Annotated in this window: 51 protein-coding genes (2 of these 51 running past the window's edge); 33 read left to right on the top strand and 18 right to left on the bottom strand. The window is 68.8% G+C overall.

All coding sequences use genetic code 11. The features are described 5' to 3' along the window. From BJ988_RS23025 to BJ988_RS23000, 6 genes are all read left to right on the top strand, one after another. Positions 1–1,111, top strand: the 3' portion of a protein-coding gene (locus BJ988_RS23025; RefSeq protein WP_343051749.1) for an ABC transporter permease. It extends 569 nt beyond the left edge of the window; the window shows 1,111 of its 1,680 coding nt (coding positions 570–1,680); the start codon falls outside the window, past its left edge; the stop codon is at positions 1,109–1,111. Positions 1,112–1,345: 234 nt separating this feature from the next. Continuing rightward, positions 1,346–2,353, top strand: coding sequence for an ABC transporter ATP-binding protein (locus BJ988_RS23020; RefSeq protein ID WP_179660202.1), 1,008 nt, complete (start codon positions 1,346–1,348; stop codon positions 2,351–2,353). Between the two features lie 50 nt (positions 2,354–2,403). After that, complete coding sequence (locus BJ988_RS23015) at positions 2,404–3,471, top strand: phosphatase PAP2 family protein (protein ID WP_179660201.1); 1,068 nt, start codon at positions 2,404–2,406, stop codon at positions 3,469–3,471. Positions 3,472–3,524: 53 nt separating this feature from the next. Beyond that, positions 3,525–5,438 (top strand): acyl-CoA dehydrogenase family protein, encoded by a 1,914-nt coding sequence (locus BJ988_RS23010; RefSeq protein ID WP_179660200.1) that lies wholly within the window; start codon positions 3,525–3,527, stop codon positions 5,436–5,438. A gap of 118 nt (positions 5,439–5,556) precedes the next feature. Further along, the gene (locus BJ988_RS23005; RefSeq protein ID WP_179660199.1) at positions 5,557–6,105 is read left to right on the top strand and encodes an AAA family ATPase; all 549 of its coding nucleotides are present in this window, start codon (positions 5,557–5,559) and stop codon (positions 6,103–6,105) included. 377 nt (positions 6,106–6,482) lie between these two features. Further along, positions 6,483–7,430, top strand: coding sequence for a hypothetical protein (locus tag BJ988_RS23000; protein WP_343051748.1), 948 nt, complete (start codon positions 6,483–6,485; stop codon positions 7,428–7,430). 290 nt (positions 7,431–7,720) lie between these two features. Here BJ988_RS23000 and BJ988_RS22995 read toward each other — a convergent pair whose 3' ends face one another. Next, a complete protein-coding gene (locus BJ988_RS22995) occupies positions 7,721–8,212 on the bottom strand; it encodes an inorganic diphosphatase (protein ID WP_179660198.1) in 492 nt (163 codons plus the stop codon). An 85-nt stretch (positions 8,213–8,297) separates the two neighbouring features. Here BJ988_RS22995 and dacB point away from each other — a divergent pair, with 85 nt between their 5' ends. The 6 genes from dacB to folE all read left to right on the top strand — a co-directional run bounded on the left by dacB (position 8,298) and on the right by folE (position 15,230). Further along, the gene (dacB, locus tag BJ988_RS22990) at positions 8,298–9,674 is read left to right on the top strand and encodes a D-alanyl-D-alanine carboxypeptidase/D-alanyl-D-alanine endopeptidase (protein ID WP_179660197.1); all 1,377 of its coding nucleotides are present in this window, start codon (positions 8,298–8,300) and stop codon (positions 9,672–9,674) included. A 24-nt stretch (positions 9,675–9,698) separates the two neighbouring features. Continuing rightward, positions 9,699–10,748 (top strand): zinc-dependent metalloprotease, encoded by a 1,050-nt coding sequence (locus BJ988_RS22985; RefSeq protein ID WP_246321557.1) that lies wholly within the window; start codon positions 9,699–9,701, stop codon positions 10,746–10,748. Between the two features lie 86 nt (positions 10,749–10,834). Continuing rightward, the gene (gene tilS / locus BJ988_RS22980; protein WP_179660196.1) at positions 10,835–11,818 is read left to right on the top strand and encodes a tRNA lysidine(34) synthetase TilS; all 984 of its coding nucleotides are present in this window, start codon (positions 10,835–10,837) and stop codon (positions 11,816–11,818) included. Positions 11,819–11,828: 10 nt separating this feature from the next. After that, positions 11,829–12,380, top strand: coding sequence for a hypoxanthine phosphoribosyltransferase (gene hpt / locus BJ988_RS22975; protein ID WP_179660195.1), 552 nt, complete (start codon positions 11,829–11,831; stop codon positions 12,378–12,380). 138 nt (positions 12,381–12,518) lie between these two features. Further along, the gene (gene ftsH / locus BJ988_RS22970) at positions 12,519–14,582 is read left to right on the top strand and encodes an ATP-dependent zinc metalloprotease FtsH (RefSeq protein WP_179660194.1); all 2,064 of its coding nucleotides are present in this window, start codon (positions 12,519–12,521) and stop codon (positions 14,580–14,582) included. 9 nt (positions 14,583–14,591) lie between these two features. Beyond that, positions 14,592–15,230, top strand: a complete 639-nt coding sequence (gene folE, locus BJ988_RS22965; protein WP_218861062.1) for a GTP cyclohydrolase I FolE — start codon at positions 14,592–14,594, stop codon at positions 15,228–15,230. Between the two features lie 81 nt (positions 15,231–15,311). Here the strand turns inward: folE and BJ988_RS22960 are convergent, their stop codons facing one another. Continuing rightward, a complete protein-coding gene (locus BJ988_RS22960; protein WP_179660193.1) occupies positions 15,312–16,829 on the bottom strand; it encodes a polysaccharide pyruvyl transferase family protein in 1,518 nt (505 codons plus the stop codon). A gap of 104 nt (positions 16,830–16,933) precedes the next feature. Here BJ988_RS22960 and folP point away from each other — a divergent pair, with 104 nt between their 5' ends. The 8 genes from folP (at position 16,934) to BJ988_RS22920 (ending at position 23,397) form a co-directional block, all read left to right on the top strand. Then, a complete protein-coding gene (folP, locus tag BJ988_RS22955) occupies positions 16,934–17,758 on the top strand; it encodes a dihydropteroate synthase (RefSeq protein ID WP_179660192.1) in 825 nt (274 codons plus the stop codon). Continuing rightward, the gene (folB, locus tag BJ988_RS22950) at positions 17,755–18,135 is read left to right on the top strand and encodes a dihydroneopterin aldolase (RefSeq protein ID WP_179660191.1); all 381 of its coding nucleotides are present in this window, start codon (positions 17,755–17,757) and stop codon (positions 18,133–18,135) included. The genes folP and folB overlap by 4 nt, the downstream gene beginning before the upstream one ends. After that, positions 18,132–18,698, top strand: coding sequence for a 2-amino-4-hydroxy-6-hydroxymethyldihydropteridine diphosphokinase (gene folK, locus BJ988_RS22945; protein ID WP_179660190.1), 567 nt, complete (start codon positions 18,132–18,134; stop codon positions 18,696–18,698). Before folB ends, folK begins: the two co-directional genes overlap by 4 nt. An 82-nt stretch (positions 18,699–18,780) precedes the next feature. Continuing rightward, positions 18,781–19,218, top strand: coding sequence for a DUF3180 domain-containing protein (locus BJ988_RS22940; protein ID WP_179660189.1), 438 nt, complete (start codon positions 18,781–18,783; stop codon positions 19,216–19,218). Positions 19,219–19,233: 15 nt separating this feature from the next. Beyond that, positions 19,234–19,827 (top strand): hypothetical protein, encoded by a 594-nt coding sequence (locus BJ988_RS22935; RefSeq protein WP_179660188.1) that lies wholly within the window; start codon positions 19,234–19,236, stop codon positions 19,825–19,827. A gap of 225 nt (positions 19,828–20,052) precedes the next feature. Next, positions 20,053–20,733, top strand: a complete 681-nt coding sequence (locus BJ988_RS22930) for a glycosyltransferase family 29 protein (RefSeq protein WP_218861060.1) — start codon at positions 20,053–20,055, stop codon at positions 20,731–20,733. Continuing rightward, a complete protein-coding gene (locus BJ988_RS22925) occupies positions 20,724–21,098 on the top strand; it encodes a hypothetical protein (protein ID WP_179660187.1) in 375 nt (124 codons plus the stop codon). Before BJ988_RS22930 ends, BJ988_RS22925 begins: the two co-directional genes overlap by 10 nt. Beyond that, positions 21,091–23,397, top strand: a complete 2,307-nt coding sequence (locus tag BJ988_RS22920) for a glycosyltransferase (protein ID WP_179660186.1) — start codon at positions 21,091–21,093, stop codon at positions 23,395–23,397. The genes BJ988_RS22925 and BJ988_RS22920 overlap by 8 nt, the downstream gene beginning before the upstream one ends. A gap of 13 nt (positions 23,398–23,410) precedes the next feature. Here the strand turns inward: BJ988_RS22920 and BJ988_RS22915 are convergent, their stop codons facing one another. The 5 genes from BJ988_RS22915 to BJ988_RS22895 form a co-directional block, all read right to left on the bottom strand. Next, complete coding sequence (locus BJ988_RS22915; RefSeq protein WP_179660185.1) at positions 23,411–25,069, bottom strand: hypothetical protein; 1,659 nt, start codon at positions 25,067–25,069, stop codon at positions 23,411–23,413. Continuing rightward, positions 25,066–25,905 (bottom strand): hypothetical protein, encoded by an 840-nt coding sequence (locus BJ988_RS22910; protein ID WP_179660184.1) that lies wholly within the window; start codon positions 25,903–25,905, stop codon positions 25,066–25,068. Before BJ988_RS22910 ends, BJ988_RS22915 begins: the two co-directional genes overlap by 4 nt. An 80-nt stretch (positions 25,906–25,985) precedes the next feature. Next, positions 25,986–26,735 (bottom strand): class I SAM-dependent methyltransferase, encoded by a 750-nt coding sequence (locus tag BJ988_RS22905; RefSeq protein ID WP_179660183.1) that lies wholly within the window; start codon positions 26,733–26,735, stop codon positions 25,986–25,988. A 14-nt stretch (positions 26,736–26,749) separates the two neighbouring features. Further along, on the bottom strand, positions 26,750–27,772 hold the full coding sequence (locus BJ988_RS22900; RefSeq protein ID WP_179660182.1) for an NAD-dependent epimerase/dehydratase family protein: 1,023 nt from the start codon (positions 27,770–27,772) through the stop codon (positions 26,750–26,752). Next, positions 27,769–28,767: a glycosyltransferase gene (locus tag BJ988_RS22895; protein ID WP_179660181.1), complete on the bottom strand. Its 999-nt coding sequence runs from the start codon at positions 28,765–28,767 to the stop codon at positions 27,769–27,771. The genes BJ988_RS22900 and BJ988_RS22895 overlap by 4 nt, the downstream gene beginning before the upstream one ends. 73 nt (positions 28,768–28,840) lie before the next feature. On the opposite strand from BJ988_RS22895, the gene BJ988_RS22890 reads away from it, so the two are divergent. Together BJ988_RS22890 and BJ988_RS22885 are read left to right on the top strand one after the other, a co-directional pair. Beyond that, entirely contained in the window at positions 28,841–31,165 is a 2,325-nt protein-coding gene (locus tag BJ988_RS22890) for a hypothetical protein (protein ID WP_179660180.1), read from the top strand. Between the two features lie 126 nt (positions 31,166–31,291). Further along, the gene (locus BJ988_RS22885) at positions 31,292–31,606 is read left to right on the top strand and encodes a hypothetical protein (protein ID WP_179660179.1); all 315 of its coding nucleotides are present in this window, start codon (positions 31,292–31,294) and stop codon (positions 31,604–31,606) included. Here BJ988_RS22885 and BJ988_RS22880 read toward each other — a convergent pair. The 5 genes from BJ988_RS22880 to pseB all read right to left on the bottom strand — a co-directional run bounded on the left by BJ988_RS22880 (position 31,569) and on the right by pseB (position 36,541). Further along, entirely contained in the window at positions 31,569–32,231 is a 663-nt protein-coding gene (locus BJ988_RS22880; RefSeq protein WP_179660178.1) for a DUF433 domain-containing protein, read from the bottom strand. The genes BJ988_RS22885 and BJ988_RS22880 overlap by 38 nt on opposite strands. A 226-nt stretch (positions 32,232–32,457) precedes the next feature. Then, positions 32,458–33,603: a hypothetical protein gene (locus BJ988_RS22875; protein ID WP_179660177.1), complete on the bottom strand. Its 1,146-nt coding sequence runs from the start codon at positions 33,601–33,603 to the stop codon at positions 32,458–32,460. Between the two features lie 60 nt (positions 33,604–33,663). Next, positions 33,664–34,386, bottom strand: a complete 723-nt coding sequence (locus BJ988_RS22870; protein ID WP_179660176.1) for a cytidylyltransferase domain-containing protein — start codon at positions 34,384–34,386, stop codon at positions 33,664–33,666. Then, positions 34,383–35,504, bottom strand: coding sequence for a UDP-4-amino-4,6-dideoxy-N-acetyl-beta-L-altrosamine transaminase (gene pseC / locus BJ988_RS22865; RefSeq protein ID WP_179660175.1), 1,122 nt, complete (start codon positions 35,502–35,504; stop codon positions 34,383–34,385). The genes BJ988_RS22870 and pseC overlap by 4 nt, the downstream gene beginning before the upstream one ends. A 2-nt stretch (positions 35,505–35,506) precedes the next feature. After that, positions 35,507–36,541, bottom strand: coding sequence for a UDP-N-acetylglucosamine 4,6-dehydratase (inverting) (gene pseB / locus BJ988_RS22860; protein WP_343051746.1), 1,035 nt, complete (start codon positions 36,539–36,541; stop codon positions 35,507–35,509). A gap of 115 nt (positions 36,542–36,656) precedes the next feature. Between pseB and BJ988_RS22855 the strand changes: the two genes are divergently transcribed. Beyond that, positions 36,657–37,724 (top strand): spore coat protein, encoded by a 1,068-nt coding sequence (locus BJ988_RS22855; RefSeq protein ID WP_218861057.1) that lies wholly within the window; start codon positions 36,657–36,659, stop codon positions 37,722–37,724. Here the strand turns inward: BJ988_RS22855 and pseI are convergent. Both pseI and BJ988_RS22845 read right to left on the bottom strand, forming a co-directional pair. Next, entirely contained in the window at positions 37,705–38,760 is a 1,056-nt protein-coding gene (gene pseI / locus BJ988_RS22850; protein WP_179660174.1) for a pseudaminic acid synthase, read from the bottom strand. The two genes, BJ988_RS22855 and pseI, sit on opposite strands and share 20 nt — an antisense overlap. Positions 38,761–38,842: 82 nt before the next feature. After that, positions 38,843–39,379 carry a GNAT family N-acetyltransferase gene (locus BJ988_RS22845; protein WP_179660173.1) on the bottom strand — a complete coding sequence of 179 codons (537 nt, stop codon included), beginning with the start codon at positions 39,377–39,379 and terminating at the stop codon, positions 38,843–38,845. A 99-nt stretch (positions 39,380–39,478) separates the two neighbouring features. Between BJ988_RS22845 and BJ988_RS22840 the strand changes: the two genes are divergently transcribed. The 5 genes from BJ988_RS22840 (at position 39,479) to BJ988_RS22820 (ending at position 45,805) form a co-directional block, all read left to right on the top strand. After that, positions 39,479–39,730, top strand: a complete 252-nt coding sequence (locus tag BJ988_RS22840; protein ID WP_179660172.1) for a phosphopantetheine-binding protein — start codon at positions 39,479–39,481, stop codon at positions 39,728–39,730. Then, positions 39,727–40,953, top strand: a complete 1,227-nt coding sequence (locus tag BJ988_RS22835) for an AMP-binding protein (protein WP_179660171.1) — start codon at positions 39,727–39,729, stop codon at positions 40,951–40,953. The genes BJ988_RS22840 and BJ988_RS22835 overlap by 4 nt, the downstream gene beginning before the upstream one ends. After that, on the top strand, positions 40,946–41,692 hold the full coding sequence (locus tag BJ988_RS22830; RefSeq protein WP_179660170.1) for an SDR family NAD(P)-dependent oxidoreductase: 747 nt from the start codon (positions 40,946–40,948) through the stop codon (positions 41,690–41,692). Before BJ988_RS22835 ends, BJ988_RS22830 begins: the two co-directional genes overlap by 8 nt. Next, positions 41,692–42,078 carry a 4-phosphopantetheinyl transferase family protein gene (locus tag BJ988_RS22825; RefSeq protein WP_179660169.1) on the top strand — a complete coding sequence of 129 codons (387 nt, stop codon included), beginning with the start codon at positions 41,692–41,694 and terminating at the stop codon, positions 42,076–42,078. Before BJ988_RS22830 ends, BJ988_RS22825 begins: the two co-directional genes overlap by 1 nt. 301 nt (positions 42,079–42,379) lie before the next feature. Continuing rightward, the gene (locus BJ988_RS22820) at positions 42,380–45,805 is read left to right on the top strand and encodes a CDP-glycerol glycerophosphotransferase family protein (protein WP_179660168.1); all 3,426 of its coding nucleotides are present in this window, start codon (positions 42,380–42,382) and stop codon (positions 45,803–45,805) included. 69 nt (positions 45,806–45,874) lie between these two features. Here BJ988_RS22820 and BJ988_RS22815 read toward each other — a convergent pair whose 3' ends face one another. Then, the gene (locus BJ988_RS22815) at positions 45,875–48,220 is read right to left on the bottom strand and encodes a glycosyltransferase family protein (RefSeq protein WP_179660167.1); all 2,346 of its coding nucleotides are present in this window, start codon (positions 48,218–48,220) and stop codon (positions 45,875–45,877) included. 147 nt (positions 48,221–48,367) lie between these two features. Here BJ988_RS22815 and BJ988_RS22810 point away from each other — a divergent pair, with 147 nt between their 5' ends. Beyond that, a complete protein-coding gene (locus tag BJ988_RS22810) occupies positions 48,368–50,305 on the top strand; it encodes a glycosyltransferase (protein WP_179660166.1) in 1,938 nt (645 codons plus the stop codon). Between the two features lie 10 nt (positions 50,306–50,315). Here the strand turns inward: BJ988_RS22810 and BJ988_RS22805 are convergent, their stop codons facing one another. The 3 genes from BJ988_RS22805 to BJ988_RS22795 all read right to left on the bottom strand — a co-directional run bounded on the left by BJ988_RS22805 (position 50,316) and on the right by BJ988_RS22795 (position 54,539). Continuing rightward, a complete protein-coding gene (locus BJ988_RS22805; protein ID WP_281365496.1) occupies positions 50,316–51,908 on the bottom strand; it encodes a class I SAM-dependent methyltransferase in 1,593 nt (530 codons plus the stop codon). Between the two features lie 68 nt (positions 51,909–51,976). After that, positions 51,977–53,119, bottom strand: coding sequence for an acyltransferase family protein (locus BJ988_RS22800; RefSeq protein ID WP_179660164.1), 1,143 nt, complete (start codon positions 53,117–53,119; stop codon positions 51,977–51,979). Between the two features lie 4 nt (positions 53,120–53,123). Then, positions 53,124–54,539 (bottom strand): SDR family NAD(P)-dependent oxidoreductase, encoded by a 1,416-nt coding sequence (locus BJ988_RS22795; protein ID WP_179660163.1) that lies wholly within the window; start codon positions 54,537–54,539, stop codon positions 53,124–53,126. 318 nt (positions 54,540–54,857) lie between these two features. Here BJ988_RS22795 and BJ988_RS22790 point away from each other — a divergent pair, with 318 nt between their 5' ends. The 4 genes from BJ988_RS22790 to BJ988_RS22775 all read left to right on the top strand — a co-directional run. Continuing rightward, positions 54,858–55,772, top strand: coding sequence for a Rossmann-like and DUF2520 domain-containing protein (locus BJ988_RS22790; RefSeq protein ID WP_179660162.1), 915 nt, complete (start codon positions 54,858–54,860; stop codon positions 55,770–55,772). After that, positions 55,769–56,710, top strand: coding sequence for a pantoate--beta-alanine ligase (gene panC, locus BJ988_RS22785; RefSeq protein ID WP_179660161.1), 942 nt, complete (start codon positions 55,769–55,771; stop codon positions 56,708–56,710). The genes BJ988_RS22790 and panC overlap by 4 nt, the downstream gene beginning before the upstream one ends. Beyond that, positions 56,707–57,132, top strand: a complete 426-nt coding sequence (panD, locus tag BJ988_RS22780) for an aspartate 1-decarboxylase (protein WP_218861055.1) — start codon at positions 56,707–56,709, stop codon at positions 57,130–57,132. The genes panC and panD overlap by 4 nt, the downstream gene beginning before the upstream one ends. Before the next feature lie 93 nt (positions 57,133–57,225). After that, positions 57,226–57,671, top strand: the 5' end (the start) of a protein-coding gene (locus tag BJ988_RS22775; protein ID WP_179660160.1) for an L-aspartate oxidase. The gene runs 1,267 nt beyond the window's last position; the window shows 446 of its 1,713 coding nt (coding positions 1–446); its start codon is at positions 57,226–57,228; its stop codon lies beyond the right edge, outside the window.

Here is a 57,671-nt window from a genome sequence, read left to right as displayed (position 1 = left end):
TGTTTTCTGGACGATCACGCTGCCTGCGCTGCGGCCGGCGATCGTCTCCGCGGCTTCGGTGGTCTTCCTCTTCTGCGCGACCGCGTTCGGGATCGTGCTCACCCTCGGCGGCGTGCGCTACAACAGCATCGAGACCGAGATCTACAAGCTCACCTTCACCCTGTTCGACCTTCCTGGTGCCGCGGTGCTGTCGGTGCTCCAGCTCGTCGTCGTCATCGGGCTGCTGGTGGTGGCTGGCCGACTGCGCTCGGTGGCCGACCCCGCGCAGTCGCGGGTCGTCGTACGCCGCCGGCGGGTCTCGCTGCGGGACCTCCCGGTGCTGCTGTCGACGTCGGTGCTCGTCCTGCTGGTCGCCGGGCCGCTGCTGGCGCTGCTGCTCGGGTCGCTGCGGGTCGACGACCGGTGGAGCCTCGCGAACTACGCGGCCCTGCAGACCCCTGGCTTCGACCCGCCGCTGCCGGTGCCGGTCACGACCGCGCTGATGACGTCGCTGACGGTCGCGGTTCAGGCGTCCGTGGTCGCGCTCACGCTCGGGCTGCTGGTGGCGTTCGCGGTGACCCGGCGGTCCCGGACCCGTGCCGAGCGGCGGGTGCGCTCCGTCCTCGACGGGCTCTTCATGGTGCCGCTCGGGGTCAGCGCGGTCACGCTCGGGCTCGGGCTCTACCTGACGCTCGGATCCGGCGCGCTGGACTTCCGCGACGAGCCCTGGCTGGTGCCGCTGGCCCAGGCACTGGTCGCACTGCCCTTGGTCGTACGCACCCTCGTACCGGTTCTGGCGTCGGTCGACGACCGGCTGCGCCAGGCCGCCGCCGGCCTCGGGGCCGGGCCGCTGCGCGCGGTCATGACCGTCGACGTACCTGCCGTCTGGAAGCCGCTCCTCGCCTCCGCGGGCTTCGCGTTCGCGGCTTCGCTGGGGGAGTTCGGCGCGACGTCCTTCCTCGTCCGCGAGGAACGGCCCACCCTCCCGGTCGTCATCCTCCGGCTGCTGTCCCGTCCCGGCTCGGACAACTACGGCATGGCCCTCGCGGCCGCCTGTGTCCTCGCCGCCACCACCGCCGTCGTGATGCTCCTCGTCGAGCGTCTCCGCGTCCCGTCGATCGGAGCACTGTGAACGTACGCCGAGAAGTCACCCGCGTCGGCCGAGGCGTCACTCGCGTCGGCCGAGACGTCACGGCTGTGCCATCTCGGCCGACCTCCGTGACGCCTCGGCCGACGGGGCTGACGCCTCGGCCGACGGGGCTGACGCCTCCGCGCTTCGCGCGGTCACTCCCTCGCTCGGCGCGAGCGGACGAGCAAGCTCGCCGCTCGACCTCGCTCCGGTCGTCTCGGCAGGATCGAGGTTGCGATGCTGTCGCTGAGTGAGGTGTCGGTTACGTACGACGGGAAGACCGCCGTCGAGGACGTCAGCCTGGAGCTGGCCGACGGCGAGGTGCTGGCGCTGCTCGGGCCGTCGGGGTCGGGGAAGTCGACGCTGCTGAGGGCGGTGGCCGGGCTGGAGCCGGCGACGGGGGCGATCAGCTGGGACGGGCGGGCCCTGCGAGGGGTGCCGACGCACAAGCGCGGGTTCGCGCTCATGTTCCAGGACGGGCAGCTGTTCTCGCACCTGACCGTCGCGAACAACGTCGCCTACCCGATGCGGCTGCGCCGCATCCCGACTGCCGAACGTAGGAAGCGGGTCGATGACCTGCTGGAGCTCGTCGGTCTGGGTGGTTACCAGGACCGCCTCCCCGGCACGCTGAGCGGCGGCGAACGGCAACGGGTCGCGCTCGCCCGGGCGCTCGCGGTCGAGCCGCGGCTGCTGCTCCTCGACGAGCCGCTCTCCGCGCTCGACGCGGGACTGCGGGAACGTCTGGCGGGCGACCTGCGCCGGATCCTGCACGAGGCCGGCACCACCGCGCTGATGGTCACGCACGACCAGGAGGAGGCGTTCGCGGTGGCCGACCGGATCGCGCTCCTGCGCGACGGTCGACTGGTGCAGCAGGGGACCCTCCAGGAGGTGTGGGCCACACCTATCGACACCTGGGCAGCCCTGTTCCTGGGCTATGCCCGTGTGCTCGAGGGGCCGGCGGCGTACACGGTCCTGACGGCCGCCGGGATGGATCCGGCCGGAGCTGTCGCGCTCCGTCGCTCCGCCTTCGTCGCCGACCCGGCCGGACCGCTCACCGGCACCGTGGTCTCGGCCAGGGCTACGCCGGAGCAGCATCGGCTCGTCGTACGTCTCGACGACGTCGGTGAGGTCGACGCCGTCGCCGACTCGGCGCCCGCGCCGGGGGAGAGGGTCGGACTGCGGGTCGAGCCGAATCGCCTGGCCGTCCCCGGGTCACACGTCCAGCGATCACGCGCCCAGGAATGATGCGCCCAGGAATGGGCCCCGTAGCCACCCGCCACTTAGAATTAGCGGCTATGTATCGCCGCGCTCAGATCTTTCTCGTCAGCAGCGCGCTGATCTTCGGTCTGATCGCAGTCGTGACCGCGCAGATCGTCGACAAGCGCATGCTCGACCCGGAGGGCTTCCTCGGACCGTCCTGGCTCCGCCTTCCCCTCCTCGTCGGAGCCGCGCTCCTCGTCGACCTCGTGCCACGTACGCTCTGGCTGGCGCGGTTCCGGTGGCGGGAGATGGGCCCCATCTTCAAGGACCGGATCCGCACCCACTGGACCCGTGAGCGCCTGACGCTCGTGGCGATGGGCATCGTCTGCTTCTACCTCGTCTACGTCTGCTACCGGAACCTCAAGTCGTTCCTGCCGTTCGTGGTGCCGGAGACCTACGAGTTCGACCACGAGCTGCACCTGATCGACAAGGCGGTCCTCTTCGGAGCCGACCCGGCGATCGTGCTCCACGACCTGCTCGGCACCGGCTGGGTGGCCTGGTTCCTCTCCTACATCTACATGTGGTTCCTGCCGCTGGTGCCGTTCGCCGTCGCCGGGTGGCTGGTGTGGTCGCGCAACCTCGCCTACGGCTACTGGTTCGTGAGCTCGCAGTGCATCGCCTGGATCCTCGGCACCGTCTCCTACTACTGCCTGCCCACGGTTGGCCCGGGGTTGCAGTACCCCTATCTCTACGCCGATCTGCCGGACACGCCAGCGAGCACCCTGATGGAGTCGCTGGTCTTCACCCGACAGCACGTCCTCTTCGACGTCGACGCCAACGTGGTGCAGTCGGTCGGCGGGTTCGCCTCGCTGCACTGCGGCATCACCCTGCTGATGGCCCTGATGATCCATGCGACGATCAACAACAAGATCGCCCGCTGGGCCGGGTGGATCAACTTCGGGATCACCGTCGTCGCGACCATCTACTTCGGCTGGCACTACCTCGCCGACGACATCGCCGGCTGCATGATCGCGCTGGTCGCCTACTACTTCGGTGGGCTGGTGGCCAACCAGAAGTTCCAGCGCAAGGGCGTGCGGCGGCTCGTCGCGGAGTCCGACGAGATCGCCGACCGCGAGTCGAAGGTCTCCCACGAGCTGACCTGATCCCAGCCTGATCCGAGCCTGATCCGGGCTTGGACGGGGCTTAGGCTGGTGGCGTGACCGCCATCGATGCCACATCACTGACCTCACTTCTCGACGGGCGCTACGCCGGGGTCAGACAGGACGTACGCAAGGCGCTCGCCGAGCGGGCCGACCTCCTCGACGAGGTCGAGGAGCTGCCCCGGGCGGAGTATCGCGAGCGGGTCAGGGAGGTGCTCCTCGACGTCTCCGCGAGCGGCCTGACCGGGCTCGGGTTCCCGAAGGAGTACGGCGGGGGCGGTGACGTCGGCGCCTCCATCGCCGCCTTCGAGGAGATGGCCGGAGGCGACCTGTCGCTGCTGGTGAAGTCGGGTGTGCAGTTCGGCCTCTTCGGCGGTGCGATCCTCCAGCTGGGGACCGAACGCCACCACGATCGCTACCTCGCCGACATCGTCGCCGGGCGGCTGCTCGGCTGCTTCGCGATGACCGAGCACGGCCACGGTTCCAACGTCGCCGCGGTGGCGACCGTGGCCACCTACGACCCGGCCACGCATGAGTTCGTCATCGAGACGACTCGGGAGGATGCGTACAAGGACTACATCGGCAACGCCGCCTGTCATGGTGAGCTGGCCGTCGTGTTCGCGCAGCTCGTGGTCGGCGGTGAGGAGCGTGGGGTGCACGCTCTCGTGGTGCCGATCCGGGTCGACGGCACGGCTGCGCCCGGAGTGCGGATCGAGGACGACGGACCCAAGATGGGGCTCAACGGCGTCGACAACGGACGGCTGTGGTTCTCGGGCGTGCGGGTGCCGCGTACGTCGCTGCTGAACCGTTTCGCGGACGTCACCGAGGCCGGTGAGTACGTCTCCGAGATCGAGTCGGCCGGGCGGCGCTTCTTCACCATGCTCGGGACGCTCGTCCAGGGCCGTGTCTCGGTGGGTGGCGCCGCGATCCGGGCATCGGAGGTCGCGCTGACGATCGCGGTCCGCTACGCGCTGCGGCGTAGGCAGTTCGAGGCGTCGTCGGACGCCGAGGAGTCGCTGCTGCTGGACTACGGTCAGCACCAGCGGAGGCTGCTGCCGCTGGTCGCGCGGACCTACGCGATGCGTTTCGCGCAGGAGGTCGTACGCGACGACCTGCACGACGTCTTCTCCGGTGTCTCCACCTCGGAGCATGCCCGGCGCGAGCTCGAGTCGCGAGCGGCCGGAACCAAGGCGCTGGCGACCTGGCACGCGACCCGGACGATCCAGGAGTGCCGCGAGGCGTGCGGCGGGGCGGGCTATCTGGCCGTCAACCGGTTCACGGCGCTGAAGGCCGACACGGACGTCTTCACGACGTTCGAGGGTGACAACACGGTGCTGCTTCAGTTGGTCGCCAAGGGGCTGCTCACCGGCTACTCCAGCGAGTTCGAGGAGATGGACCAGCTGGATCTGGTGCGCTTCGTCGCCGGTCTCGCGGTCGAGACCGTCCTGGAGCGGACCGCCGTGCACAAGCTGCTCGAACGGGTCCGTGACGTCGTGCCGATCGCGGGCGAGCGCGAGCCGGACATCCTCGACTCCGACTACCACCTGACGATGCTGCGCTTCCGCGAGGAGCACATGCTCGCCGGTGTCGCCCGGCGACTCCAGTCGGGCGTCAAGGCCGGCCGGGAGCCCGGCGCGGTGTTCTCGACCGTGCAGGACCACGTCATCGGGGTCGCGCACGCGCACGTCGAGCGGCTGATCCACGAGGCGTTCCGGGCGAAGGTGCGCGAGCTCCCCGAGGGAGCCGTCCGCGATCTGATGGACCTCCTCTGCGACCTCAGCGCGCTCTCGGTCATCGAGGCCGACCGGGCGTGGTTCATGGAGCACGGCCGCCTCTCCTCCGAGCGCTCCAAGGCCATCATCGCCGAGGTCAACCGCCTCTGCCGCGAGCTGCGGCCACACGCTCGGCTGCTCGTCGACGGCTTCGGGGTGCCTGAGGAGCTGCTGCGGGCGGAGGATCTGCTGGGCTGAGGGGGTGGCGCGCTGCACTTTCCCGCCAAGGCGTGGAAGTGCGGCCGACGGTCGGCTCAGCGGCGTGCAGTTTCCCGCTTTGGCGGGAACCTGCGGATCGGCCCGGTACGGTCACCGCGTGGCTCGTCTGATCTTGCTCAACGGAATGCCTGGCGTGGGAAAGTCGACGATCGCCCGCCGCTACGCCGCGGCGCATCCGGGAACACTCGTGTGCGACGTCGATGTGCTGCGTACGTTCATCGGCGGGTGGCGGGAAGACTTCGTCGGCGCCGGCGCCCGCATACGCCCCGCGGCGATCGGTCTGATAACCGGGTTCCTGCGCGAGTCCGGCGACGTCGTGCTGCCGCAGCTGCTGGCTCGCGTGAGTGAGGTCGAAAGGTTCGAACGGGCCGCTCTCGACGCCGGTGCGGAGTTCGTCGAGATACTGCTCGCGACGGAATCCACGGATGCCGTGCGTCGCTTTCATGATCGCGACGACGGTGTTGATCCGTGGCACTCCACGGTGCGCGCACTTGTAGCCGAGGGTGGCGGGGACGCGTCGCTGATGGCTTATGCGGAGAAGCTTGGTGAGCTTGCCGAGAAGAGGCCCGCAACTCGGATCATCGCAAGCGTAGATGGTGACGAGGACGGCACCTACGCCGCCGTTCTCGCTGCTTTGGGCGACTGAGGCTGCGTCGGCCGCGGGCATTCTCCCGCCTTGGTGGGGGAGTGCTGGGGTGCGGGAGTCTCGGGGCGGACACTTGCCCGCAACGGCGGGATATTGCGGTGGTCAGGGCACGGATGTGTCACCGGGTTGATCGGTGCTGGGTGGTGGTGGTCGCGCGGGCCACTGTCCGTCCACAAGCAAGGTTCGGGAGCGAGTTGTCCACAGCGGCTGTTTGACGCGTCGAAATGGTCGGTCCCGGATGCGACGGTCGATCCCATGAACTGGATCTGGCCCACCTTGAGAGGCACTTCCCCGCCGGTGCGGGAGAGTGCTGCAACTGCCCGAGTTTTACGGCGAAAATTCCCTGCCCTGGCAGGAAAATGGAGATGGACGTTGTGGTGAGCGTCGTCGAAGCCGAGAGCGACGTGGGCGACGTCCCCATGGTCGACGTTCGACACCCGTTCCGCCGCTCAGCAGCGCGTGCAGTGGGTTTCGACCCGCTGCGGATGCGTCGTGAGTATCGACGCCTTTTCCATGGCATCTACATCTCGCGTGAGGTCGAGCCGACTCCGTTGGTGCTCGCGCGGGCGGTGCTGGTCTCGGTGCGAGGGGTCGCTTGGGCGAGCCATGCGACAGCTGCCCGGGTCCTGAGGCTCCCGATCCCGGTGCTCCCAGGAGAGCACGTCACCGTGGTCGATCGGAACCACCGGCGAGGGCGTCCCGACATCACGTGCCACTCGGCACCATCCGGCATGGTGACGAAGGTCGAGGACGTCACCGTATCTGCGCCGTCTCAGGTCTTCCTCGAGCTCGCGACAATGATCTCGCTGGTCGACCTCGTCGTTGTCGGTGACCACATGGTGCGCAAGGGGATGATCAGTCTCGGCTCTCTGGTCGCGGCGTGCCAGGCGGCGAGCGGACCGGGTGCCGACCTTGCTCGAGAGGCCGTGTCGTACGTCCGGGAGGGCGTCGACTCTCCCATGGAGACACGCACTCGGATGCTGATCGTGCTCGCCGGCCTGCCCGAGCCGGAGGTGAACGCCCTCGTCGGCAACGAGACCGAGCTCCGTAGATATGACCTGAGCTATCGAGCGTCCCGGACGATCGTCGAATACGACGGACGAGCCCATATCGAACGGGAGGAGCAGTGGGAATCCGATCTGGTTCGCCGCGAGAAGATCGATGACGACGAATGGCGGATCATCGTGGTCATCGCCAAGGGCATCTACAAGACTCCGGGGGACACGCTCGAGCGGATCCATCGCGTGTTGCGCAAGCGGGGTGAGCCGGGTGTTCTTGCGGTCCTATCGGACCGCTGGAAAGCTCACTTCCCGGGCTACGAGTGACGCGATCGAGGCCGCCGACATGACCCCGCCTCGGTGGGCTAATGGGGGTGCAAGCGGGTTGTGGCTGCAGCAATTTCCCGCCGATGCGGTGATCCGTGGTTGTGGCGCTAGTCGGGTACCCACTATTCCGCCGGGGTGGGGAAGTGGCGGCTCGGTGCGACCGGGTGCCGTCAGAACGTCACCTATGCACGAAAACGCCGCCCCAGCCCGGCCAAAATGCCGACAGTCCCCCGCCACAGCGGGGGACTGTCCACCTAAGCAGCAGGCGCCGCCCCCCGCCCACGGAACCCTCAGTGGGCGGTGTTCTTGAACCGGTCGATGGAGGCGGCGATCTCTGCCTCCGCGGCGGCCTTGCCGACCCAGTCGGAGCCCTTGACGGTCTTGCCGGGCTCGAGGTCCTTGTAGTGCTCGAAGAAGTGCTTGATCTCGTTGAGCGTCCACTCGTCGACGTCCGCGAGGTCCTGGATGTGGTCGAAGCGGGGGTCGCAGGGGACGCAGAGGACCTTCTCGTCCTGGCCCTTCTCGTCCTCCATGACGTACATCGCGACCGGACGGGCCTCGACCAGCACACCGGGGAAGAGCGGGTAGGGGGTCAGGACCAGCGCGTCGAGCGGGTCACCATCCCCACCGAGGGTGTCTTCGATGTAGCCGTAGTCTGCGGGGTACATCATGGAGGTGAACAGCACGCGGTCGAGTCGAAGCCGGTTCGACTCGTGGTCCACCTCGTACTTGTTGCGGGATCCCTTGGGGACCTCGATCAGTACGTCGAACTCCTGCGTCACTTCTCTGCCTCCAGACGAACCCAAAACGGAATGCCGGACAGTCTGACATCGATCAGCGTCAGATCCGGCATCGAGGAGGATATCCGTGAAGCCCCAAAGCGAGCCCAAGTGGCCCTCCGAAGAGCCGGAGGGCCGCGGGAAACTGGTGGTCGTGGTGCCGCTGGTGCTCGCGCTCCTGGTGGGAGCTGCGGCAGCTGCGTACGCCCTGGGATGGGTGCGCTACGCCCGCGGCAACGTCGCGCCGACCCCGCCGCCGGCACCGCTGAGCATCGCCGCCGTGAGCCCCGCGGCGGTCGAGGGCGAGCAGACGCGAGCGCCCGGGAGGCCGGACCAGGTCGCGTTGGAGCAGGTGATGCGCGAGATGGTCCGCGACAAGCGGCTCGGCAAACACCTCAAGGCCGCGATCGCGCCGCTCGAGGGCGCCCCGCTGGTCACCCACGGCACGGGGGCGGCGACCCCGGCCAGCGTCACGAAGGTGCTGACCAGCGTGGCGGTGCTGGAGGCGTACGGCCCGGAGCGCCGCTTCGAGACCAGCACCACGCTGCAGGGGACCACCGTCACCCTCGTCGGCGGCGGTGACGCATCCCTCACCAGCAGCGACCTCGACACCCTCGCCGCCGAGACGGCCCGGGAGCTCGGCGCGACCAAGACGGTGCGCCTCGCCTACGACGACACCCTCTTCGAAGGCCCCGCGGTGAGCCCGACCTGGCGACGCATCTACCTGGGTGAGGAGGTCGGCGGGATCACCGCGCTGCTGGTCGACCACGGCGGCTCGCAGGCGACCGGTTACAGCCAGGACCCGTCCATGCAGGCCGCCGCCCAGTTCAAGAAGGCCCTGGCGAAGCACGGCGTGAAGGTCGCCGGCAAGCCGGCCAAGGGGACGAAGTCCGGCGCCCAGCTCGCCGTGCACCGCGGCGACACCCTGCGCGAGATCGTCGAGTACACCCTGGAGTACAGCGACAACCAGCTCGCCGAAGTGCTCGCCCGCCAGGTCGGGCTGGCGGCCGGTGCGCCGACTTTCGACGGCTCCACCGCGGCGATCACCGCCACGCTGAAGGAGCTCGGCATCGACACCAGCGGCCTGGTTCTCCTCGACGGGTCCGGGCTCTCCCGGCAGAACCGGATCCCGCCGGCGCTCCTGGTGAGCGCGCTCCAGACCGCCGCCAGCTCCGGCCGTCCCGAGCTCGCGCCGGCGATGACCGGCCTCCCGGTCGCCGGCTGGATCGGCTCGCTCTCCCGGCGGTTCAACTTCGACGCCGAGCCTGGTCGCGGCCGCGTCCGGGCCAAGACCGGCACCCTCAGCGGCGTCTCCGGGCTGTCCGGCGTCGCGGTCGACGTCCGCGGCACCCCGTTCGTCGTCGTACTCATGGCCGACGGGTTCAAGCCGGAGGAGACCCTGGACGTACGCGACGCCCTCGACGACGCGATGGCGGCGGTCGCGACGTGTCGATGCTCGGCATAGGGCGGGTCGGCTACGGTCGTACGCATGACCCATCGTGCTGAGGACCCCAGGCCCGCTGGAGCGACCATGGTCGACTGGGACCTGGCCGTACGTCTGGGCGCGAAGGTCGCTGGAGACGGCCCGATCGTCTCGCGCGACGAGGCCAGGCAGGCCGTCGAGGAGCTGCGTGCGGACGCTGCGAAGGCGACCGAGTTCGTACGCGCCTTCACCGGCCTGGACGCGCCCCGCGACACCGCGCCGGTGCTGGTGGTCGACAGGCGGGGCTGGATCCAGGCCAACGCCGACACCTTCGCCACCGTGATCTCGCCGGTGGTCGACCGGATCACGGCGAAACGCGCCCCGGGCGCCATCACCCAAGCGGTGGGCTCCAAGGTCAGCGCCGCCGAGGTCGGCGGTCTGCTCGGGTTCATGTCCTCGAAGATCCTCGGCCAGTTCGACCCCTTCTTCGAGCCGTCCGGCCGACTGCTGCTGGTTGCTCCCAACGTCGTCCACGTCGAGCGCGAGCTGGGGCTGGACCCGACCGACTTCCGGCTGTGGGTCTGCCTCCACGAGGAGACCCACCGCGTCCAGTTCACCGCGAGCCCGTGGATGCGTGACCACCTCTTCGCCCAGATCGAGGGCCTCTCTGAGGCGATGGACCCGTCCTCGATCTTCGACGGCGGGCTCCAGCGGGTCACCGAGGCGCTCAAGGGCAACGGCAGCATCGTGGACGCGTTCGCCAAGCCCGAGCAGAAGGAGATCATCGACCGGGTCACCGGGATGATGTCGCTGCTCGAGGGCCACGCCGACGTGGTCATGGACGACGTCGGCCCCGGCGTGATCCCGAGCGTGACCACGATCCGCAAGGCGTTCAACAAGCGTCGCCAGGGCATCGGCGTACTCGACCGTGTCCTGCGCCGCCTGCTCGGCCTGGAGGCCAAGATGGCGCAGTACCGCGACGGCGCGAAGTTCGTACGCCACGTGGTCGACCGGGTCGGCATGGACGAGTTCAACGCCGTCTTCGTCGGCCCCGAGAACCTCCCGTCGAAGGCCGAGATCGTCGACCCGGACGCCTGGGTGACCCGGGTCCTCTGAGGCATGAGCGAGCGTCAGCGAGCGACAATCCAATACCGCATGCCGCGGCTTCCGTATTCTTCGCTCTCCTCGACGGAGGCGGCGGCATGAGTCTGCATCCCTCCCTCGCAGCTGTACGCCGCCCAGTCCGTGCCACGCTCGAGCAGCTCGAGCCGGGGGAGAAGGTGATCGTGGCCTGCTCCGGGGGAGCGGACTCGCTGGCGCTGGCCTCTGCGGCCGTCTTCGAGGGTCACAAGCTCGGCCTGCACCTCATCGGCGCGACCGTCGACCACGGGATGCAGGACGGCAGCCGGGCGCAAGCCACGAAGGTCGTCGGACAGCTCGCCGCGATGGGCGTCGACGAGACGGTCACCGCGACGGTCGAGGTGAAGGCCGACGGCGACGGCCCCGAGGCCGCGGCAAGACAGGCTCGCTACGCGGTCCTCGACCAGCTCGCCGAGCGCCTCGGCGCGAGCATGATCCTGCTCGGCCACACCCGTGACGACCAGGCCGAGACCGTCCTGCTGGGCCTGACCAGGGGATCGGGCGCGCGCAGCCTCTCCGGGATGAGAGCAGCCTTCGACCGCTATCGCCGTCCGCTGCTGGCGACCACCAGGATCGACACCGAGACGGCGTGCCGGGTCGAGGGCCTCGACATCTGGCAGGACCCGCACAACCGCGACTTCGCCTACACCCGCGCGCGCATCCGCCATCGCGTCCTGCCCACGTTCGAGGAGGACCTCGGCCCCGGGGTGGCCGACGCGCTGGCCCGCACCGCCGAGCAGCTCCGTGAGGACGCCGACTTCATCGACGACATCGCCGAGGCGATGCACCGCGACCTCGGCGGGGCCCTCCCGGTCGAGACCCTCGCCGGGTATCCGTCCGCCGTCCGCACCAGGGTCCTCCGGCTCGCCGCCCTCGAAGCCGGCAGCCCGCCCACGGAGCTCACCCGTGAGCACGTCAAGGCCGTCGACGAGCTGGTCACCGGCTGGCGCGGACAGCGTTGGATCGACCTTCCAGGACACCTGCGCGCGAAGCGTACGAACGGTCGTATCGTCTTCGAATCGGGACCGTTCACACCAAGCGCTTAGAGTGACGGACATGGACACCGAGTACGTCGGCGATGACCTCGTGAAGACCCTGTTCACCCACGACGAGATCCAGGCGAAGGTCGAAGAGCTGGCCCGTCGGATCGAGAAGGACTACGAGGGTGAGGAGCTGTTGATCGTCGGCGTCCTGCGCGGCGCGGTGATGATCATGGCCGACCTCGCCCGCGCCTTGAACCGCCACGTCGAGATGGACTGGATGGCCGTCTCCTCCTACGGCTCCGGCACCAAGTCGTCCGGCGTGGTGAGGATCTTGAAGGACCTCGACACCGACGTCACCGGCAAGCACGTGCTCGTCGTGGACGAGATCATCGACTCCGGCCTGACCCTGACCTGGCTGACCTCGAACCTGACCAGCCGCGGCCCGGCGAGCATCGAGATCGCCACTCTGCTGCGCAAGCCCGAGGCGGTCAGCATGCCCGTCCACGTGAAGTACGTCGGTTGGGACATCCCCGACGAGTTCGTGGTCGGCTACGGCCTCGACTTCAACGAGAAGTACCGCAACCTGCGCGACATCTCGACCCTCGCTCCGCACATCTACTCCTGACCTTCCGGAGCCGTGCTGTTACGCGGACAGCGGAACCGCACAGATGGGGCGGGCACGATTTGGCGTGTACCGTCGTTCTATATGGCAGGCACGCGGACCTGCGTGCATGTCTGACCCCGTAACGGTTGAAAGAAGCCTGTGAAGCGCATATTCAAAGGTCCCTGGCTGTGGATCATCCTGGCAGTGCTCGGTGTGATCCTGGCGCTGCAGTACCTGGCCCCTCGCAACGGTGGCGACGAGATCACCACCAGCGAGCTGACTGAGTACATCCAGCAGGACCAGGTCAAGGAGATCACGTTCGTCGACGGCGACCAGGAGATCAAGGCGACCCTGGTCAAGGACGCCCGCAAGGGCAGCGCCGAGGTCACGACCTCGTGGGTCGACGGCGACCAGGAAACGCTCATCGAGATGGTGCGCAAGACCGAGGCCGAGGGCGAGAACCTCAAGGAGTTCAACTCCGAGGTGGCCAAGCCCTCCGTGCTCGGCTCGATCCTGAGCTTCGTACTGCCGTTCGCGCTGATCATCATCCTGTTCCTGTTCATCATGAACTCGATGCAGGGCGGTGGCGGTCGCGGGGTCATGCAGTTCGCCAAGTCCAAGGCGAAGCTGATCACCAAGGACATGCCGAAGACGACCTTCGCCGATGTCGCCGGTGCTGACGAGGCGGTCGAGGAGCTCCAGGAGATCAAGGAGTTCCTGCAGGAGCCGGCGAAGTTCCAGGCCGTCGGCGCCAAGATCCCCAAGGGCGTGCTGCTCTACGGCCAGCCCGGCACCGGTAAGACCCTGCTGGCGCGTGCCGTCGCGGGCGAGGCCGGCGTGCCGTTCTACTCGATCTCCGGTTCGGACTTCGTCGAGATGTTCGTCGGTGTCGGTGCGAGCCGTGTCCGCGACCTGTTCGAGCAGGCGAAGGAGAACGCTCCCGCCATCGTCTTCATCGACGAGATCGACGCCGTCGGCCGTCACCGCGGCGCCGGCATGGGCGGTGGCCACGACGAGCGCGAGCAGACGCTCAACCAGCTCCTCGTGGAGATGGACGGCTTCGACGTACGCGGCGGAGTGATCCTGATCGCGGCCACCAACCGTCCCGACGTGCTCGACCCGGCGCTGCTGCGCCCCGGCCGCTTCGACCGCCAGATCCAGGTGGACGCTCCCGACCTCGCCGGTCGCGAGAAGATCCTGCAGGTCCACGCCCGCGGCAAGCCGCTGGCCGGCGACATCGACCTCGACGGCGTCGCCCGACGGACCCCCGGGTTCTCCGGTGCCGACCTGGCCAACGTGCTCAACGAGGCCGCGCTGCTGACCGCTCGCAGCGACGAGAAGCTGATCACCAACAAGGCGCTGGACGAGGCCATCGACCGGGTCATCGCCGGCCCGCAGAAGCGCACCCGCCTGATGAGCGAGCAGGAGAAGCTCATCACCGCCTACCACGAGGGTGGCCACGCGCTGGTCGCCGCAGCCCTTCCGGGCCCGGACGTGGTCCAGAAGATCACGATCCTGCCGCGCGGCAAGGCGCTGGGCTACAACCTGGTGATGCCCGACGACGATCAGTACAGCCAGACGCGCTCGGCGATGCTCAACAAGCTCTCCTACATGCTCGGCGGTCGCGCCGCGGAGGAGCTCATCTTCCACGACCCGACCACGGGCGCCGGCAACGACATCGAGAAGGCGACGAACCTCGCCCGCGCGATGGTCACCCAGTTCGGCATGACCGAGCGCCTCGGAGCGATCAAGCTCGGCGAGTCCAACGGCGAGCCGTTCCTGGGCCGCGACATCGGCCACCAGCGCAACTACTCCGAGGAGGTCGCGGCCATCGTCGATGACGAGACCAAGAAGCTCCTCGCGACCGCTCATCAAGAGGCCTTCGACATCCTCGAGGAGAACCGGGACGTCCTCGACAGCCTGGTCCTGGAGCTCCTCGAGAAGGAGACCCTCTCCAAGCACGAGGTCGCCGAGATCTTTGTGCCGCTGCGTCGTCGCGACCCGCGTCCGGCTTGGACCGGTTCCGACACCCGCCGTCCCTCCGACCGCCCCGCGGTCGAGATCCCGCGGTGGATCGTCGAGCGCGACAAGGAGAACCTCGCCAAGGCGATCCGTGCCGCCGGTCGACAGTCCGGTGTCCAGTCCGGGAACCAGCCCGCCAACGGTGTCGACCTCGCCAAGCCGTCCGAGGCCGGCTCGTCCGAGGGCACCCCGCCCGCCTGAGACGATCAGATGTCTGAGACCTTCGATGAGGTAGCGCCCGTCCACGTCCCCGAGCGGGACGTGGCGGACGTTCCGACCTTCGACCAGAAGCGGGCCGAAGCGGCCGTGCGCGAGCTGCTCTACGCGATCGGGGAGGATCCCGACCGCGAGGGGCTGATCGATACTCCCGCTCGGGTCGCCCGGGCCTACCAGGAGGTGACCCGCGGGCTGCACCAGACGCCCGAGGAGGTCCTCACCACGACCTTCGATCTCGGCCACGACGAGATGGTCCTGGTCCGCGACATCGAGCTGTGGTCGATGTGCGAGCACCACCTGGTCCCGTTCACGGGTGTCGCCCACGTCGGCTACATCCCGGCGACCTCAGGCAAGATCACCGGCCTGTCCAAGCTGGCCCGGTTGGTCGACGTCTATGCCAAGCGGCCGCAGGTCCAGGAGCGACTCACCACTCAGGTGGCCGACGCGCTCATGGACCTTCTCGACGCGCGTGGCGTCATCGTGGTCATCGAGGCAGAGCATCTGTGCATGACGATGCGTGGGGTCAAGAAGGCCGGTGCGCGCACCATCACCAGCGCCGTACGCGGCACGATGCGCTCCAACGCGACCACCCGGGCCGAGGCGATGAGCCTGATCCGGGGCGGGACGCGCTAGTGGCACGTCCCGGAAGCGCCTAGGAGCTTCCGGGACGCGCCCCAAGAGATCGCGCGGGCGCACTGCCTGCTGCGCGACTTCCTATGCGGAACGACGCAGCCGGCGGCGAAGCTGCCGGAGGAAGCTGCGAAGGCCAGCTTGCTCCTGATGACGAGCGAGGTCCGTACGCAGGTCCTGGATCAGGGCTCGCTGGCGGTCCAGGCGACTGGCCTGACGTTCGATGCGGGCCTGCTGCTTGCGTGTGGTCGACTCGAGAGCTGCGATTCGCTTGGTCTGGCTCTTCGATGACGCGGCGACCTTCTTCGCGAGCTCCTTCTCGCGCCGCTTCGCGGCGTTCTCGGCGTGCTCGGTGGCGATCTTCAGGGCGTTGATCCGGTCCTCGATGCGCCGGAGAGCGTCGTCGCCTGACCCGCGGAGCGTGACGACAGGTGCGGCCGGGTCCAGGGCGGCGAGTGCGTCGTCGTACGCAGCGCTCATCTGACCCGGCTGTGCGACGTTCGCCAGACCGGCATTGTCCAGGAACGCGGTGAGTCGCTTCCAGCCCTCGGCCAAGCGGTTGTGGAAGCCGGTGTAATCGGCTGCCTGGTACAGCTCGTCGACCGTGGTCTCGGGTGTGATCGAGTCGAGCATCGTGTAGGGCAGGCCGTGGTAGTCGCACAGCTCCAGCACACGGGAGTCGTGCGCGATCACCATGGCGGGGGTCCCGGCGAGCACCGCAGCGACGTTGCCGTGGATGCGCGTGCCGAACGCGAACCTCTGGGTTGCCAGGAACCGCATCCAGGACCCCGCATCGAGGAACATCCGCGTCCGGTCCTCGAAGTAGAGCCGGTGGTCGCGGTCGATACCCATCTCGGGCTGACGGTGTCGTCCCCACTGGAGCATCGCGAAGTCGTGGTGGGTCTGGCCGACGTACGTCATACGCGGGTGCCGATCGGCGAAGGCATCGACGTACGTCTCGAACCAGGGCGAGGTCAGCGGGCTCATCGAGACGGCGACCGGGTCATCGGTGGCGATCGGTGCGGAACGCTCGTCGCGGACCCTGACGTCGGGGCCGTTGAGGTAGATCGACGGACAACCGATGATCTCGACGTGCTCGTCCCCGTATCCGAGCCGTCGCAGATAGGCGGCGGTGATCTCGCCGCGTACGCCGACCTTCGCGGACCGCTCGAGAACGCTGTTCATGAATCGCCGGTGAAGAGCTGCGAGCTCGTCGTCGGGAGCGGTGTCGAGCTCTTCGAGGGAGAGCTGCGCGCCGATGCCGACGATGGTGGTCGGGATCGAGATCTGCTCGATGAACGTGGTCAAGCGGGTCAGCGGACGGGTGAACTCCGGTCGGAGGGCGTTGGCCAGCGGCACCACGAAGTGGTCGTACTCGTCGTTGGTCGCCGCGACCTCGTCGGCGGTGAACGCGCGTCGCTCATGGGCGAAGAGGTTCGGGACGATCTCGGTTCCAGGCACGCTGAGGAGCCGGTGTGTGGAGTCAGCGAAGAGAAGATTGCCGACATTCGTGCCGTAGAACCCGATGCCCCACGCACGCGGGTCGGCCGCCTCGATCACGTCGAAGGGGTCCCTGGCTGAGCGGAGCAGGATCCTGGGCACGATGCCTCCAAGTCAAATGAGCAGGCGGGCAGCCTTGCTGAGCGGGTCCAGATGGTCAAGTCGGCTCCTCCTAGGACGCCGGATAGGGTCGAACCGTGCAGGTCATGGGGATCGTCAACGTCACGCCCGACTCGTTCAGCGACGGTGGGCGGTTCTTGGCGACCGACGATGCGGTGGCTCACGGGCACGCGCTCCTGGCACAAGGCGCAGACCTGCTCGACATCGGTGGCGAGTCGACCCGGCCGGGGGCGACCAGGCCACTGGTCGCCGACGAGCTGGCTCGCGTGGTGCCGGTCATCGAGACGCTGGCCCAAGAGGGCGCGACCCTCTCGATCGACACCATGCGTCCCGAGGTCGCCGAGGCCGCGCTGAAGGCCGGGGCCATGATCATCAACGACGTCTCGGGCGGTCTGGCCAACCCGAAGATCTTGAAGGTGGCGGCCGACCACGGCGCGACGTACGTCGTGATGCACTGGCGCGCCCACGGCGCGGAGATGCAGCACGAGGACCATCTCGTCTACGCCGACGGAGTGGTCGCCACGGTCAAGCAGGAGCTCGAGCAACGGATCGAGGCGGCGCGGTCGGCCGGGATCCTGGACGACAACATCGTGATCGATCCCGGGCTCGGCTTCTCCAAGACGGCCGATGACAACTGGCGCCTGCTGGCGGGGGTGGAGGAGTTCCACAAGCTCGGCTTCCCGCTGCTCATCGGCGCCAGCCGCAAGGCGTTCCTCGGCCGCCTGCTGGCCGCCCCCGACGGCACACCACGCCCGGTGACCGAGCGGGAGAGCGCCCACGATGCGATCACCGTCTTCCTTGCGCAACGCGGCGTATGGGCCACGCGTGTTCATGACGTACGTGCCGCCAAGGACGCCCTTGCGGCGTCAGCAAAGCTGAAGACGATCGGAGCGAGGGAGACCATTCGATGAACATCGCAGAACCTGCGGACGAAATTCAGATCATCGGTCTGGAGTGCTTCGGCCACCACGGAGTCTTCGACTTCGAGCGCCGTGAGGGGCAGAAGTTCATCATCGACCTGGTCATCGGCACCGACTCCCGCAGAGCCGCGGAGACGGACGACTTGCATGACACCGTCGATTACGGAAGTCTCGCAATGGCGGTCAAAACTAGTGTTGAGCGCGACCCGGTGGACCTCATCGAGACGCTTGCCCAGCGGATCGCGGACATTTGCCTTGCAGACATCCGCGCGCTTTGGGTACGTGTTACGGTTCACAAACCGGGGGCGCCTATCGAAGCGACGTTCAAAGACGTCACCCTGACGATCACCCGGAGGCAGAGCACGTGACAGAGGTACCCAACCCGTACATCATCGACGCCGACACGCTCACCGGGGAGATGCGGCCGATTCGACGGGCGGTGCTGTCGTTGGGCTCCAATCTCGGGGACCGGTTGGCAAATCTGCAGGACGCGTTGAACACTCTCGCTGAGACCCCGGACGTCTGGGTGACCACCGTCTCGCCGGTCTACGAGACCGAGCCGGTCGACTCCCCCGAGGGTGCTGAGCTCTACCTCAACGCGATCGTCCTCGCCGACACCACTCTCACGCCGACGCGTCTGCTCGAGCGGGCGCTCACCATCGAGGACGCCTACGGGCGCTCGCGCAGCGGCATCTTCAACGAGCCGCGCACGCTCGACATCGACCTCGTCTCTGTTGGCGACAAGATCCTCGAGGAGGAGTCGCTGACGCTGCCGCATCCGCGCGCACACGAGCGGGCCTTCGTGCTCAAGCCGTGGCTCGACCTGGAGCCGAACGCTGATCTGCCGGGTGTGGGTCCGATCGCCGAGCTGCTGGAGACGTCCGGGCAGGGCGGCATCACTCGGCGCGACGACCTCGTTCTCGAGCTCTGAGCCGGACCTGAGCGCGACACCCGAGGACCCCGACCAGGGTCCGGAGAAGGATCCCGCCGACGACGAGCGCCGACTCCGCCCGATGTCGGGTGGAGCCATCACGGCGTGGGCCGTCATCGGGATCGTCGGCGGCTGGCTGGCTCACCCCGTGGTGGAGGCCTGGCGCGGGGTCGCGCCGGTCGTCACCTGGGCGCAGCCGATGCTGCTGCTGCTGATCGCGGCCACGTTGGGTGTCACCGCCTGGGTCACGCACCGCCAGCTACAGGTACGCGGTGAGCGGATCGAGGCTCATCAGGCGGTCAACCGGCTGGTGCTCGCCCGTGCCTGCGCCTTGGTCGGAGCGCTCCTCGCCGGCGGTTACCTGGGCTACGCGATCAGCTGGTTGGGCTACGACATGAGCACGGCCGCGGGGGATCGGCTGGTGCGTTCAGCCGTGGCGGCGGTCGCCGGGACCACGATCGTCATCGCCGCTCGACTCCTCGAACACGCGTGCCGGGTCCGCAAACCCGATGAAAACTAGCCGTACCGTGGAAGCATGCCTTCCCCATCCGCAACTCCAGTCACACGCAGGCGTCAGCGCAGCACACGCCTGACGGTTGCTGTAGCCCTGCTGGCGCTGGCCGCCATCACGATCACCGCTGCGGTGGCCTCCGGGTCGTGGCTGGTCGTCGTGCTCGCGGCCGTTCTCGGGCTCGCCTGTGGCGCAGCCGCAACCAAGATCACCCACTCCGAGCTTCTCCAGACCCGCCGCGACTGGGCGCGCGACCGCGCCGAGCAGGCTCAGGCCTTCCGTGTCGAGTCCGAGAAGCGGGCCGAGGAGAACGCCGAGTTCCGCGAGCACATGGATGCCAAGCTCGCCGAGCGCGTCCAGGCCGTCGAGGAGCTCGAGGCAGCCCTGGCCGCTGCTCACCAGCGCGCAGCTGAGGCGGTCCGCCGCCGCGGCGACGAAGCTCGCCGGGCCGCCCAGGCCGAGCTTCGCGGAGAGCATCTCGAGGCGAGGCTTCAGGCCGTCGAAGCGGATGCCGCGGAGGCGGCCATCCGGGTCGCCGAGCTGGAGTCCGAGCTGGACGCCGTGCGCGCCGAGCTGGAGGTCGAGCGCACCAGCTGGAGCGGGGCTCAGTCCGCCTGACCGGCGAACGGCAGACAGATGTACGGATGGTGACGAGGAATCTACATTGTCACCGCAGTTGGATCCGGCGCGCGTGAAATAACGCCCCCACGCCCAAACAGGTACTCGGGTGGGTAACTGCCGGACGACTGGCTCGTTAGGATTTTCCGGAACGGGTAACGCATCTGTCGCGTCCCAGCGAGCTGTGGTGACGCTGCGACGAGAGTCGTTGGAAGGGGGACACCGGTGACGTTGATCGCCGAGAGGGCAGTCACGATCACTGAAGGCCTCGTCTATCTGCGCGACCTGATGGAAACGTATGCCAGGAGGACCCCGGTCACCTCGGTCGCCGTGCTCGGCAATGCTCCGCTGGGGCCCAGCGACGAGCGTGCACAGGCGATCGACGACTCAGACCTGGTCATCCGGGTCAACAGCTTCGTGCTCGACGACCCCGGTGGTCCGCGCGTTCAGGGGTCGCGAACAGATGTCGTGGTCTGGAACCGGATCACCCGTCCGACGCGGCACACCTTCGACCGCTACCGGGAGCGCCTCTACCTCCTCGCCGAGCCGATGCGCTTCCACGGCCGTCCCGAGGTGTGGCCGATGTCGTGGCCGCCCGATCTGGGCTTCGTTCCCCTCCCCAACGCGGAGGTGCTCCCTCGTATCGGCGACGAGCTCGACATCCCCTGGCGGACCGAGAAGCTGGCGCCGACCACGGGCTTCACCGCCGCGTGGCTGGCGGTCAACCTGTTCCCGGAGGCCGACATCCGGCTGTCAGGGTTCTCGTTCGTCGACGACCCGGGGCAGACGGAGTGGACCTACCAGATCGGCGGATCCTCGCCGGTGGCACGGGAACATCGGATCGAGGCAGAGGCGCGTGTGGTGACCGACTGGCTCAAGGAGGAACGGGTGTCTCTATGGCGTTGAACCGACTGCGCGGCGAGGTCATCAAGAAAGTCAGATCCGCTGCCGACGCGGAAGAGTCTCGCGCCATCATCGAGGAGCTGCGTGCGATCACGGACCGGCAGCGGGTCCGCATCGGTGACCTCGAGCGCGAGCTCGCTCGGGTCAGCCCGCAGGTCGCGGCCCTCGAAGCGCGTCTGGAGAGCCTGCGCGAGGCCGTCGAGCGGGGCAACGTCGCCACCGACGCCACGGCAGGCGGCAACGTCGACGCCGCCTCGATGTGGGCCGAGATCCAGCGTCAGCAGGAACAGGTACGCGCCCGCATCACCGCAGCCTCGCGTTTCGAGGAGCGGTTGCGACGACTCGAGGACGGCAACCGCGTTGGGTGAGCGTAGGCCGCAGGCCGCACTGAGCATCGTCATACCGTTCCACAACGTAGCGCCCTACTTTCAGACCTGCTTGGAGTCGCTTCGGACCCAGACCTTCTCCGACCTCGAGGTGGTCATGGTCGACGACGCGTCCACCGATGGATCCGCGGAGATCGCGGACCGGTTCGCTTCGGTCGATCCACGATTCCGACGGGTCTCCTCGGCGAAGGTGGGTGTCGGGGTCGCCCGGAACATCGGCGTCGAGAACAGCACGGGCGATCTCCTGGCGTTCGTCGACGCCGACGATTACGTGCCTGAGTACGCCTACGAGCTGATGACGGAGACGTTGGCCAAGACGGGCTCCGACTTCGTGGCGGGCAACGCTCGTCGCTTCGACTCGGTGTCGGTCTGGCAGTCGTGGTCTCATCGGCGGCTGTTCGTCACGACCCGCATGGCTACGCACTGCAGCCGGACCCACATCCTGGGCATCGATCGCTACATCTGGAACAAGGTCTACCGGCGCGACTTCTGGGACTCCGCGGGCCTCAGCTACCCGGACATGCTGTACGAGGACTACCCGGTCGCCCTTGCCGCGCACATCCGCGCCCGACAGGTCGATGTCCTCGCCGAGCCGGTCTACTACTGGCGTCACCGTGACGGTGGCGAGGCATCGATCACGCAGAGCCACTGGCATCTCGACAACCTCGAGGACCGCGTACGTTCGGCCGAGATGCTGTTCGAGATGGTCGAGGAGCAGGCTCCCTACCTCGCCGACCTGGTGAAGTCGCATCTCACCGCCACGGACGTCCAGGTGCTCGCCCGATCGATCGAGGACCACCCCGCCGACGAGGCCGGACGCATCTTCGACCTCGCCGCGCGCTACCTGGCGCGGATCGACGACACGATCCTCGATCGTCAAGGACCGTTCGAGCGACTCGTGTTCGACCTGCTGAGGCGCCGCCAACGTGACGCGCTGACCTCGTTGACCCGGTATCGAGCCGAGAACGGGACGCTGGCGCCGTTGGCCCGACGATCGGATGGCTGGTACGCGAAGCTCCCGACCTTCGAGGACGCCGCAGTCGGCGTCCCCGAATCGGTCTTCCGTCTGGCCCCCGCCTACCTGAAGCCCAAGGCAGTGGCCACCGAGGCCTGGTGGAGCGGGTCCCGAGTCGCGGTCCGGGTCAACGTCGGTGTCAACACCCTCGCGCTCGCGCGACGAACCCGCTTCAAGGTGTGGCTGCAGAGTCCCGCCGGCGCCAAGATCCCGGTGGACCATGTCACGAAGCCGCGGGCGATCGCATTCGGTCAGGACGACAGGTCCACGCTCGAGCTGAGCATCGATCCATCGCGACTGGCGGGTGATCGCCAGTGGCGCCTCATGATCAGCATCCGTAACCGCGATGTTCGCGACGTGATCCAGGTGGCGACCTCGGGAGACGGACGCGAGCGGTGGCAGGGCTGGCGGCGTATCGGCAACCGCTGGTGTCGCCCAGGACGCCTTCCGGGTGGCTTCGGGATCACCGTTCGTGACCTTCCGGACGCGTGGGTGGATCACACCGCGGACCTCGGCGACGAGATCGAGATCCGCGGCGCGTTCCGCGGCAGACGTCCTGAGCACGCAGAGCTGACGCTCACCGACCGCAGCGGTGCGGTGGTGACTCACCCGCTGACCATCGGGGATAGAGGCGATCGAGGCATCACCCCATGGCGGTTGACGGTGCCCGTCGACGCCGTCCTCGAGAAGTCCGGCATGGACGTGCCCATGGAGGAGATCGTGCCGACCCGGGTGAAGCTGGTCCGGAACGGGCGTACGTCTCCGCTACCGGTCCACCCGGACTTCCTCGGGTCTCGATCGCTGATGAAAGGGCGCGCGGTGAACGCCACCCGCGATCCGAACGGGTGCTTCGTCATCACCGCAGCCCACGACCGTCCGGTCGTGCATGACGGGTGGTGGCAGGGTCAGCAGCTGATCCTGCGCGGTCCGGACGGCCCACGACTGGCATCCACCGGCGCGTTGCTGCGGACCTGGCCGACCCCGGAGAGACCCCTCGACGTCCCGCTGGACGTGGTCGATCGCGACGGCGTCTTCCTGATCACCGTCCCAGTGGGCGCGATGCAGGACGCCGCCGTCGAGCACGACGTCTGTGCGACATCGTCGTGGTCGTTGCTGGACGGCCGCGAGCACAAGCCGATCGTCGTGGCCCGTGAGCTCGGGGAGCGGGTGCCTCAGCCCGCCGCAAGCGAGGCAGCGAAGCTCGAGTTCGGCTGGTCCGACGAGATCCACCTGCGGCTCGCGCCGGTCACGCCCATCGAGGCGTGACCGGCACGCGCCACTAGCGCCTGACTGCGCGCCGGAGCGCGCCGAGAGCCCTTCTGAGCAGGCGAGCCGCACGCCGGGCTCCGGGCAGGCGTCCGAGGCGGGCCCGGGCCCGCGACGGGACGCTCGAGGCACGCTTGGCGACGCGGCTGATGGAGGTGGTCTGCTGAGCGCTCAGCTGATCCTCCAGCTCCTTGATCCGACCGTTCAGGGCCGCGACGTCGCGTCGGGCTGCGGTGCGGACCTCGTGGGTCATCGTCTGCCGCTGACGCATCTGCTGTTTGAACCAGGTCACCTGACCGCGAAGCGCCTCGTTCTCGTCCATCAGCTTCCGCAGCTCGCTCGTGTCGGCCTCGGCCGGCGACGTCCGGCGTGCGAAAACAGGAGTCATCCCGTTCGACGAGAGTGCGGACTCCCTCCGCTCGCGCACCCGGCGTACGTCTGCCGGGGTCACCACTGTGTCGACGGTCGCGGCGAGAAGGACGGTGAGCTCGTCCCGCCCGCGTCCGGCTGGCCAGGGGTGCCGCCATCCCGCCACGCAGATGAACGCGGCCAGCTCGTCCAGCAGCCCCAGCAGGATCTCGTCGGCGGAGGCGCCGAGCCTCACCGCGGAGTCGTGGACCGGGACGAGACGGTCGGCGTCGAGGCCGATCTCGTCGACCTGGAGACCGCGCCAGCGCTCAGGGTCGCCGTCCACCGCGTCGCGCAGCCGGCGTACGCGGCTGCGCAGGCCCGAGGCGTCCCGTCGTGCCGAGTCGCGCATGGCCTCGACCAGCCACGAACGGTCGGCAGCGTTCCATGACGTCGCGTTGCCGCTCCGATCGACTCCGAGGATCGACCCGATCGTGTCCGCGCTTCGCGCGGTTACTCCCTCGAGGCCGCGGGTGACCAGCCAGCCGCCGGCGGCTGCCGTGACTCCCAAGGTGTCCAGCGTCTGGGCCAGCGCAGGCTGCAGCTCGCGCAACGTGGCGGTGTCGGCGGGTCGGCCATGAGCGATGGCGAGCGCCGCCGAGCACGCGTCGGGAACTGCGGCCAAGGTGGGAGCAGCGACATCGGGCCACAGGGTGTATCCGTGGCCTCCGAGCCGTGCGCTCGCATCGACGAGGCTTCGCGGGTGTGCACGATCATGGATCGGGAACGACCAGTCAGCATCCTCGTTGGAGGCTTCCGAGGCGACGGCCCTGAGCTGTTCGAGCGGGGATCCTGGGTTCGGGACAACCACTGCCAGACGAGAGTCGCGTGTCGCCAGGCGGGCGAGGTGCACGGAGATCGTGTGCCAGTCCGCAGGGGCCGCGTCGATCGACGAGACCCGTCCGAAGCCGTCCAGCGCGAGCACCGCATCGGCCGGCTGATCGGGGGTCCAGGAGCGAAGGTCTCCGCAGACGACATCGACAGACCTGTCTGCGTACCGCTCGGACACGAGCTTCGCATCGGTGTGTGTCCGGAGCACGACGGTGGTTCTCGCCGCGTGGCCGAGGACGGCGTCGAGCAGCTCGAGGTCGTGCGGGCCGACGACGAGGAGGTGAGCGGCATCGCGCGCCGTGGCAACGGCGAATCGGCTCAGGACCGGCCCGCGAGGGCACGGGTCAGCGCTGGTCAGGTCCGACCAGTCGTACATGTCCCCCGAGACGATCTCGTAGGCGTCGCTCTTCGAGACGGTGTCGATGTCGTTCATCCAGTGGGCTCCCATCCGAAGAGCGCGCGGAGCTCGGCAGGAGACGCCATGGCGTCCAGCCCGAGCTCGCGCACGGTCGTGGCGCGTACTTCCTCTGCATCGGTCTCTACTCCGTGGAACTCCGGGAACAGCCGTCTGGCCTGCTCGTTCCCGTCCCGCACGCTGGCGTCCCTGACGTCGGAGAAGGTCATCGGGTCACCGTAGACCGCGACCTCGGAACCGACCGAGGCTCCGTAGAAGATCGCCGTGGTCAGTCGGTTCGAGGCGACCCGCCGGTGGCGGATCTGCTCTGCGTACTGCTTGTGGAGGAAACGGGTGTCCGTGCCCTGCCGCAAGGTGCCTCGCTTGCCGTGGCAGATGACTCGGAACCCAGCGTCCTCATAGCTGCGCCGGACCTCCGGCATCTCGTACTCGATCCAGTAGAGACAGACGGTCACCGGACCGTCCTCGGTGTCTCTGATCTCCGAGATCAGTCGGTCGTGATCGCCGCTGACCTGACCGTGGTCCCAGGTGTGGAAGGGGTAGAAGATCGTTCCCTCGCGCTCAGCGGCCGGCGGCACGGGCTCGGTGTCCTTCTTGAGCTCGAGCAGGTAGTTCCACGGCGCGCCGATCACCGCGTAGTCGCGCCAGCCGATCGCCTGGCCGCGGCGCAGGTTCGCGTGAGACCAGACGAACTTCGGGAAACCGTAGGGCGGTGCGTGACCCGGACCGAAGCCGTGAAGGAGGTTCCAGCCGTGTTGGAGCACGCCCCAGATCGGACGCGGCTCCTCGAAGGGGAGCCCGCAGTACTCGGACAGGATGTGTGCGTGTCCGTACCAGTGGTTGCTCGTGTCCAAATGTCAGTCTCCGAGATCTAGCGAACAGACTCGGGCGGCTCAGGTCGCACGCCGAGGCTTGTCAGAGTGTATGCGCGATTTCAGTGTGGTTTGAGCGCCGCCACGAGCACCGAGGAACCGAACGGCAGATCCAGCCTGCCCAGCAGTCGCTCGTCGATGCGGGTCGCACCGAGCAGGAGTCTCTCCGTCGCAGGCGAGACCGTGGGGAGCGGAGCGACGCCGCCCTCGGGGAGAGCGTCGGTCTGACCGCGCTCCTTGAACCGGGTGACCAGCCGCTGGGCGGCGAACATCGGGAACGTCCCGGTGAAGCCGTACGTCGCTCGCAGGGGCGACAGCCCAGCGGCCTCGATCACCTCGACCGCCCGCCGCCGGGTGTAGCGCCGGTGATGGTGGTTGTGGACGTCGTGGCTGGTCCAGGCCCAGTTGTACGCCGGCACAGACATCAGAAAGCGGCCGCCGGGAGCCAGGACCCGCTCGATCTCGGCGAGAGCGATGTCCTCACGATCGCAGTGCTCGATGACGTCGAAGGCGGAGACCACGTCGAAGGAGCCGTCGGCGAAGGGGAGCCCGGTCGCGGAGCCGCACACGCCGCCGTCGGTCAGCCCGCGCGGGTCGACGTCGAGGGAGACGTGCTGCTCGGCGGTGCCTTGTAGCCAGGTGACGCTGGGTCCGTCGGCGCTGCCGACGTCGAGCAGACGGCGTGGGGCGCCTACGTACGGCTTCATGACGGTCTCGAGGATCCGGGTGCGCGCTCGATACCACCAGTAGTCGCTCTGGGCGATCGAAGGAGATCCGCCGGCCTTGCCCATCAGCGTGTCCGTCTGGGTCATCGGGTCAAGCGGGGTCATCGGATGGAGATCTCGCTCACTTGGGTCGGGAGTGCGGATGTCCCAGCAGCGTAAGCCAAGGCGATCTCGTCGGCGGTGCGACGCACGCCGACCGAGAAAGGTGTCTGAGACCTTTGCCCGAGCTCCGGCCAGACGACGCTGCGGACCCGCAGGTCGCGGGTGTGGCTGGGAGTGCCGGCACCCGGGAGTCGCAGCCTCGCTCGTCGTCTGAAGACCCGGTTGGTCTCTCCGATGACGGCTGCGAGGGTCACGCCGGTGCCGGTGGCGAGGATCTTGACGACGGCGTTCGTTCCGGAGGTCCGGGCCTGCTCGTGGATTCCGTCGAGGGCCGCAGCGACCATCTCGGCGCAGTCGCCAACGTAGAGATAGTCCCGGATCGTGTCGAAGGAGACCCAGACCGGAAGCGGGGTGCCGCGCAGGTGAGCCAGACACAGCTGGGAGACGAGGCCCTGCGGCTTGGAGAGCGCTTGGCCCGGGCCGTAGAGGTTGGTGATCCGGCCGAGCAGCGCGACCGATCCGGTCTCGACGCAGAACTCGGTCAGCGCCTCCTCCATCGCCAGCTTGGCCCTGCCGTACGCCACCAGCGGGCGAGGCTCGGAGTGCTCGGTGAACGGGGGATCGGCCGAACCCGCGTAGACGCCACCGGCGGAGGAGGCGAAGAAGAAGGCCAGGCGGGTGTCGGGCTGCAGCGCTGCACGCAGGTCGTCGAGCACGTCACGGAAGAGCGACACCTCGGTCTCGAGCTCGTCCGCCGGGGTGGCGACGATGCCGGCGCCGGCACACCAGGCGATGTTCACGCGTCCGTCCGACGCCGCCGCCGCCGCTGTCGCCGAGCCGAGGAACGAGGTGAGCTCGGACCTCAGGACTTCGCGGGCAGCGATCGGGTCGTGCCACGGCACGCTCACCGTGCTAACGGGTGCCGCGGAGCGCTCCAGCGCGAGGCGTACGTGGCGACCGAGCAGACCGCCACTGCCGACGACGAACGTCGGGGGTCTGCTCGGGGCGCCGGTCCCCGTCATTCGGGGTGGCCGGGACCGGGTCCGTGGCGGAGCGGGCCGTTCGCGGGGTCGCTGACGACCACGTAGAGCGGCTTGCCCATCGCCATGTTGACCGCCATCCCGAGGTATTCGGCGATCACGCCGAGAGTGAGCATGATCGCGCCGGAGCAGACCAGGATGGCCGCCATCAGCGAGGTCCAGCCCTGGACGTCGACGCCGCCGGCCAGACGAGCGACGATGAGAGCGACCGCGAGCACGATGCCGGAGGTCGCGAGCAGGGCCCCGCAGACGCTGACCGTACGCAGCAGACGGGTGCCGCCGGTGAGCACCATCCGCCAGAAGTGGGACATCAGCGAGCGATAGCTGTAGCCGGAGGGCCGCTCACCCTCCTCGCGCAGCTCCACGGGACAGGTCGCCACGTCGGCGATGACCCAGCTCAGCGCGACGTCGAGGTAGACCCCGTTGGCCGCGTAGGCGGACACGCTGCGGCCGTACTCACCCAGGATCAGGCGGAAGCTGTTGAACTGCCGGGCGCGTCCGCCCGGCATGACGCGGTCGATGAGGACCTTCGATCCGCGCGAGGCCAGGTTGCGCAGCGGCCCGTGGGGCGCCGGGTTGGTGGGGCGGGCGTAGACGAGCGCGGCCTGCTCGCCGAGCGCGGTGTCGAGCATCGGCAGGATGTACGCCGGGTCGTGCTGCCCGTCCTCGTCCATCGTGACGATCCAGTCCGAGCCGGACGAGGCCAGGCCGGCAAGGGTGGCGGCGTGCTGGCCGAAGTTGCGGCTCAGCCAGACCGGGCGAACGATGTCGTACTTCTCGGCGAGCTGTCGCATGGCCACGTCCGAGCTGTCCGGGCCGTGGTCGTGGACCAGCAGGATCTCGGTGACGCGTCCTTGGTGGCCGTTCGGGGTGACAACCGGCTCGGCGAGATCGACGATCTCGCTCACCAATTCGGGAAGCGTCTCGGCACCGCGGTAGACCGGGATGACGACGGAGACGGTGTGGGTGAGGGACATCGCTAGGAAAATAGCGCATCCGGAGGGGGTTTGGTGTACTTCGTGTAGTCGATTTGTTGGCATGATCACCCGCGTGACTGCAGACCCGGCAACCGTAGGCGTCGCACCTGACGCAAAGTCCTCTTCGGATCGCACGCTCTCGGATCGCGTCTTCCCGGGAGGGTCCTGGTCCGGGCTGCTCCCGGGCACGCTGGTCGTGGGCGCGATGCTCGTCCTCGCGATCCGGGTCGCGGGAGTCGAGCTCGGCGACGCGCTGCGCTTCACCGCGTACGTCCTGGTCTTCCTCACCTTCCCGGGCACGGTGGTGTGGCGAGCCGTCGCCAAGCCGGGGCCTGGGCTAGGGAATGACCTGGTGCTCGGCACCATCCTCGGACTGGTCCTCGAGGCTCCGCTCTACGTGTTGCTGCGGCTGCTCGATCTCACACCGCTGATCTACGCCTACCCGGTCGCCGTCCTCGTCGGCTTCATTGTCGTGACCCGGCGCCGAGGCGCGCGGCCGGTGGTGATCGGGCGGGCGAGCCTGTGGTCGTGGGCCGGTGCTGCGGTGGCGTGCGTCCAGGCGCTGCTGGCGGCGAGGGGGGTGTGGTCGGTGCGTCCGATCGAGGCGGTGCGGGCTCCCTATGTCGACGATCCCTTCCACCTGGCGATCGCCGGGGATCTGCTCCACCACTTTCCCGCACAGATGCCGTGGGTGGAGGGCACGCCGCTCTTCTACCACTGGTTGGTCTACGCCCATCTGGCCTCGGCAGCGACGGTCACCGACATCGAGCTCGTCGTGCTCCTGCGGGGCCTGTCGATCGCGCTGCTCGTCCTGCTCACGGTCGGAGGTGCGTACGCAGCGGCTTTCCGTCTCACCGGCCGGGCCTGGCCCGGGTTCGTCGCTGCCCTCGTCCTCGCCATGGGAGCGGCTCCGGACTTCTTCGGCTGGACCAGCCTGGTCGGCCCCGCACAGCTCGCCTTCGACTCGGTGACCCGTGCGTTCTACAGCCCGACGCACGCGTTGGTGATGCCGCTCCAGATGGTCCTGATGGTGCTGATCGTCGAGATGATTCGGCGGGAGCGGTGGCAGTGGCGGTCGTGGGTGCTGACGGTGGCCGTCATGGCCGCCGTGGCCGGCGCGAAGTCATCCGCCCTACCGACGATCGTCGCCGGTCTGCTGCTCGCGCTCGTGGTCTCGGCCGTGCTGCGCCAGACGCGGGCGGTCCGCACGCTCGGTGCCCTGCTCGGCTCTGCCGTCGTCGTCTTCCTCGTTGCGCAGCAGGTGTTCTACGGCGGGGGCACCCGGGCGACGACGATCGATCTCAACGGCAGCACCGTCCAGCGCTTGGGCCTCCTGATGCTGCCGGAGGGTGAGACGCTCCCCGGGGCGGCGGCGGTGCCGATCTGGATCTGCTTCACGGTCGGTCTCGTGCTCGCCGTCGTGCCGGTCGTCATCGCCCTGGTGCGCGGCGGCTGGCGACGGCCCGAGCTCGTGTTCCTGGTGGGCCCCTGGGCCGCGGGCGCCGGTGCGCTGATGGTGCTGAGCCATCCGGCGCTGAGCCAGGCCTACTTCCTGCTGGGCGCCAGCGGCTTCATCGCCGTCGCCACAGCCATTGCCCTCGCGGAACTCTTCCCGGGCGATCTGTCGTGGCGCGAGGGCGTCCCGTACGTCGGCTGTGCTGTTCTCGGCGGTCTCGCCCTCGTGGCCGCGAGGCTACTGGTGGGTGACGACATGCCGGCCGACGGCTCGGTGTTCACCTCGACCCTGCTGACCCAGCTCGTCATCGGGCTGCTCCTGCTCGGGGCGGCCGCCGCCGTCGCACTCGTCTATGCCAAACGCGCGGCCCTTCCCGCGCTCCCCGTCGTCGCGGCGTTGATGACGGGGGTCCTGCTCGCTGGAGCACCGCAGACCGTCGCTCTCGCGGTGGCCGGCCCCTCCGGCGACCGCGCTCCCGTCACCGACATCATCGGCCCCGGTGGAGTCGCTGCGGCCCGCTTCGTCCGCGGGCACTCGCAGCCGGACGAGCTGATCGCGACCAACGCCCACTGCATCGGTCTGCCCGTGCCCGACTGCGACCGCCGGAACTTCTGGATCGCGGCGTACGCCGAGCGGCGGGTCCTGGTGGAGGGGTGGGCCTACATCGACCCGCTGGTCGTCGGGCAGCCGTCCACGGACCTCAACAACTCGGCGTACCTGCCCTTCTGGGACCCGGAGCTGCTCGGGGCCAACGATGCGGCGATCACGGATCCGTCACCGGCGACGATCGCCACGCTGCGCGACGACCACGGCGTCGACTGGATCGTCGTCGACCGTCGTTATCGGGCCGACCTCCCGGGCCTGCGCCGCCAGCTCGGTCAGCCGCGCTTCAAGCGCGGGCTGTACTCCGTGTTCGACCTGGATACGAGCGGCGGCCGTTGACCGGGCAGAACGGCGCAACGACCTCCACACCCATCTCTTACACGCGTCTCTGGTGAATTCGCACTGTCCATGGTCCCCGGTTGCTGACGGCACGCCATGATCGCGCCGTCGAGGTATGGGCCGCGGGTGTTCCGGGCGACGCACTTCTCCTGGGCTGAGTACGCCGCCTATGAGGCGTTCGTCGGGAAGGAGTGCACCGGTCGGGCCACGAACGCCCTGGTGAACCTTGTCGACCTCGACCAGCAGACCACGAAGATCGATCAGCTCATCGCGGAGACGGAGCGGTTCATCGAGCTTGTTGTCGGCGTCGTCTGGGTAGACGTCCGCGACCAAGTGCACGGCGAGGCCAGCCTCGCGCAACGCTGCGGCCGTTCGGCGTCCGAGACCTCGGTCGAGGAAGAGCTCAGGCCGCGGCAGCGGGTGGTGTGGCTGCTCGGATGATGTCTTCAACGACGCCTACGTCCAGGTCGTACTCATCGGCGACGTCCGCGATCCTCTCGCCGGCCTTCCACAGGCCGACGATATCGGCGACCCGCACCTTCTTCGCGCCGAGGACCGGCGCTCCCCAGCCGAACCGAGGATCGATGATCACATCAGCAGCCTCGGGGAAGGTCCGCAGATGGAGCCGCCTCGGGGCGCCGTCCGAAGCCCACTCGATCAGGCGCAGATGCTCGTGGAGCACCTCCGGGATGGCGTGCTGGCGATCGCGTGCCCTGACCAGCGAGGTCTCGTCGGCCAGACGGACGAACAGGTCGACCCCGTCCGTCGCGATCCGCTGTCTGGCCAGCGCATACGGGTCTCCGAACTCCTCACGGACAAGCTCCGCAGCTCGATCGACGGCCGCGAGCGGCATCCGCGCGTCCCGAAGAGCACGCAGGACGTACGCCTCGATGACACCGACGAACGGAACCCGCGGCCACCCTCGTCGCTCGGGCTCGACGGCGTGGACAAGCGGTGCCGCGCCGCGAGGGAGGAGCCAGCGGTCGAGGGTCGACTCGGGCATGCCGAGGTAGCGCGCGGTCTCGCGCGCGGTCAGCAGCGGTGTCGTGTAGATGTCAGCGGTCATCAGGGTGAAACCTCCCGTCGGGAAGCAGTGTCTCACTGGCGCACCCAGTCTCGCAGTAACGTAAGGCCGGTGCGGCCTCGAAGTCGGGCCTGTTGGCGCACGCACTGAAACAAAGCGAGCTGATTCGCTCACAGACGGCCCTGGGATCTACGCCGTGGTCGCGGCGATCGCGGACGCGTTCTACGAGGCGGCGATCGATCAGGACGTGCGTGCGTGAGGTGAGGACTCAGCGGCGCAGGATGCTGCGGATCGACCTGCGCCGCGGGGGCGTCGCTTCCCGCCTGCGAGCGCGACCGGCCTCGACCTCCTCCTGGATCTCCTCCGGGATGGTGTGCAGACCCTGCATGACCAGCTTCATCACCTGCATCACCTCGTCGCCCGGGATGCTCGCGTAGTCACCGATGTTGTAGTCGGGGAAGCTGCTCTGCTCGATCATGTCGGTGAAGGAGAAGCCGCCGAGCTTGCCGATGGTGAGATTGTCGTCGCGGTACTCGTCGAGTAGCTGCCGGCGGAACTCAGGGGTCATGTAGACCGCGCTGGACTTGTTCCAGCCCAGCCGGGTGGTCAGGGTGACGTAGTCGCCCCGGATGATCTGGATCCACCGCAGCCGGGTGGCCTTCCAGGAGTCGGCGCCACGGAGCCGGCCACGCATGGGGGCCGCTGCCACGATGGGAGCGAAGTGGCGCGCGGTCTCGACGGTCCGCCAGCCGGACCCGACGTTGCTCGTGCCGGCTCCTTCGCCCTGGATCGGGAGCTCGCACGTGTCGAGGAAGTCCGCGACGGCGTTCCCGTGACGCAGCTCCTTGCGGATGAACGGACGAAGCCTGAGGTCGACGTCCGGGATGGCGTCGGTGATCGTGTCCGCGAACTCGCCGTAGCGGAGGAAGCTCATGTCGAGGGGCGACCACTCGCGGAAGTCCTCGAAGGGGAGGTCGACCAGCTCGGCGTGCTCGGGCCGCATCACCATCAGCCGCTCGACGTAGAAGGCGTTGTAGAAGGTGGCCTGGTCGCGAACGTAGTGGACCCAGCGGACCTTCGCGCCCGCCTGGCGTGCGTACTCGCCGATCGCCTTGATGTGCTCGGGCTCGAGCATCGAGAACGCCTCGCAGGAGATCACCGTGGTCTCGGCGCTGCCGGAGACGATCGACTCGACCAGCTGCTCCCAGGTGCCGAGGGCGGGCGAGAAGAGCACCTCACCCAGCAGCTGGGAGTAGAGGTTCTGGTGCTGGATGCTGTGCTCGCCCCGGCCGATCGTGGGGTAGGCCACCTCGGGTGGCAGCTTCCCCTCGCGACTTGCGCGGGCGAGGAAGGTCTGGATCGCCGTGCTCCCGGTCTTGAACGTGCCGGAGTGGACGATCAGAGTCTTCTGCATGTGGTGCTCCAAGTGTCGCAGCTGAGAGGAAGGGCGCGACGTCTCGCGTGTCCGGGGATCCTAATCGCCGACCTTCTTCTGTTCGATCTGAGCGTTGATCGCGACCAGCTCGGGATGGGCATCCAGGAGGGAGACGAGACCGGTCGCGTCGAGATGATGGGCGTCGTGGTCCTCGATGAGGATCCGCAGCAGCCGTAGGTCCTCGGGGGTGTCGAGGGTGATCCGGTACGCCGAGGCGTCTCGCTCCCACGGCAGGCTGAGCTTGGGCCGGGCGTCGTCGCCGTAGAGCCACGGGGTGACGTGCTCGCGGTGGGGCTGCTCGGTGGCGAGCCGGTCGGCCTCCAGCAGCGCAGCCGCGGAGAAGACCTCGAAGTCGAGGCCTCGCGGGTAGGTGCGCTCCAGGGCGTTGCTGGCATAGAGCGCCGGGTCGTCGGCGGCGGCCCAGGCGGCGATGCCGCGGCGTACGACCTCGCCGTCGATCAAGGGGCAGTCGCTGGTCACCCGGACGACGACATCGGGCCGGAACTCCCGCACCGCCAGCGCGAACCGCGACAGCACGTCGTGCTCGCTGCCGCGGACGACCCCGGCCCCGAGCTTGTCGGCCAGCACGGCGACCGGGTCGTCGTCGAGATTGGTGGTCGTCGCGACGATCACCGGGAGGCCGGCGGCGGTGAGACGGGCGAGGTGATGCTCGAGCATGGTGGCACCCGCCGCCTCCTCGAGCACCTTGCCCGGCAGACGGGTGCTGGTCATGCGGGCCTGGGTGATGACGGCGGTCTTCACACGAACCCGATCAGCGTCTCGATGACCTCGTCGACCTGGTCGTCGGTCAGGTCGGGGAACAACGGCAGGGAGAGCTCCTCGGCGTAGAACGCCTCGGCGTTGGGGCACATCCCTCGGCGGTAGCCCAGGTCGGCGTAGACCGGGTGCCAGTAGACCGGGATGTAGTTGACCTGTACGCCGATGCCGGCTGCCCGCATCTTCTCGAACACCTCGCGGCGACGGCCCTCGAGGATGCGCACCGGATAGAGGTGCCACGCCGGGTCGACGCCCTCGCGCTGGACCGGGACCCGCAGCCCGTCGACGTCGGCGAGCGCGGCGTTGTAGCGGGCGGTGATCTCGGCGCGCCGCTGCTTGAACCCGGCCAGCCGCTTGAGCTGGGAGAGACCGAAGGCGCACTGCAGGTCGGTGAGCCGGTAGTTGAGACCGAACTCGTGCACCTCCTGGTGCCACGGCCCCTCGTCGGCGATGCGGAACCGGTCGGCGTCGCGCATCAGGCCGACGAAGTGAAACTCATGGGCCCGCTGCGCGATGGCAGGGTCCTTGGCGACGACCGCGCCGCCCTCGGCGGTGGTGAGGTTCTTGGTCGGGAAGAACGAGAGCGTGGTCAGGTCGGCGAGGTCGCCGACCGGGCGTCCCTGGGAGAAGCCGCCGATCGAGTGGGCCGCGTCGTCGAGCGTCAGCGCTCCCACTCGGTCGGCGATCGGCTGCAGCGCGGCGTAGTCGGCCGGATGGCCGGCGTAGTCGACCGCGGCGACGACCTTGGTGCGATCGGTCACCAGCGCGTCCACCGCTGCCGGGTCGATGAGGGCGGTGTCCTCCTCGACGTCGGCGAAGAGCACCTCCGCGCCGAGCAGCGAGGCACCCGATGCGGTGGCGACGAACGTCATCGGCGTGGTGACCACCTGGTCACCGGAGCGGACGCCGGCGGCGGCGTAGGCGATGTGGAGCGCGGCGGTGCCGGAGGTGCACGAGACCGCACGGTGCCCGCCGACGGTCTCGGAGAGCGCCTGCTCGAACGCGGCGACCGTCGGGCCGGTGGTGAGCCAGTCGCCGCGCAGGATCGCGGTGACTGCCTCGATGTCCTCCTCAGAGACCGACTGGCGGCCGTACGGCAGCACGCTCAGACCCCCGACTCCAGAACAGTGCGGAGGTCCTCGGCGTCGTACCAGATGTCGTTCTTGTCGGAGGCGCAGTGGAAGCCGTCGGGGACCGGGACGGCGTCCATGATCGGCTTGTAGCCCCACTGCGGGTTCTCCGGCTCGATCACGTAGTACCTCCCGTCGCGGATGCTGACCGCGCGACGGCCCTCCTCCGGGCTGATCATCTCCTCGTGGAGCTTCTCGCCGGGGCGGAGCCCGATGTCGACGAGCCTCGCGTCGGGCGCGACCGCCTTCGCCAGGTCGACGACCTTGTGGGAGGGGATGTGCGGGACGAGCAGCTCGCCGCCCTGCATGAGGTCGAAGGTGTCGATCACCATCTGCACCGCCTGCGGCAGCGTGATCAGGAACCGGGTGCACCGCATGTCGGTGATCCCGAGCGCCTCGCCGCGCTCGGCCATCGCCTTCCACTTCGGGATGATCGAGCCGCGCGAACCGGTCACGTTGCCGTAGCGCACCACGGCGAACCGGGTGTCGTAGGAGGCGGCGTAGTTGTTGCCGAGGATGAAGATCTTGTCGGCGGTCAGCTTGGTCGCGCCGTAGAGGTTGATCGGCGAGGAGGCCTTGTCCGTCGAGAGCGCGACGACCTTCTTGACGCCGGAGTCGATCGAGGCCTCGACGACGTTCTGCGAGCCCAGCACGTTGGTCTTGATAAACTCGAAGGGGTTGTACTCCCCGGTGTCGACCTGCTTGAGCGCCGCGGCGTGGACGACGTAGTCGACGCCGTGCAGTGCCCGGTACAGGCGGTCGCGATCGCGGACGTCTCCGATGAACCAGCGAAGCCTCGGGTCGTTGTCGAACAGCTGGCGGCACTCGAACTGCTTCAGCTCGTCACGGGAGTAGATGACGACGCGCTTCGGGTTGTGGTTGTCCAGGACATGGCGGATGAACGCCTTCCCGAAGGAGCCCGTCCCGCCGGTGACCAGGATGCTTGCACCATCGAGAGGATGGGCGTTCGGCTCGGGGGACTCTCGGGCTTCCGGATTCGGCACGGTCACAGGGATGCTCTCTACTCTGGTCCTCGGTTTGGCTCGCGCGCCAACGATACGGTGCGCAAGGGATGAAACATGCTGTCCTCGCCAGAAACGGACGAATCCTGGAGGTGACGCAGCCGTGCCCATCGGTGTGCTCGAGAGTGGACACCTTCGGGTGGCGATGGTCTGCGACGCCGGGCCCGATGTCGGGATCGGGCACGTCATGCGCTGTCTGGCCCTCGGCGAGGAGCTCGTCGGCCGCGGAGCACGTGTGGTGATGGTTGCGGACCTGGCCCGGGTGCCCTGGGCAGCCGAGCAGGTGCGGCGCCGGGGGATCGAGATCGAGCCGGACCCGGGCGACGTCCTCGCCGCTCTCCTTCGCCTCGACCCGACCTCGGTGGTCGTGGACTCCTACCTCCTCCCGGCTTCGGTCTACGCCGACCTGCGGGAACGGTGGCCGCTGCTCGCTCTCACCGACGGCGACCCGCGCGGACGGGTTGCCGACCTCTACCTCGACCAGAACCTGGGCGCGGAGGCGTCGGCATGGGCGCTCCCCGAGGGGGCCACGCATCTCGGCGGGCTCGACTACGCCCAGCAGCGACGTGACATCGTCCGGCAGCGGCCGAGCGCGCCCAGGTCCGCCGCCGACGAGCACTCGCCCCTGCGGGTGCTGGCGTTCTTCGGCGGGACGGACGCCTTCGGGGTCGCGCCCCGGGTCGCCCGCCTGGTCGCGCGAGCCGGCGTCGCCGTGGAGCTGACCGTCATCGCAGCCACGCCGGCGCTCGCCGCGGAGATCGCCGACATCACCGCGGCGCCGAGGCAGGTCATCGACGTGATCGGGCCGACCGACAACCTGGCCGAGCTCGTCGCTGAAGCTGACGTGGTGCTCAGCGCCGCCGGCACCTCAGCCTGGGAGCTCTTCTGCCTCGGTGCGGCGGTCGGGTTCGTCTGCGTCGCCGACAACCAGCGGGACGCCTACGTCCGGATGGACCAGGACGCGCTGGCCGTCGGGATCGCCACCCTGGCCGAGCTCGACGACGATCCCGAGGGCGTCGTCGTCCGGCTGCGTGGTCTCCTGGGCGACGTACGGCTGCGGGAGCGGTTACGCGCCGCCTGCTGGGCCAAGGTCGACGGCCGGGGCGCCGCGCGGGTCGCCGACGCGCTCCTGGCCCTCGACCGCGAGCCTTCTAGACCAGGTCCCAGCTGAGCGGTGTCCCGGCCGGAGCGTCCTTGGTGAAGGTGCGGCCGAGGACGATGTCGACGTCGCTCGGCGGCAGCCCGTCGGCGGGGCGGACGGAGCGTACGTTGTCCGGGCCGACCTTCTCCCCGGCGCGTACGTCGCGGGTGACGAAGAGCGAACGACGGAAGCGGAGCCCCTCGCGCTCGGCCGACTTCGGTCCGATCCGGGCCTCGCCGAGCGCCTGCCAGGCGATCTTGGTCTCGCTGACCAGCGAGGCGAACTCGTGCGGCTCCAGGGAGAAGTCGGAGTCGACGGCGCCGTCCTGGCGCGAGAGCGTGATGTGCTTCTCGATCACGCACGCGCCGAGAGCGACGGCCGCGACCGATGCGCCGATCCCGAGCGTGTGGTCGGAGAGGCCGACCGCGACGTCGAGCCCGTCGCGCAGCACCGGGATGCCGCGGAGGTTGGAGGCCTCCGGGGGAGCCGGGTAGGACGCGGTGCAGGCCAGGACGACGAGATCGTCGTTGCCGGTCGCCCGTGCCGTACGCACCGCCGCGTCGATCTCGGCGAGCGTCGCCGTGCCGGTGGAGATGATCGTCGGCAGCCCGGCCTCGGCGATCGCCCGGACCAGCGGCAGGTCGGTGATCTCGGAGGAGGCCGACTTGAGCATCGGCACCCCGAGCCCGACCAGGAAGTCGACCGCGGTCGGGTCGAAGGCGGCGCTGAACGGCACCATGCCGAGCTCGCTCGCCAGGGCGAAGATCGGCTCATGCCAGTCCCACGGCGTGTGCGCCTCCTCGTAGAGCTCGTGGAGGCGGCGGTTGGGCCACAACGGATGGTCGGCCGAGAGCCGGAACGCAGGGGTGTCGACGTCCAGCGTGATGGTGTCGGCGGTGTAGGTCTGGATCTTGAGCGCGTGCGCGCCGGCCTCGCCCGCGGCGCGCACGATGTCGAGCGCCCGCTCCAGGTCGCCGCCATGGTTGCCGGACATCTCCGCGATCACGAACGGCTCGTGGCCGGGGCCGATCATCCGGTCGCCGACGGCGATCTCGTGGGTTGTCATCGGGCCACCTCCGTAGCGCGAGCGCCAGAGTACGGACGCGGCCCGATGAAAGATCTGATGGTCGCTCGCTGGCGCTCGCTCATTACTGCTCCTTGGGGGAACGTCGGGTGGGTCGGTCGTCGCGGTGCAGCCTGACCGGGATCGCGGTCACCGAGCTGTCGCCGACGGTCTGCTCATAGGGTTCGCCCTCGGTGAAACCGAGGCGGCGGTTCATCGTGCGAACCGATTCGTTGTGGGGGAGCACCTCACCCTCCAGGACGTCGATGTCGAGCCCGTCCGGCTCGGGGGCGAAGGCGTACGCCACGGCCTCGCGCATGATCTTGGTCCACGCCATCAGAGTGGTGCCGTCGGCGGTGGTGCCGTCGTGGTCGAGATAGAAACCCCACGAGGCGGTCCTCGTGCCCGGGTCGTGGTCGAAGAAGCTCACCACGCCGAGAGGCCGGGCGGCGTACTCGAACATCAGCACGCGCCGGGTCGGGTCCTGAGCGACCCGGGACCACCAGGCGGCGTGCTCCTCAGGGGTGATCAGATGCTGGTTGATGCTCACCGAGCGGTTCGCGTCCTGGTTGCGCCAGGCCAACATGTTCGGCAGGTCGTCGGCGGTCGCCCGTCGTAACATCGATCTCCTCAGACGTCATGGGAATGCGCGCTCACGTTACTCGCACGTTCCGGACCGGTGGGGTTTCCCTCGTCGGGCGTCACGATATGGTCCGAGGCCATGGAGACTCTTGACCGACCGGCGGTCCGCAAGCTCATGGGTGAGGTGCTGGCCGTGCAGGGGAAGACCCTTCCGGACGACGACGCCGCGAAGCTGGCCGACATCGGTTTCCGTTCTCTCGACTTCTCCGAGCTCGCGCTCCGGGTCGAGGACGAGATCGGCGACGAGCTCAACTTCGAGGCGGCCGGACTTCGCTCGATCGAGACGATCGGCGACGTGCTCGACCTGCTCGTGGAGATCCAGGGGCAGTGATCGGCGACAACCTCGTCGTCGACGCCGGAACCGGGAGTCGCGCGACCTGGCGTGAGCTCGCGCAGCGGTCCACCGGACCGCGTCCGGCACCGACGGCGTACGTGGTCGAGCGCAGCATCGACGCGCTGTCCGCGGTCGCGGGGCTGAAGGACGGCGGCGAGCTGCTCGTCGCCTCCTCCGGGCGGCTCGACGAGTCGCTCGCCGAGGAGCTGCGTACGGCAGGGTTCGACGTTTCCGCTTCCGGTGACGTGCAGGCGGCGACCGCTCCACGCCCGGCCGAGGACGGCCGGGTCTGGCTGCTCACCTCCGGATCGACCGGCCGGCCCAAGCGGGTCGGTCACACCCTCGAGTCGCTCTCGACCGTGACCGGCGAGCTGGCCCCGCGCACCTGGCTCTGCCCCTATTCGCCCGGGACGTACGCGTGGTGGCAGGTGATCACCCTGGGACTCGGCGTGCCCGGTCAGGGCCTGGTCCTCGTCGACCCGGCTGATCTGGACGATTGGGTGGCGCCCGCGCTCGAGCACGGCGTCACCGCGGTCTCAGGCACTCCGACGTTCTGGCGACGGACGCTCATGCGGCACGGCGCCGAGCTGCAGAAGCTGCCGCTCGAGCAGGTCACGCTCGGTGGCGAGCCGGTCGACCAGGCCGTGCTGTCGCAGGTCAGCGAGGCCTTTCCGGCCGCGCGGGTGTCCTGGATCTACGCCTCCTCCGAGGTCGGCGCCGCGATCGTCGTCCACGACGGCCGCGCCGGGTTCCCGGTGGAGTGGCTGGATCGTGACGTCCCCGGCCGGCCGCGGCTGGCGGTCGTCGACGGCGAGCTGGTGATCACCTCCCCGCACCACGGCACGGACGCCTCGGGCGCCGAGATGACCGGAGCCGTACGCACCGGCGACGCCGCCCGCATCGAGGACGGTCGGGTGCTGGTCACCGGTCGTCTGGACCGCGACGAGCTCAACGTCGGTGGCTCGAAGGTGTCCGCCGGAGCCGTACGCGACCTGCTGCAGTCCCACCCCGAGGTGGCCTGGGCCGCCGTGCGCGGCCGGAAGGCGCCGCTGGTCGGCACCATGGTCGTGGCGGACGTGGTCGCCGCCCACGACTCGGACGTGACCGCCGACGACCTGACCCGCTGGGCGGCCGAGCGGCTGCCCGAGTACGCCGTCCCCCGGCGTATCAAGATGCTTGACGAGATCCCGGCCAAGGAGACACTGAAGAGCGATGTCTGATTTCGCACCCGTCCCGCCCGTATCCGTCGTGCTGGTCTCCGGCGCTTCGCGCGGCCTCGGTCTCGCCATCGTCACCGACCTGCTCGAGCGTGGGGTGAAGGTCGCGGCCTTCGCGCGCACGGTGACCCCCGAGCTCGAGGCGCTGGCTTCGAAGTACCCCGAGGACACCCACGTCGGCTCGGTCGACGTAACCGACGAGAAGGCGGCCCAGGGGTTCGTCAAGGAGGTCGAGGCGAGGCTCGGCGTCATCGACGGCCTGGTCAACAACGCCGCGATCGGCCAGGACTCGCTGCACGTGCACACCTCGTCGGACCGGATCGCGCAGATCATCGAGACCAATCTGACCGCGCCCCTGGTGCTCACCCGGTTCGTGCTGCGGCGCCTGATCGGCAAGGGTCTGAAGGGTCGGGTCGTCAACGTGACCTCGATCTGTGGCCAGCGCGGCTACCAGGGCCTGGTGGCCTACTCCGCCACCAAGGGAGGCCTCGACGCGGCGACCCGCTCGCTGGCCCGTGAGCTCGGTGGCCGGGTGCTGGTCAACTCGGTCGCTCCCGGGTTCTTCGCCTCGGAGATGTCCGCCGTGCTCGGTGCGAGCCAGCTCGAGTCGATCGCGCGGCGTACGCCCTCAGGAGCGATGACCACGCCCGACGACGTCGTCCCGACCGTCCGGATGCTCCTGCTCGAGCAGACCAACATCAACGGCCAGTCGATCGTCATCGACGGCGGCGGCTCGATCTGATGTCCGGTGGCGAGCTCAGCGTCGGCAGCGACGCCGAGCTCGCGGGCCATCGAGCCCGCAGCCACCTCCACGACGGCCGGGTGGTCGCCTGGACGGGCTCCTACGACGTCCCGGTGGCCGTCGACGCGGAGGTGGACCGTGCGGTCCCGGCGGCCCTCGCGACACGGTTCGGGACCGACCGGTTCTGGGAGCGATGGACCCGGGCCGAGTGCGTCGCGAAGCTCACCGGCCGAGGGGTCCTCGATCTGGTGGATCTGATGACCGGTGCCGACCCTGGCGGGGACGGCCGTAGCGCCGGGGTGAGCCTCAGGACGGTACGCCTGGCAGGCGGCATCGTCGTGTCGATCGGCACGCTCGATGCCGAAGGGTCCGGATCCCGACGCTGAGTGCTCGCCGTCGCAGTTGCAGGCGGCGTGACTGACGGCTTGCCCTGTCGACGTGATCGACGCGGGCATCGGCCGGAGTACGGGAGACCGTTCGTTCGCCTGTAACCTCTGGCTTCGACCAGATTCACGGGGACGTCATCTCGGCGCGCCCCCGAACCGAGAGGGAACTTGCATGGGTCAGGGATTCGTCGACGTCTTGCGTCGAGCCGAACGAAGGATGCCACAGGGCATTCGTCGGCTGGCTCGCGACGCCGGGCATCGCGTTCTCGGACACGAGCGCGGCCCACTCGTCTCGGTGGTGGTGACGGTCACCGATCGAGACGAGCAGTACCTGGCCGAGTCGCTCCTCTCGGTGCGAGAGCAGACCCATACGACCCTCGAGATCCTCATCGCGCCTTATGGACAGGCCAGCGCGGTGAGCGACCAGATCCTGGCCGACGTTCCGGACGACTACCGACTGCGGTTGCTGGAGAGCTCCGCGACCCAGGCCGAGGCCCGTGATCGCGGCGCCCGTGCCGTGCGGGGAGACTATGTCTGCTTCCTGCTCGCTGCCGATCTCCTCACGCCGAACGCGATGCGTACGCTGGTCACCTCTCTGGAAGAGAGCGGCTCCGATCTCGCGGTGGGCCGCATCGAGAGTCGCGAGCGGCTCTCGCCGCCGGTGGTGGCGCCTTACGACCTCGTGCACGCGCAGAACCGCTCCGGTCTCACCCTGGACGAGTTCCCGGTGGCGTTGAGCGATGTCGGGGTCAGCAACCGGCTCTTCCGCACCACCTTCTGGCGGCGGCACGGATTCAGCTTCGGCGGCGTCGGTGGCGCAGACGCGGTCGGTTTCGACGGCTATCTGAAGGCCGACCGGTTCGACGTGGTCACGGCCCCGGTGTGCGTGGACATGGACCGAGCCGACGGCACCCCGGTCGAGCAGCTCCACGACCAGACGCTCGGCATGGAGGAGTGGATCGAGCAGACGCGGGCGACCTGGGTCGCGATCGGTCAGCTGGCCTCCGACCTGCGTGACCACTGGGCGCTCGGCGGGCTCGCCGGCCGCGCCAACACCATTCTCGGCGACGTCGAGCGGATGAGCTCGGAGCAGTGGACCAGCCTGCGCGATCTCGTCGTCGAGATCGAGCGCGGCGTCTCTGTCGAGGTGTGGCTCAAGCTGCCGGTCGAGGTTCGGGCACGGCTGACCTACCTCGTCGCCGACCGGCGTGGGGAGCTGACCGCGTTCGTCGCGTCACGCTGGTTCGAGCGTGGCAACCTGCGCACACGCGTCGCCGACGGCCAGGTGCACGGGATCTTCCCCGACACGGAGCTGCCCGAGGACGTGACCACGCTCAACGTGTACGAGACGCCGGCGCGGGTGCTGGTGCGCGACGTACGTCCTCACGACTCCGACCGGGCCGTGATCGACCTGGTGGCGTGGATCGAGCTCGTCGACCTCGCCGAGGCGACCCCGGTCATCACGGCACGTCTGGTGCCGGACACGGCCGGCGGCGATGCCGACGACGGCAGCGGGGCGGACCCCGACGCGGGGCTTCCCGACCCGATCGAGCTGACCGTGACCCCGCGGCGGGACGCACAGGCCAACATGAGCATCGGTCACAAGTACCAGGACTACCGCCCCGGCGGGTGCCGCACCGAAGTCGACCTCACCCGACTGACCACCGGACGGTGGCACCTCGAGGTCACCATCGACGTCGACGGTGTCATTCGCACCACCAGCGACGTCCAGATAGACACGCGTGGCCCGGCGGGCAACCTGGCGACGCGCTACCGCCCCCGGGTCCACACCTCCTCCGGCGTGTCCGTGGCCTGCGACCGCTTCGCCGACCAGCTCAGCTTCCTTGCCACTCCGACGACGCCCACCACCTTGCAGAAGGCGCAGGTCGATGACCGCACCGTCTCCCTGACGCTGGCCGGCGAGCTGCCGCAGGCCGTGCGGGCGACCGGCGGCGGTGTCCGCATCGAGGCGCCGGTCGAGGACGGCAGGGTGACGCTCACCCTTCCCGCCCACGGAGCGGTAGAGCTCGGAGCGCACGCCGCATGGCGGCTGGAAGCCCTCCAGGGCGATATCACCGGCCGGATCGCCTGGACCGACCCGATCGGCGCACCGTGGACCGGCGAACGCGGTGGTAGCGTGCTGGCCGCCCGAGACGGCCAGGGCTACGCCCAGATCATCGAGACGGCCGACACCGTCGCGCTCGACCGCGTCGAGCTCGGCGAAGGCAGGATCACCGTCCGCGGCCACTGGCTCAGCTCGATCCCGAAGCACGCCCGGCTGACCCTCTCCGGCTCGCAGCACAGCGAGACGGTCAAGATCGACACCGGTGCCTCCGACTTCGAGGTGGTCTTCACCCTGCACTGGGACGAGTGGGGCCTCGGCGACTCCGTCCTGCCCAACGGCAGCTATCAGTTCCGGCTGACGTGTGGGGCCAAACGCGCGGGCAACGTACGCCACACCGCCGCGTTCCTCGAGCATCAGGCCGACTTCCAGGTCAGTGACGAGGCCCGGCTGCGTCCGGTCAACGGCAACGGGCCAGGAATCACCCTGCAGCCGCCGATCTCCGTCGACCACGCCGGGAGCTACGCACACAACCTCGCCCGTGAGCGGGTCCTGGCAGCCGAGGAGCCCATCGACGAGTCCGCGGTCTATCTCTCGACCTACGCCGGCTCGACCGCCACCGACTCCCAGCTCGCGATCCACGAGCACCTGCGTCGTACCCGCCCCGACCTCACCCTCTACTGGGGCGTCGCCGACCACGCGTCCAGAGTCCCCGAGGGTGGCATCCCGATCGTGCTGCAGAGCCCGGAGTGGTATCGGGTCATCGGCACCGCCAAGTATCTCGTCCAGAACATCGACTTCGACCGGTGGTGGCGAAAGCGGGAGGGGCAACGGTTCCTGCAGACCTTCCATGGCTATCCCGCCAAGTCGATGGGCCTGCGGATGTGGCTCGCGAAGCAGTTCTCGCCGCTGCGCTGCAAAGCCGAGCTCGACCGGACGACCGCCGGTTGGGACCTGATCCTGACGCCGACGCCGGAGATGGACCGCTACTACCGCGAGGAGTACGCCTACGACGGCGCGATCCACAGCGAAGGCTATCCCCGTGACGACGCGCTCGTCGGCCCGCCGGCGGGCGAGGCTCGCGAGCGGACGCGCAGGCTGCTCGGAATCGGCCCGAACCAGAATGTGATCCTGTACGCCCCGACCTGGCGGGACCACCTGGCGCTCAACTACCGCTCGGCGAAGATGGTCGAGCACCTCGACGTGGTCGCGGCCAGCGAGGCGCTGGGGGACGACTACGTCATCCTCCTGCGTGGCCACCGGTTCAACTCGAAGGGGAGCGAGCGCAGCGAGCGCACCGCCCGGATCATCGACGTCACCGACTACCCGGAGATCAACGACCTGATCCTGGCCTCCGACGCGGCGGTGCTCGACTACTCCAGCCTGCGCTTCGACTTCGCTCTCACCGGGCGACCGATGGTGTTCCTGGTGCCCGACCTGTCCGACTACACCGGCGGCATCCGCGGGTTCCTCTACGACTACGCCGACACCGCGCCCGGGCCGATGCTCGACACTGCCGAGGAGGTCGTCGCGGCCCTGTCCGACCTGGACCGGCTCGAGGGCCGGTATCGAGACCGGATCGCCGCGTTCAACGCCAAGTACCAGTACACCCAGGACGGCAAGGCGACCGAGCGGGTCGTCGAGGCCTTCTTCGACAAGCACTGACGGTCACAAAAGCAGCGATGGCGCGTCCCCTTGCGGGGCGCGCCATCGCTGCTCTACGCGGGTCTTAGGTCACGCCAGCCGGGCGAGGGCCGGCTCGGCAACCGAGGTCTTGCCGGGGATCGCGTTCCAACGCTCCGGCAGGACCGCGCGGTGCGGGCCGACCTCGAGCAGGACCACGTTGCGGTAGGTCATCCCGTAGGTCTCGACGTAGGGCGCCAGCGAGGCGAGCAGACCCTTCTCACGCCACTGCGCGGCATCGAGCACGAGCACATCGATGTCGAAGGCGTCGAAGTCGAAGGCATGCCGCTGGTGGCCGTCACGACGCAGCTCGGCCGCCAGGGTGGTGCGCTCAGCCTGCTTGTTGGCGGCAGCGTGGATCTGCTGGAAGCCACTGACCCCGCGGGTGCCGACGACGTCGGCGGCAGCCAGCAGGTTGCCCTCCAGGTCGGTGTCGGCCAGGCCTGCGATGTCCTCGGTCAGCACAGCGGAGACCGGCAGGATGACGAGCCTGTCGACGTCGGGGAGCAGGTCGGCGACCACGAGACGCTCGAGCTGGCCGATCGGGAGCGTGCTGCCGTCGGGCTGCTTGATCCCGTCGAAGCCGGACACGTCCAGCGCGCTGAGCGTGATCCCCGGCCGAGCGAGCTCGTCGAGGCGCAGGTCGGTGCCACCGGTCTGCACCCACAGGTGGACCGGACGCGACGAGTACGCCGCGATGGACTTGATCAGCCGGCGCAGCTTCGGGCGCTGCTTCGGGCGGGCCGAGACCGCGACGTGGATCGCGTCGGCCGGGACCTGCTCCGGGGTGTGCACCGGGTTGCTGCGTACGTCGTCGGCGATCGAGCTGACCAGCTCGCCCACCTTGCGGGCGCCGGCCCGGCGCTGACGCGCGATCTCGACCTCAGCGGCGTTCATCTCGCTCCACTGCGCGTAGACCTCCTCGACGCTGGCCCCGGAGAAGATCTTGGTGAGGATCGTCTCGAGCCGGTCGTTCATGCTCTCGCGGATGCCGTCGAACTCTTCCGGTGTGAGCGGGTTGAGACCGGCGAAGCGCGGGTCGGAGAGGTTCTTCGGGCGGAAGTCGATGTCGATGCCGATGCTGCGACCGGGCAGGTAGCAGTGCAGGCGGCTGGTGACCAGCTTGCGGTGGTCGCGACGGTAGCCCTCGAGCATCGTGATCGCGTCGTCGATGTTCTTCACGAACGGCCGGAACCGGACCTCGTCGAGGCCGCCCTGGGCGTAGGTCGGGGCACCTTCGGGGATGGTGCCGTCGAAGACGTCGACGTAGCCGACCGGGGCGTCCGGACCGGGCAGCTCGGTGGCGTCGGGGAAGACGGTCGAGACCGTGGTGGTGAGGCAGCCGGAGAAGAAGGCGGGCACGCCGACGGAGAGCAGGATGTCCACGGTCGTCCAGTCGCGGCAGCCGATCGGGGCGTACTTCTTGAGGTATTCGATCGTCTCGTCGGTCATCATGGCGCGGGTGCTGCAGTGGAACGAGACGAAGATCGGACGCAGGTTCTTGTGGAACGGCATCCCGTAGCGCATCTCGAAGATGGGGTGCATGTACCACCCGAAGCCGAGCATCCAGGTGTCCTTCGGGACGGGCTGGTACATCGACGCGTCGCGCTGGAGGGTCAGCAGCTGGACCTTGGCGGACAGGCCGTCGCGGACGCGCTCGGGACGGACCCGCTCGCGCAGCCGGTCGGCGAGCTCGTCGAGCTCGGACTCGCCGGTGAACTCGAGGTCGCGGTGGCGCACCAGGTGGCCGAGGGAGGCGACGGTCTGGACGTGGTCGCCGATGTTGGCCGAGGCGCGGGAGCGGCCGGGGTGGCCGTAGTCGACGACGGCGTAGGAGACGGTGCCCTCCGGCGCGGCCGGGGCATCGGGCTCGTCGTTGTCTGCCGCGACCCACGAGCGCAGCCAGTCACGGCTCTCGACGACCCACTTGGTGTCGCCGTTCGTGCCGTCACCGACGGCCTCGTCGAGCCGGGCGTAAAGGCTGCGGGCCAGCTCCTGGTCGCCGAAGCCGAAGACGCGGCTGGTCATCGCGAGCCAGGCGCGGCCCGGGACGTACGCAGCGCCGGACTCGGCCAGCTCGCGCAGGGTCGCACGGGTCGCGTCGGGGTCGACGTGGAGCCCCGACATGACGTACTCGTCGGCGGCAGACACGGCCCACTTCTCCACCGGGACGCCCTGGAAGAGGGCCCAGGCGCGCTCGTAGAAGCCGCCACCGGCAGCGTTGACCGCGCCGTCCAGGTCAGCGGCGACGACGAGCGGTTCCACCTCGATGGAGATCGGCGCCGGCTTCACGCCCTCCGGCGCACCCTCCGAGATGGACGGAACGCGCGCGGTGAGGCTCTGACGCAGACGCTCAGGGAGCAGCTGGCGAGCGAGTCGTCGAGCTGGGCTGGCCATGGGACTCCTTCATTGATGGTTCGACGCATGGTCGGTAAGAGGAGCCGCGTTGTTCGCGGTCCGTTCACACGTTCCCCCGTATGATCCAGGCGGGATATCCTGCCCGAAGAATCGGCATTCCCCAAAGACGCCGACTAATCTCGGCGCATGTCGATCGCCACCCCCCACGAGCAGGTCGCGCTCCCCGAGGGCCGCTACCTCACGATGTGCAACGAGATCGCGACCAAGTTCGGCGGACAGACGCGGGCGATGATCATGCGTAACCGTCTGATCACCCAGCACACCGGGATCCCCACGACTCTGCTGACAACCGAGTCGAAGCCCGTCTACGACGAGGTGCGCGAGGTGCTGCGCGAGTCGGGCCAGCTGATCGAGGGCATGGAGCTCCTCAATCTCTACGAGTGGTATCGCCACAACACGCCCACCGACGCGCCGGACGAGTCCGTGGCCGCGCTCGGCGGGACGCTCGCCGACGTGGCCGGCACGACCACCCAGGACGTCCTCCACCCTGACGGCACCGTCTACTACACCGCCCATTCGCAGTCGGGCAAGGACCTGGCGCGCGACTACCGCCGTGCCGACGGGTCGATCTACCTGCGGGCGCCGGGGCCCGGGGCTCCGGCCGCGTCAAGGGTGCCCTACATCCTCACCGATGCGGAGGGTCGTCCGATCCGCTCGTGGGAGACCGTGAGCGGCTGGCTGTGGCACTGGCTCGAGCTCCTCGCGGGCGACGCCGAGCGGGTCTTCTTCGTGACCGACTCCCGGTTCGCGCTGCGCGACGTCATGCCCCGTGAGGACGACCGCTTCCACTTCCTCCACCTCATGCACAACAACCATGTCGTGAAGGAGCGGCGCTGGAACTCCCAGCTCTCGGGGAAGTACGCGCCGCTGCTGGACAACATCCATGAGTACGACGGCCTGGTGAACCTGACCCATCGTCAGTCCGAGCACATCGCGATGCGCTACGGGCCGACCTCGCACCGGTTCGTCGTGCCCAACCCGGTCGAGCTGCCCGAGCTGCCCGAGACGATGCCCGAGCGGGAGCCGGCGACGTTCGTCACGGTGGCCAGGCTCGAGCCGCAGAAGCGCCTCGAGCACGCCATCAAGGCTTTCGCGAAGGTGGTCGAGACGCGGCCGGAGGCCAAGTTCCAGATCTACGGCGACGGCAAGCTCTACAAGCCACTCGCCGACCTGATCGAGACCCTCGACGTCGGCAAGAACGTCCAGCTCATGGGTCACGACCCGCGAGCCAAGGAAGCGCTGCTGCACGCCACCGGCTTCATCATGACCAGCGTCAACGAGGGCTACCCGCTGGCGACCCTCGAGTCGCTCTCCTTCGGCTGCCCGGTGATCAGCTACGACATCAACTACGGTCCGCGCGAGCAGATCAGCGACGGGGTCGACGGCTTCATCGTCGAGGCCGAGGACATCGACGCGGTCGCCGAGCGCTGCATCCAGATGATCGACGCCCCCGGCAAGGTGGCGGAGATGTCCCGCAAGGCCCTGGAGAAGGCGAGCAAGCACGACTGGCGCGCGTTCCTCGATGACTGGCGGGTCGCCTTCGAGGGTGCCGTCGCGCAGCGGCCGGGCCGAATCGAGAAGGCACGAGCCCGGCTCGACGTCCACGCTCTCGGATGGGCGCGGCCGATGCCCGAGGGCGTCGCGACCCGCTTGCCTGGCCCGGCGAGCCGCCTCGGTCGCACCCAGGCCAGCTCTGCCGCGTTCCGTGACTCTCGTACGCTCCGCTTCGACGCCACGCTCACCGTCATGGGCGAATGGCCCAAGGGCGTGATGTCGGATCGCATCGTCACCCTCGACGCCGTCTGCAACGAGACCGGCGAGGTGGCAGCGCTGCCCCTCGAGGTCGAGCCCGAGGGCCGGGGTGCGTTCCGGCTCGCTTCCAGGTTCGACCTCGCGCAGGTCTTCGAGGAGCTTTCCGAGGAAACCCGCAACCTGGATCTGCGGCTCCGGTTCACCGTTCACAACTGGAGCTGGCAGACCAAGCTCGGCCGGCCCCGTGACGTACGCCCGAACTTCGAGGTGTCGTTCGGTCCGAACGACGTCCTTCACCTGCAGCGGCGCTGACCGGAGGGCGTCAGGACCCGGCTACGCGGACGGCGTGGAGCTTCGTACGTCGCTCCAGCCGGAAGCCGGGACGGTCCTCGAAATACTCGTCGACCGCGTCGCGGCATCCGCTGTAGTGGAAGTAGTCGTCGAGCACGATCCGTCCCCCCACGACCAGGTGGGGGGCGATCCGCTCCAAGCAGATCATCGTCGACTCGTACCAGTCGCCGTCGAGGTGGGCGAAGGCGACCGGTTCGTCGATCTTCAGCGTGTCCTGAAACAGGCCCTGCACCAGTTCGACGTTGTGCTGCGCGGGATCGATCCCATGCCTGACGAACGAGTCGCTCACCTCGTCGTAGAGGTTGTCGCGATAGCCGTAGTAGGTCTCCCCGCCGATCCCCTTCGACGTGCCGCTGACGATCTTCCGGTAGCGGTTGTGCACGTCCTCGCCGTCGCGCTCGGACGGCTCGGGGATCATGCCGAAGACGTCGTAGACCTTCATCGGCCGCTTCGGGTCCTTCGCCGCCGCCATCACGATCGCGGAGCCGCCCAGCGCCGCTCCGGTCTCGATGATCAGCCCGGGCCGGTCCTGCAGGTCGGCGTCCAGCACCTGGCGGGCGAGCACCTGCAGGTTCTCGGGCTTGAGGTAGGTGAGGTGCTCGGCGCGGACGTCGTCGAGGACGGTGTGGACCTCGGAGGGAAGCGGGAGGTCTGCCAGGGGGTCGCACACCGACTGCCGGGTGCGTATGGTCTCGGCGCGTAGCCTCGCGACCTCGGCCTCGAGCTCGGCTCTGGTCTGACCGGTCGTCTGACCGCTCGTCTGGGCGGTGGTCTTGGTGGCGTTCTCCTCGACCGGCTGCTTCGATGCGGGCGGGGCGTCGGTGGCGGGCTTGCGCGCGACCACGACGTAGTTCTTCGGCATCCCGCGCTCGAAGCGGCCACCGGAGATCTCCAGCCGGGAGTAGAGGCGGCTGAGCCGGACTGCGAGCTTCCGGTTCAGGAGGACGATCGGGGCGATGTAGGCCAGCTTCCAGCGCAGACCTCGTCCGCGGAGCTCGTCGACGCTCGCGGGAAGGTTCTTCGCCATCATCTGATAGTTGTAGGCGACCGTGCCGAAGTAGCCCTCGAGCCAGTTCATCCTGGCGATCTCGAACCCTGCGTCCTCGAACATCTTCCGCAGCGCGAACTGGGTGTAGCGGAAGAAGTCGTACGGCTTCTGATGCTCGGCGAAGAAGAGCGGCGCGGAGAGGAAGATCCGGCCACCCGGCTTGAGCACACGGTGCAGCTCGGCGATCGCCTTCTCCGGCTCAGGCACGTGCTCGAGGACCTGGTTGCAGATCACCCGGTCGAAGTGCCCGTCAGGCACCGGGATGTCGGTGATGTCGCACAGATAGTCGAGGGGTGGGTTCGCAGAGTCCAGCTGGGCGAAGTCGGCCGCCTCGTACTGAGCGTGCTTGAACAGCTTCCGGTAGGGCGAACGGCCGGCGCCGGCGTCGAGCACACGCATGCCACGCTTGGTGCCCTTGGCGAAGCGTGCCATCTCCTGACGGAGGCGCACTCGGGATGAGTTGATGTACCTGGGCTGGACCGATTTGCTCTGATCCGGCCGGACTCTGGTCCGCATGGAGCGACATTAGGGCATGCCCCGCAGATCCACGTGCGCTTTCGCGTCGTTCTTCACCGGACGATGCGCTAGCGACCTGGTTGCGGAGCCTCCCGCAGACCACGTTGGACAGCGTCGCGCACCGGGTCGTGCAGACGACGCTCGATGAGGTAGTGGAGAGCGATGGCGAGCACGAGAGCGGTCGCGACCGCAGCCGCCAGGACGACGTACTCGTCGTAGCGGCCGTGGAAGGTGTCGATCACCCAGAACGCGAACTGCGCGTGGATCAGGTAGAGCGGATAGGTCAGCGCCCCGAGCGTCGTCAGGAAGCGCGCCTCCACCCGCCCCAGCGGACCGGCGGAGACCAGCCAGACCAGAGCGGCGAACGCGACGATCGCAAGGCCGGTGACCATAGGCGACACGGTCGCACCGACGAGCTCGGTCGCCCGATCGGCGTACTCCGTCGCTTGGCGGATGCCCAGGATCACGTTGTAGGCCACCGCGAGCCAGGCGATGAACGAGTTGCCGAAGCGGTAGATGAGGAACAGGGCCATGCCCATCGCGAAGAACGGGGCGTACTCGGCGAACAGCAGCGAGTTCAGCATCCCGGAGTCGGTCGCGCGGGCGATCTGGGCGAGCAGCGGCCACAGGAACACGACCGCGATCACCCGTTGCTTGGTGATGCCGACGAGCAGGAAGACGCCGATCAGCAGGTAGAACTTGAGCTCGATCCAGAGCGTCCAGAAGGCACCCTGGGCACTGAGTACGTCCCAGGCGTCTTGGGTCATCGTCATGTTGATCAGGCCGCCGACGAACCCTTGGTCGCGGCCGCCCTTCCAGTAGGCCTGGAGGATCAGCGTGATGATGACGGCGACCCAGTAGGCCGGGAACAGCCGGGCGACCCGGGAGGAGACGAAACGGGGCAGGTCACGACCCCACGCGGTCATCAGGATCACGAAGCCGCTGATGATGAAGAAGAGCTCCACGCCGAGGTAGCCGTAGCGGGTGACGTGGTTGAGGGTCGGGAAGACCTCCCGGGGGTCGAGGCCCCAGTAAGGGGTCGCGATGCCGGTGAGGTGGTAGCCCACGACGACGACTGCCGCGATGAACCGGAGCGCGTCGAGCGCGCCGAGCCGGGAGCGGCGTACGACCTTCTTGGGCGCGGTCTCGGATCCGGACTCGGGTGCGCGTGCCGGGGTGGTGTCGGCGGGAGCGGTCGGGGTGCTTGTCATCGGGTCAGTTCCCCGCAGCGGCGTCCAGGGCCTCCTGGATCGGGTCGATGCGGCGCAGGTCGATGACGTGGCCGGTGCTCGACGCGATCAGGGTGTCCAGCGACGCACGTGCGACTGCCTTCGACTCGAGGAGGGTGTTGGGCGGCTCCTCGCCGAACGCCTTGGTGCGCATCGGCGTCGCGGTGCGCTCAGGGTTGATCGCGTTGACGCGTACGCCCTCGTCGGCCCACTCGTCGGCGAGGGCCTGGGTCAGGTTGACCGTGGCCGCCTTCGCCGAGGAGTAGAGCGCGTAGCCGCGGCGGCCGCGGGTGTAGGAGCTCGAGGTGAAGAAGAGCAGGGAGCCCTTCGCCCGGGCGAGGTAGGGGAAGAACTCCTGGGCGATCAGGACCGGCGCGATGTAGTTGATCTCGGTCGCGGTGTAGATCGTCTCCTCCGAGACGGTCGCGAGCTCGCCACGCGGCAGCACACCTGCCGTGTTGACCACGAAGTCGATCGAGCCGAAGCGCTTGCCCGCGTCGGCCGCCGCAGCGACGATGTCGGCCCGCTTGCCGACGTCGGTGCCGGTGGCCGAGCGGCTGTAGGAGGCGACGTTCGCGCCGTAGGACTCGGCCAACGCCATGATGTCGGCGCCGATGCCGTAGCTGCCGCCGAAGACGACCATGTTCTTGCCTTCGAAGGCGGCCCGGTAATCGGCCTCGGACTTCTGCGGGAACTGCTGGTGAGCGGTGAGCTGGAAGAGCTTGTCGGCGATGTAGACGTCGATCGGCTCGGTGACCTTCATGTTCCGTTCGTGCCCGTCGACCACCCAGATCTTGGTGTCGGGCAGGTACTTGAGCACGACGCTGCAGTCGTCGGTCGCCTTGAACTCCGAGTCCTGGTCGGCGATCTCGTAGGCCCGCTTCAGCGTCGAGGCGAGGAAGGCCTGCGGGGTCTGGCCGCGGCGCAGCCGCGAGCGATCCGGGATCTGCGCGATGGTGTTGTCGTCGTTGAGCTCGATGATCGTGTCGGCCGAGGGGATGGCCACGTCGACGGCCTGGTGGGTCTGCAACGCCTTGAAGCAGTTGGTGATCACCTCTTCGCTGAGCAGCGGACGGACGGCGTCGTGGAGGAGTACGTTGCAGTCCTCGCCCTCGGGGAGGGCGGCCAGAGCGCGCTTGGTCGTCTCGTTGCGGGTCTCGGCGCCCTCGAGGATCTTCGAGACCTTCGGGTAGCGGCCGTCGCGGGTCATCGCGTGCACAGCGTCGAGGTGGCCAGGGGCCATCAGGATGATGATCTCGTCGATCTCCGGGTGGCGGTCGAGCACACCGAGGGTGTGTTCCATGATCGGCATTCCTGCGATCTTGATGAGCTGCTTCGGGATGTCGAGACCCACGCGGGAGCCCACACCGCCGGCAAGCAGCACGGCAACATTACGAAGCACTGAACTCTAACCCTTTGGTAGATGACGGAGAGGCGTGGATTCTTCCACGCGGCGCGCGGTTGACTCCAATGCCGGGGCGGCTTGTTGCCGAGTCGTGGGTGCGGCGGGTGAGAGCGCCGGTGTGAGAGCAGTCACTCGACGCGGGTGTTTCGGAAGAGTGCCCGGCGGCGTACCGTTTGTCTCGGCTGAGCTGAGGCGAAGCCAAGCAATACGGCTCGGTCACGGTGGCCGAGCACGCAGGCACTACGTCTGGTACCCATCCCGGCTCCGCTCGCAAGGGGGAGTGGTCGGAGGGACTGGAACGAAAGGTCTACCACCATGAACCCACTCAAGGTGGGCGTAGTCGGCGCGGGTCGCGTCGGGGCCGTCCTAGCAGCCGCGCTGCAGTCCGCCGGTCACGAGATCGTGGCCGTCGCCGGAGAGTCCGACGCCTCCCGAGCGCGGATCGCCTCACTTCTCCCGGGGGTCCCGGTCGAGAAGCCGACCGCTGTCGCTCGCGCGTGCGACCTCCTCCTGCTCACCGTCCCCGACGACATGCTCGGCAACGTCGTCAAGACGATGGTCGACGCGGGCGCGATCCGGCCCGGGCAGTACATCGCCCACACCTCCGGTCGCCACGGCCTGGCGATCCTCGCGCCTGCCGCCGCCATCGGCGCTCATGTGATGGCGGTCCACCCGGCGATGACCTTCTCCGGCACCTCGGTCGACCTCGCCCGGCTCTCCGGCTGCGTCTTCGGGCTGACTGCCGCCTCTCCCACCGACCGGGCCTTCGCCGAGGCGCTGGTGAGCGACCTCGGCGGCAAGCCGATGTGGGTGCCCGAGGAGATGCGGACGCTCTACCACGCCGGGCTCGCCCACGGCGCCAACCACCTGGTCACCCTGGTCACCGAGGCGATGGAGATCCTCTCCGCCGCCGGAGCCACCGACCCCGCGGGGACCCTGCGTCCGCTGCTGACCGCCGCCCTCGACAACGCCCTGGAGCACGGTGATGCCGCGCTGACCGGGCCGATCGTCCGTGGCGACGCCGGCACGGTGGCAGCCCACCTCGACGACATCCGCGCCAACGCCCCGCAGACCCTGGGGTCGTACGTCTCCCTGGCGCGGGCCACGCTCGACCGGGCCGTCTCCGACGGACGGCTCGTGCCCATCCGGGCGCTCAAGATCAAGAAGCTGCTCGACGCTGCCTCCTCGGAGGCCGGGACCGTCGAGGCCCCCGCGAGGAAGTACTCATGACCGAGACGACCGGAGCGAGGTCGAGCGGCGAGCTTGCTCGTCCGCTCGCGCCGAGCGAGGGAGTAACCGCGCGAAGCGCGGAGCTCGCCCACACCCGTGAGGGGCTCAGGAAGCTGCTCGAGCCCGCCCGCCGCGACGGCGCCTCGGTCGGCTTCGTACCCACGATGGGTGCGCTGCACGAGGGCCACGCGTCGCTGATGCGGGTCGCACGCGACAAGGTCAGCGGCCCGGTCGTCGCGTCGATCTTCGTCAACCCGCTGCAGTTCGGCGCCGGTGAGGATCTCGACCGCTACCCGCGCACGCTCGAGGCGGACCTCGAGATCTGCGAGCGTGAGGGCGTCGACGTCGTCTTCGCTCCGTCCGTCGACGAGGTCTACCCGGGCGGGCTGCCGCAGGTGACCGTGGCTCCCGGTGAGCTCGGTGACGTGCTCGAGGGCAAGACCCGGCCGGGCCACTTCGGTGGTGTTCTCACCGTCGTCGCGAAGCTGTTCGGGCTGGTCGGGCCCGATGTCGCCGTCTTCGGCGAGAAGGACTACCAGCAGCTCGCGCTGATCAGCCGGATGTCCTCCGACCTGTGCCTCGGCGTCGACGTCGTCGGCGCGCCGACGCAGCGCGAAGCCGACGGCCTGGCGCTCTCTTCCCGCAACCGCTACCTCTCGCCCGAGCAGCGGGAGGAGGCGACCACTCTGTCGCGGGCGCTCTACGCCGCGCAGCGCGAGGCCGCCTCGGGCGTCGACGCCGCTCTCCAGGCGGCGCACGCCGAGCTGCGCCGGGCGAAGACGGTCGAGCTCGACTACCTCGTGGTCACCGACCCTGCGCTGGCAGTGCTGCCCGCCGACCCGGAGCCGGGCACCGAGGCCCGGATCCTCATCGCTGCCCGGCTCGGCACCACCCGACTCATCGACAACATGAGCCTCACGATCGGAGCATCCCGATGACCCGTCTGCGCACCATGATGACCGGCAAGATCCACCGCGCCACGGTCACCCAGGCAGACCTCCACTACGTCGGCTCGGTGACCGTCGATGCAGATCTCCTCGACGCCGCGGACATCCTCCCGGGCGAGCTGGTCTCCATCGTCGACATCACCAACGGTGCCCGCTTGGAGACCTACACCATCGCCGGCGAGCGGGGCTCAGGTGTGCTCGGCATCAACGGCGCCGCCGCCCACCTGGTCCACCCCGGCGACCTGGTCATCCTCATCGCGTACGCGCAGATGAGCACCGAGGAGGCCAAGGCCTTCGAGCCTCACGTCGTCCACGTCGACGAGGCCAACCACATCATCGCGCTCGGCTCCGACAGGAGTGAGCCGGTTCCAGGGACCGACCAGATGCGTGGGCCTCTCGTTCTCACGCAGTAGCGTGCGCAGCATGAGCGAGCGCCAGCGAGCGACAGACGAGATCATCATGCTGTCGCCTCCGTATGCTTTCCCGTCCTCGACGGAGGGGGCAGCATGAACATGCAGCTGCTCTCCGCCCGCGATCCGGGCTGGACCGAGTGGGCGGACGTGATCGTGGTGGGTTCGGGGATCGCCGGACTGACCGCGGCGCTGCGGCTGAAGGACCAGGTCGAGCGGGTCGCCGTCGTCACCAAGGATGTGCTCCAGGCCGGCTCCACACAGTGGGCCCAGGGCGGCATCGCGGCGGCCCTCGGCGAGGGCGACACTCCTGCCCAGCACGAGGTGGACACGCTCGTGGCGGGCGCCGGGGCCTGCGACCTTGAGGCCGTACGTGTCCTCGTCGGTGAGGGCGCGGAGGCGGTTCGCGAGCTGATCGAGTGGGGTGCCGAGTTCGACAAGGACCCCGCCGGCAACCTGTCGCTCACCCGGGAGGGCGGCCATCGCCGCGACCGGATCGCGCACGCCGACGGCGACGCGACCGGCGCCGAGATCCAGCGTGC

Source organism: Nocardioides panzhihuensis, from assembly GCF_013408335.1.
Taxonomy (GTDB): domain Bacteria; phylum Actinomycetota; class Actinomycetes; order Propionibacteriales; family Nocardioidaceae; genus Nocardioides; species Nocardioides panzhihuensis.
The sequence above is the reverse complement of the archived record's forward strand: the minus strand, read 5'-3'. Positions and strand labels throughout refer to the sequence as shown.

Excerpts from the sequence above, each read along its gene's own strand:
- BJ988_RS22940 (WP_179660189.1), top strand. The coding sequence starts at position 18,781 with ATGTCGGGTGGAGCCATCACGGCGTGGGCCGTCATCGGGATCGTCGGC.
- BJ988_RS22810 (WP_179660166.1), top strand. The coding sequence starts at position 48,368 with ATGTCGATCGCCACCCCCCACGAGCAGGTCGCGCTCCCCGAGGGCCGC.
- BJ988_RS23015 (WP_179660201.1), top strand. The coding sequence starts at position 2,404 with ATGTATCGCCGCGCTCAGATCTTTCTCGTCAGCAGCGCGCTGATCTTC.
- BJ988_RS22840 (WP_179660172.1), top strand. The coding sequence starts at position 39,479 with ATGGAGACTCTTGACCGACCGGCGGTCCGCAAGCTCATGGGTGAGGTG.
- folE (WP_218861062.1), top strand. The coding sequence starts at position 14,592 with ATGTCTGAGACCTTCGATGAGGTAGCGCCCGTCCACGTCCCCGAGCGG.
- panC (WP_179660161.1), top strand. The coding sequence starts at position 55,769 with ATGACCGAGACGACCGGAGCGAGGTCGAGCGGCGAGCTTGCTCGTCCG.
- BJ988_RS22915 (WP_179660185.1), bottom strand. The coding sequence starts at position 25,069 with ATGAACGACATCGACACCGTCTCGAAGAGCGACGCCTACGAGATCGTC.
- BJ988_RS22985 (WP_246321557.1), top strand. The coding sequence starts at position 9,699 with ATGACCCATCGTGCTGAGGACCCCAGGCCCGCTGGAGCGACCATGGTC.
- BJ988_RS22875 (WP_179660177.1), bottom strand. The coding sequence starts at position 33,603 with ATGCAGAAGACTCTGATCGTCCACTCCGGCACGTTCAAGACCGGGAGC.
- BJ988_RS22900 (WP_179660182.1), bottom strand. The coding sequence starts at position 27,772 with ATGACGGGGACCGGCGCCCCGAGCAGACCCCCGACGTTCGTCGTCGGC.
- BJ988_RS22880 (WP_179660178.1), bottom strand. The coding sequence starts at position 32,231 with ATGACCGCTGACATCTACACGACACCGCTGCTGACCGCGCGCGAGACC.
- BJ988_RS22815 (WP_179660167.1), bottom strand. The coding sequence starts at position 48,220 with ATGGCCAGCCCAGCTCGACGACTCGCTCGCCAGCTGCTCCCTGAGCGT.
- BJ988_RS22935 (WP_179660188.1), top strand. The coding sequence starts at position 19,234 with ATGCCTTCCCCATCCGCAACTCCAGTCACACGCAGGCGTCAGCGCAGC.
- folB (WP_179660191.1), top strand. The coding sequence starts at position 17,755 with ATGAACATCGCAGAACCTGCGGACGAAATTCAGATCATCGGTCTGGAG.
- BJ988_RS22905 (WP_179660183.1), bottom strand. The coding sequence starts at position 26,735 with ATGACCCAGACGGACACGCTGATGGGCAAGGCCGGCGGATCTCCTTCG.
- BJ988_RS22805 (WP_281365496.1), bottom strand. The coding sequence starts at position 51,908 with ATGCGGACCAGAGTCCGGCCGGATCAGAGCAAATCGGTCCAGCCCAGG.
- BJ988_RS22790 (WP_179660162.1), top strand. The coding sequence starts at position 54,858 with ATGAACCCACTCAAGGTGGGCGTAGTCGGCGCGGGTCGCGTCGGGGCC.
- BJ988_RS22895 (WP_179660181.1), bottom strand. The coding sequence starts at position 28,767 with ATGTCCCTCACCCACACCGTCTCCGTCGTCATCCCGGTCTACCGCGGT.
- BJ988_RS22830 (WP_179660170.1), top strand. The coding sequence starts at position 40,946 with ATGTCTGATTTCGCACCCGTCCCGCCCGTATCCGTCGTGCTGGTCTCC.
- BJ988_RS23020 (WP_179660202.1), top strand. The coding sequence starts at position 1,346 with ATGCTGTCGCTGAGTGAGGTGTCGGTTACGTACGACGGGAAGACCGCC.
- pseI (WP_179660174.1), bottom strand. The coding sequence starts at position 38,760 with ATGACAACCCACGAGATCGCCGTCGGCGACCGGATGATCGGCCCCGGC.
- BJ988_RS22925 (WP_179660187.1), top strand. The coding sequence starts at position 20,724 with ATGGCGTTGAACCGACTGCGCGGCGAGGTCATCAAGAAAGTCAGATCC.
- BJ988_RS22825 (WP_179660169.1), top strand. The coding sequence starts at position 41,692 with ATGTCCGGTGGCGAGCTCAGCGTCGGCAGCGACGCCGAGCTCGCGGGC.
- hpt (WP_179660195.1), top strand. The coding sequence starts at position 11,829 with ATGGACACCGAGTACGTCGGCGATGACCTCGTGAAGACCCTGTTCACC.
- BJ988_RS22800 (WP_179660164.1), bottom strand. The coding sequence starts at position 53,119 with ATGACAAGCACCCCGACCGCTCCCGCCGACACCACCCCGGCACGCGCA.
- folP (WP_179660192.1), top strand. The coding sequence starts at position 16,934 with ATGGGGATCGTCAACGTCACGCCCGACTCGTTCAGCGACGGTGGGCGG.
- BJ988_RS22845 (WP_179660173.1), bottom strand. The coding sequence starts at position 39,379 with ATGTTACGACGGGCGACCGCCGACGACCTGCCGAACATGTTGGCCTGG.
- tilS (WP_179660196.1), top strand. The coding sequence starts at position 10,835 with ATGAGTCTGCATCCCTCCCTCGCAGCTGTACGCCGCCCAGTCCGTGCC.
- panD (WP_218861055.1), top strand. The coding sequence starts at position 56,707 with ATGACCCGTCTGCGCACCATGATGACCGGCAAGATCCACCGCGCCACG.